Source organism: Citrobacter sp. C348 (assembly GCF_047467975.1).
Taxonomy (GTDB): domain Bacteria; phylum Pseudomonadota; class Gammaproteobacteria; order Enterobacterales; family Enterobacteriaceae; genus Citrobacter; species Citrobacter gillenii.
Genome location: NZ_JASJUJ010000007.1, coordinates 115,179 through 172,849 on the forward strand (window position 1 = coordinate 115,179; position 57,671 = coordinate 172,849).

Below are 57,671 nucleotides of genomic sequence, written 5' to 3' on the forward strand. Positions count from 1 at the left end.
GGGAAAATGCTGTTTCGGCGGTGAGGTTCGCAACGGATAAAGTTGTTGTTGAGAATAACTCGCTCGCCGGAGATCAGGCCCGCGAAGCGGCAAAACAGGCTGCTGAATCCCTGAAAAATCAGGTCACGGAAAAGCTGGGTGAAGGCACCACTTCTGCTATCAGCAGCGACATCCTGATCGGCGGCAGCCAGATAAAGGCGGGCGGGGACACCACGCTGGTGGCGGCGAACGATATTGTGCTGAGCGGTGCGGCAAACACCCAGCAGACGACGGGCACAAACAGCAGCAGCGGGGGCGGGGTGGGTGTCGGTATCGGCGTCAACTCTGACAGTTACGGTATTAGCGTCTTCGCCAACGTCAACGGCGCAAAAGGCAGTGAAAAGGGCAACGGCACGGCGTGGACGGAGACCACGCTGGACAGCGGCGGTACGGTTTCGCTGGTCAGCGGGCGTGACGCTATCCTGAACGGGGCGCAGGTCAGCGGTGACCGCGTGGTGGCGGATATCGGTGGCGACCTGTGGATGAGCAGCGCCCAGGACAGCAATGACTACCGGTCGAAGCAGAGCAGCGCGGCGGCCGGGGGCAGCTTTACCTACGGCAGCATGTCCGGCTCAGGCTATATCAGCGCCAGCCAGGACCAGATGAAGAGCGACTATGCCTCGGTGCAGGAGCAGACGGGGCTGTTTGCCGGCGACGGCGGATAAAAACAGCCTGGACACCGGAACGCCGGGTTTCAGGGATATTCATAACGAAGCGGACTTTACGGTCAGACATGCGGGAGCCAGATGGTCAACGTTAGAAATGAAGGAATAGACTCGCGCTTGCCCGCCATCCGGCGAAGAGATGGTGGTGCGTAACAGGCCTGATGCGCTGCGCTTATCAGGCCTACGGGACGAAGCTTTATTTGCTGCGTTTAATCATCGGTATATCGCCCAAATCATGCAACGCGCCGGGAAAGGTTTTTAACCACTGGGTCACTTTCTGCTTATTAATATTCACCACACTCATTCCTTCTATACAGCCCCATAACTCTCTCGTGTGCTGTGGCGTAATAACGATGCAATCTTTCATCACCCGTATTTTTACCGGCATACCATTAACAAATCCGGCATTGGGCAGCCATTCTCCGCTGAGCGGCAGATAATTATTATCCATCCGCGAATACAGTTCGCAGCAGGCGGAACTGTCCTGCGCCGATTCCGCTCGTGGATGAATGCTGGCCTCCACGGTGCGCTTGCCGTGCAGACGGTTGCGGTGGTTTTTGCGTAGCAGCTCGGGGTTTTGCGACTCATCCGGCAAAACCTCAGAATCTGCTTGGGCTACGGCGGGTTCTGGCATAAAATTCGCGTCAGCCATAATCAACTCCTCTACTTAGTTGTTTTGTGGTTAGCGGTGTGAGGGTGTTGCTGCACCTTCATGCCGCGAATCCCCGTCATAATTCGAATTGCAGATGCGTTGGCTACGCTCGTTCACCCCAGTCACATAGTTATCTATGCTGCTGGGAATTTACTCCCTTGCCGCCGTCCTGCAACTCGAATTATTCAGGCGATTAGATTTAAAATGATCTTATATTTCCTTCGTTACTGCTTTATTTAACCTGCGGCTATTATACCGTGCTGAATAAAAATGGGGTCATTTAAACGTAATGAGATTTATTAAATGCGAAGTGGCTCCAGAAAATATTGCGGATATATGAAAAATATTGCAGTCAATAAAACAGATCGCTAACGGTGAAATAAGAATGCTATCATTCACCTCAGACGCGGCAGACAACTGCTGGCACACGCATTCACCCCGGAGCACCTGATGAACAACGACATTCCGCTAAAATATTATGATATCGCCGACGAGTACGCGACCGAGGCCGCAAAGCCGGTTAGCGACGCAGAACGCGACGCGCTGGCGCACTACTTCCAACAGCTGATCGTCCGTTTGATGAACAACGAAGAGATCGGCGAAGACGCGCAGCAGGAGATGGCAACTGTGGCCGGGATTGACGCACAGCGTATCGATGATATCGCCGAGTTCCTCAACCGCTGGGGCAACGAGTAGCCAAAGACGTGGCCGATGTTTTACACTGCGCGCAAATTTTACGAGTATGACGTTTTAATCAGGCGGAAACAGCAATGAACGGAACAATCACAACGTGGTTTAAAGATAAAGGCTTTGGATTTATCAAAGATGAAAACGGCGATAACCGCTATTTTCATGTGATTAAGGTTGCTAATCCTGAGCTGATCAAGAAAGACGCGGCGGTGACCTTCGAGCCGACCACTAACAACAAAGGCCTGTCAGCCTATGCGGTGAAAGTGGTGCCCGACAGCAAATACATCTATATCGCAGGCGAGCGCCTGAAGCTCACGGCGATCAAATCCTGGGTGGTGTACAGCGAAGAAGTTCCTGCCGAGACCCGTATTGATAAAGAAAATGCGGTACTTTCTGTCGGCGCGCTGATGAACAGCATCAAGCCGAAGTCAGACGTCAAGCCTGGAGACGTACGCACGCTGAAAAAGCTGGCCATCACCACCTTCCAGGGTACGACGCTGATCTTCTCTGAAGATGAGATAGATATCGAAGAAACGGTAAAGCTGCTTAAAATCTGAAGCGCGTCAGGCTGAACGCATGCCGAAATCTCGCTCATTTTATGCGCGGGATTTCGGTTTTTTTTGGCCTGTATAGTGGCAGGCAGACATTTTCTGGGCTATTAATTAATATAAAATGGAGTGATGGTTAACTTGTTGATTTTAATGATTTAAAATATGAATGGGTTTACTTCATCAATAATATCCAGGCAGCATATGTAAATAGCATTATAACTAAATTATAATTCGTTTACATCCGGTCGGCAGGCGAGGTTAAAATGCGATTAATTGTTATGTTGTTAAGCTTTGTCGTCTCCACACAGCTCTGGGCAGGTGAACTTTCTAAACCTGCCGGTAAAGCCCTTTTAACGCTGTCCGGTAATATAGAAAATACAAATGAAGACGGGAAAGCCGTTTTTGATATTGCCAGCCTTGAGAAGCTGGGCATGGTCAGTTTCCAGACCACCTCGCCCTGGTATAATGGACGCACTACCTTTACGGGTATTCCACTGCAAAAGCTCATGGATTATGTTGGCGCGAAAGGTTCTGTGGTTAAGGTCACCGCGCTCAATGACTACACCACGATTATCCCACTCAGTGATTTCAAAAAATATAATGTTATCCTTGCTGTAAAAATCAACGAAAAATACATTCGCGTCCGTGATAAAGGTCCCCTATTCATTGTGTACCCCTATGACAGCATGCCTGAACTGAATAATCAGGTTTTTTATGCACGCTCAGCATGGCAGGTCAGCAGAATGAATATTGAGTAGGAGTTCAGAAGAACATCATGAACAGAATACTGGCGGGCATCATATTTTCTCTTTTTATATCTACCGGGTATATCTCTTACCTCGTGCATGAACGGCAACAAGAGTTACAGAAACTGACTCACTACACCGATTCATGGTCCGCTGCACAACTGGTATCAGAATACTACCGTTTTGAGTCATGGCTTGGTCTTTACACTATCGATGATTCTATGAACCTCGATGATGTACGTCTGCGCCTCGACATCATGCTCAGCCAGAATGATTTAATGAAAGAAGGTGAGTTGGGACATTATATACAAAATAATGAAGCGCATGGTGAACTGGCTTTACAACTGGAAAACACACTTAACTATCTGGATGTTCATCTTGAGAAAATGAATCGTTCAGAGCTCCAGACATACTTGAAAAAAATGCATGCGCTGGATGCGCCGCTAGGCCGCCTTTCATCCGGTGCGCTAAATAAAGATGTTAACTCGATTAATAGTACAAACCTCAAAATTCAAGCGCTGTACTATATTTATTCAGCGATCTCAGTACTGCTGATCATACTGAGTGCGATACTGGGCGTGCTGATATTCTATCAGAACAGAAATATTTTGCAGGCGCATCTTCAGGTTAAGCGTCTTGCTGAAGAATTGCAGAAATCTAAAGAAAAACTGCAAATCCAGAATACAAAACTGGAATATGACGTCTACCATGATTCTCTTACCGAGATGAATAACCGCCAGCTTTTTTGGGAAGATTTAAATAAAACCATCGAGACGGCAGAAAAGAATAATAGTTCTGTGACAGTGATGTTGTTTGATTTAGACCGATTCAAAGAGGTCAATGATACGTATGGTCATGATGTCGGTGATTCATTGTTACGTCAGATATCCCATCGCCTGGTTTCGATGAGCCTGACTTCAGATACGCTTTATCGCTTAGGTGGGGATGAGTTTGCGTTTCTCTCGACGGGTCTGACTGAGAGTCATGCTGTTTCTCGCGCGCAAAAAATATGTGAATTTATCAACCAGCCCTACACGATTTATAACACAATTATCAACATTACCACCTGCGTTGGCATTGTTATTTCCGAAACTGAACGCCGCTCCGACTATCTTTATAAATTTGCCGATCTGGCCCTATATGAAGCCAAAAAAGAAGGGTCTGGTAAGATAAAAGTCTTCCGGCAACGCATGTTAGATAAGTTGCAAGAAAGCAGAACCCTTGAGCATGATATGGCGATGGCAATAGCGAATAAAGAATTCGTGGTTTATTACCAGCCGATTGTAGATTCTTTCAGCAGGGAAATTTACAGCTATGAAGCCCTTATCCGCTGGATACATCCTCTTAAAGGCCTGTTGTCGCCGGATAGCTTTATTCCTGTTGCGGAAAAGACAGGAATGATTAATGAGATGGGGAAATCGGTGCTTGAAATGGCCTGCAGGGAAGCGGCTTCCTGGGCGGTTCCGGTTAAAATTTCAGTCAATGTCTCGCCTGTCCAGCTAAGCAGCAAAGCCTTTGCCGGAATAGTGTTGTCTATTCTGAAAGAAACAGGACTTCCGGCTGACCGTCTTGAACTGGAAGTGACGGAATCCTCTCTTTTTACTGACAGCAATACGCCGATGAATACGCTTAACAGGCTCAGAGCCCTGGGCGTGAAAATCTCCATTGATGATTTTGGTACGGGATACTCTTCGCTTTCGCGGCTGAGCAGGCTTGCCTTCGATAAAATCAAAATAGACAAGTCCTTTGTGCATTCGATATCTACACAGGAAGACGCCCTTAACATCATCAAACTTATCACCGGTATGGCGAAATCTCTCAATATGAAGGCGGTTGCAGAAGGGGTTGAAACACAGGAACAACTGGAAAGTCTTCAGGCTCTGGGCTGCGATTTCGCACAAGGCTATCTGTTTGGTAAACCTCAACCTGGTATTGATGGAAAAATCAGAAACGGTAAATCGCGAACGTCTCTGCTGGCAGATAACGACGACACATTGCGCAGTGAACGTGGCTCTTAATCAGAGGGGGAGGGGAAATGTGATCCATCTCACCTCCCGGCAACCAAAATCTCCTGTGACGCCACGCCGTCTTCGATCTGCTTCGCCACTTTTTGTAAGGCCGGAAGGTGTTTTTCCGCGGCCTGTTCGATGGTCATCGCACTGGCCATATACACCAGGTTCAGGCAGCCGATCACCCGCTGTTCGCTGCGGATTGGCACGGCGATAGAGGCGATTTTCTCCTCCTGATCCCAGCCGCGATAGTTCTGTCCAAAACCGTCTTTGCGCGCGCGAGTCAGGATGGCGTCCAGCTTCAGCGGTTCGCGCGCCAGCTGGAATTCTTCTCCCGGTCGCGATGCCAGTATTTCGATCAGCTCCTGACGTTCATTCTCCGGACAAAACGCCAGCCAGGTCAGGCCGGAGGCGGTTTTCAGCAACGGTAGACGACGCCCGACCATCGCCCGGTGAAATGACAGGCGGCTGAAGCGGTGGGTGGTTTCACGCACCACCATGGCATCGACGTCGAGCGTGGAAACGTCGGTCGGCCAGATGACCTCGCGCAGTAAATCCCCCAGCAGCGGCGCGGCCAGCGCGGAAATCCACTGCTCGTCACGAAATCCCTCGCTGAGCTGACGAACTTTGATGGTTAAGCGAAAGCTGTCATCGGATAGGCTGCGCCGGACGTAACCCTCATCCTGCAACGTTTCCAGCAGTCGTCTGACCGTGGTGCGGTGCAGGCCGCTCAGCTCTGCCAGCAGACCAACGCTGGCCCCACCGTCGAGCCGGTTTAACATATTTAATAACATTAACCCGCGGGTTAATCCGCGCACGGTTTTGTATTCGGTACTCTCGTCACTTTTCATATTCGTTGACAAATCTACAGATAAAACAACGTAGTGCACTAAGTGCACATCCAGGTATGTTTTGATTGTAGCGCAAAAACACCCTCCTATACTGACCGCACAATAAAAAATTATTCACATATTTTTAACAAAGCCAGGTGCGTCTCTCCAGAGGCTGCCATGACGTTTTGTCCGCGTAGTGAGGTTCTGAAATGACAACGATAAACCCGGATATCCAACCCGCTGTGCAACACACCGTGCAGGTGGCGATTGCCGGAGCCGGTCCGGTGGGGCTGATGATGGCGAACTATCTCGGCCAGATGGGCATTGAGGTGCTGGTGGTGGAGAAGCTCGATGCGCTGATCGACTATCCGCGCGCCATCGGCATTGACGATGAAGCGCTGCGCACCCTGCAGTCCGTCGGTCTGGTCGATAACGTGCTGCCGCACACCACGCCATGGCATGCGATGCGCTTTCTTACCCCCAAGGGCCGCTGCTTTGCTGATATCCAGCCGATGACCGATGAGTTTGGCTGGTCGCGGCGCAACGCGTTTATTCAGCCGCAGGTAGACGCGGTGATGCTGGAAGGGCTGTCGCGGTTTCCCAACGTGCGTTGCCTGTTCTCTCGCGAGCTGGAGGCGTTCAGTCAGAAGGATGGCGAAGTGACGCTGAACCTGAAGGCACCGGACGGTCAGCGTGAAACGGTGCAGGCCCAGTGGCTGGTGGCCTGCGACGGCGGCGGCAGCGTCGTCAGGCGCTCGCTGAATGTGCCATTCGAAGGTAAAACCGCGCCAAATCAGTGGATTGTGGTGGATATCGCCAACGATCCGCTCAGCACCCCACACGTGTATCTGTGCTGCGATCCGGTGCGTCCGTATGTCTCCGCCGCACTGCCACACGCGGTGCGCCGCTTTGAATTTATGGTGATGCCGGGGGAAACCGAAGCGCAGCTTAGCGAGCCGGAGAATATGCGCCAGTTGCTGAGCAAAGTGTTGCCGAACCCGGACAACGTTGAGCTGATCCGCCAGCGCGTGTATACCCATAACGCCCGTCTGGCCGAACGTTTTCGTATTGACCGCGTGCTGCTGGCGGGCGATGCCGCGCACATTATGCCGGTCTGGCAGGGGCAGGGGTACAACAGCGGCATGCGCGATGCCTTCAACCTGGCGTGGAAACTGGCGCTGGTGATTGAGGGCAAAGCCGGTGATGCGCTGCTGGACACCTACCAGCAGGAACGCCGCGATCACGCCAAAGCCATGATTGATTTGTCGGTGACTGCGGGCAACGTGCTGGCGCCGCCGAAACGCTGGCATGGCGCGGTGCGCGACGGGGTGTCCTGGCTGCTGAACTACCTTCCGCCGGTCAAACGTTACTTCCTCGAAATGCGTTTTAAGCCGATGCCACAGTATCACGCCGGGGCGCTGGTGCGTGAAGGCGACGTGAAAACGTCTCCTGTCGGCAAGATGTTTATTCAGCCAAAGGTGACGCTGGAATCGGGCGAGGTGACCCTGCTCGACAACGTCATTGGGCCGCGTTTTGCGGTGATTGGCTGGGGCTGTAATCCGCTTTGGGGCATGAGCGAGGCGCAAATCCAGCAGTGGCAGGCGCTCGGCACCCGGTTTATTCAGGTGGTGCCGGATACACAAATACATACCTCACAGGATAACCACGACGGGGTTATCCGCATTGGCGATACGCAAAACCGCTTGCGCGCGTGGTTTGCTCAGCACAACGCCGCGCTGGTGGTGATGCGCCCGGACCGCTTCGTGGCCGCCGTTGCTATTCCGCAAACCCTGGGCAGCACCCTGAATAAACTGGCGTCGGTGATGACGCTTACCCGCGCTAATGCCGCGGTTCCTGTCGAAAAGGTCGCCTGATATGCACGCTTATCTTCATTGTCTTTCCCACTCGCCGCTGGTGGGCTATGTCGACCCGGCGCAGGCCGTGCTCGACGAGGTCAACGGGGTGATCGCCAGCGCCCGTGCGCGCATTGCGGCGTTCGATCCCGAACTGGTGGTGCTGTTTGCCCCCGATCACTACAACGGTTTTTTCTACGATGTGATGCCGCCGTTTTGCTTAGGCATTGGCGCCACGGCGATCGGTGATTTTGGCAGCGCGGCGGGGGAACTGCCGGTGCCGGCGGATCTCGCGGAAGCCTGCGCCCACGCGGTGATGAAAAGCGGCATCGATCTTGCCGTGTCGTACAACATGCAGGTCGATCACGGCTTTGCTCAGCCGCTGGAGTTTTTGCTCGGCGGGCTGGATAAGGTCCCGGTATTGCCGGTGTTTATTAACGGTGTCGCTACCCCGCTGCCGGGCTTCCAGCGTACCCGCCTGCTCGGTGAGGCGATTGGTCAGTTCACCAGCTCGCTGAATAAACGCGTGTTGTTTTTAGGCTCCGGGGGGCTGTCGCATCAGCCGCCGGTGCCCGAACTGGCAAAGGCCGACGCCCATATGCGTGACCGTCTGCTCGGCAGCGGGAAACAATTGCCCGAAAACGAGCGCGCGCTGCGCCAGCAGCGGGTAATCAGCGCCGCCGAGAAATTCGTGACCGATCAAAACACGCTGCACCCGCTCAACCCCGTCTGGGATAACCGCTTTATGACCCTGCTTGAGCAGGGGCGTCTGACGGAACTGGACGGCGTTGGCAATGAAGAACTGTCCGCGATGGCGGGTAAATCGACGCACGAAGTGAAAACCTGGGTTGCTGCCTTCGCCGCCATTTCTGCCTTTGGCAACTGGCGCAGCGAAGGCCGTTACTATCGCCCGATCCCGGAGTGGATCGCCGGATTCGGCTCGTTGAGCGCCGCCACACAGAACTGAAACAGAACTGAACATGCAGGAGAAGATCATGACTTACCAACCGCAAACCGAAGCCGCCAGCAGCCGTTTTCTTGAGGTGCAGGAAGCTGGCGAAACCCTACGCGTACATGTCAATGACTGTGGGCAGGGCGAAGAGACCGTTGTGCTGCTGCACGGATCCGGCCCGGGCGCCACGGGCTGGGCCAACTTCAGCCGCAATATCGATCCGCTGGTTGAGGCCGGTTACCGGGTGATCCTGTTGGATTGCCCGGGCTGGGGGAAAAGCGATGGGATCGTTAACCGCGGGTCGCGATCAGATCTGAACGCCCGCATCCTGAAAAGTGTGGTCGATCAGCTGGATCTTCAGCAAGTCCACTTACTGGGCAACTCGATGGGCGGCCACAGCGCCGTGGCGTTCACCCTGAGCTGGCCGGAGCGCGTGGGCAAGCTGGTGCTGATGGGCGGTGGGACGGGCGGTATGAGCCTGTTTACGCCGATGCCAACTGAAGGCATCAAGCGCCTGAACCAGCTGTATCGCGAGCCGACCATCGAGAATCTGAAGTTGATGATGGACATCTTTGTGTTCGACACCAGCGACCTGACCGACGCGCTGTTTGAGGCACGACTCAATAACATGCTGTCGCGTCGCGATCACCTGGAAAACTTTGTCCAGAGCCTGGAAGCCAATCCAAAACAGTTCCCGGACTTTAGTCCGCGTCTGGCGGAGATCAACGCCCAGACCCTGATTGTCTGGGGACGCAACGATCGCTTCGTGCCGATGGACGCCGGGCTGCGCCTGCTCGCCGGAATTGCGGGTTCAGAGCTGCACATTTACCGCGACTGCGGGCACTGGGCGCAGTGGGAACATGCGGACGCCTTTAATCAGCTGGTGCTGAACTTCCTCGCGCGACCTTAAGGAACGGATATGACGAATCGTAATCTTGAACAGTTAGCCGCTGATTTACGCCAGGCACAGGAGCAGGGTGTCGCGATTGCCCCGCTGCGCGAATTGATTGGTGTGGACAACGCCGAGGCGGCCTACGCCATTCAGCACATCAACGTGCAGCACGACGTGGCGCAGGGGCGTCGCGTGGTTGGGCGTAAGGTGGGGCTGACGCACCCGAAAGTTCAGCAGCAGCTGGGGGTCAGTCAGCCCGACTTCGGCACGCTGTTTGCCGACATGTGTTACGGCGATAACGACACCATCCCGTTTGAGCGCGTGCTGCAACCGCGGATTGAAGCGGAGATTGCGCTGGTGTTGAACCGCGACCTGCCTGCGACCGACACCACGTTTGATGAGCTGGTTAACGCCATCGAGTGGGTGCTGCCCGCACTGGAAGTGGTCGGCAGCCGTATTCGCGACTGGTCAATTCAGTTTGTTGATACCGTGGCGGATAACGCCTCCTGCGGCGTGTATGTGGTCGGTGGTCCGGCGCAGCGCCCGGCGGGGTTAGATCTGAAAAACTGCACGATGAAAATGACGCGCAATAACGAGGAGGTTTCCAGCGGGCGCGGTAGCGAATGTCTGGGGCATCCGATCAACGCTGCCGTCTGGCTGGCGCGCAAAATGGCCAGCCTCGGCGAGCCGCTACGCGCCGGAGACATCATTCTCACCGGGGCGTTAGGCCCGATGGTCGCGGTAAATGCGGGCGATCGTTTTGAGGCCCATATCGAGGGTATTGGTTCAGTCTCCGCCACGTTCTCTGCGGCGGTTACAAAAGGAAGTCAGTCATGAGTAAGCGTAAAGTCGCCATTATCGGCTCCGGTAACATCGGCACCGATTTGATGATTAAAATTCTGCGTCACGGCAAGCAGCTTGAGATGGCGGTGATGGTCGGTATCGACCCGGGATCCGACGGTCTGGCGCGCGCCAGACGCATGGGCGTCGCCACCACCCATGAAGGGGTAACGGGGCTGATGGCAATGCCGGAATTTGCCGATATCGATATCGTGTTTGACGCCACCAGCGCGGGTGCGCACGTGAAAAATGACGCCGCCTTACGCGCGGTTAAGCCGGGGATCCGCCTGATCGACCTGACGCCGGCGGCGATTGGCCCGTACTGCGTGCCGGTAGTGAATCTCGAGGCCAACGTGGATCGGCTGAACGTCAATATGGTGACCTGCGGCGGCCAGGCGACCATCCCGATGGTGGCGGCGGTGTCCCGCGTGGCGCGGGTGTATTACGCCGAGATTATCGCCTCTATTGCCAGCAAGTCCGCGGGGCCGGGCACGCGCGCCAATATTGATGAATTTACCGAAACCACCTCGAAGGCGATTGAAGTGGTGGGCGGTGCCGAGAAAGGCAAAGCGATTATTGTGCTCAACCCAGCGGAGCCGCCGCTGATGATGCGCGACACGGTGTATGTGCTGAGCGAAGAGGCTTCTCAGGCAGAAATTGAGGCGTCGATTAACCAAATGGCAGCGGCGGTACACGCGTACGTGCCGGGCTACCGCCTGAAACAGCGCGTGCAGTTTGAGATCATCCCACAGGATAAACCGGTGAATCTGCCGGGTATTGGCCAGTTCTCCGGCCTGAAAACTGCGGTGTATCTGGAAGTGGAAGGTGCGGCGCACTACCTGCCAGCCTACGCGGGCAATCTCGATATTATGACCTCCAGCGCGCTGGCGACCGCTGAAAAGATGGCACAGTCACTCGCGCGTCAGGCAGGAGAAGCAGCATGAACGGTAAAAAACTCTATATCTCTGACGTGACCTTGCGTGACGGCATGCACGCTATTCGTCATCAATATTCGCTGGAAAACGTCCGCCAAATAGCTAAAGCACTGGACGATGCGCGTGTCGATTCCATTGAGGTGGCGCACGGCGACGGGTTACAGGGCTCCAGCTTTAACTACGGCTTTGGCGCGCACAGCGATCTGGAATGGATTGAAGCGGCGGCGGACGTGGTGGAGCACGCCAAAATCGCCACGCTGTTGCTGCCGGGTATCGGCACGATTCATGACCTGAAAAACGCGTACCAGGCCGGTGCGCGGGTGGTGCGCGTGGCGACCCACTGCACCGAAGCGGACGTGTCGGCCCAGCATATTCAGTATGCGCGCGAGCTGGGTATGGACACCGTCGGCTTTCTGATGATGAGCCACATGACCACGCCGGAGAAACTGGCGCAGCAGGCGAAGCTGATGGAAAACTACGGTGCGACCTGTATTTATGTGGTCGATTCCGGCGGGGCAATGAACATGACGGACATTCGCGATCGCTTCCGCGCCCTGAAAGCGGTGCTGAAGCCGGAAACGGAAACCGGGATGCATGCCCACCACAACCTGAGCCTCGGTGTGGCGAACTCCCTGGCGGCAGTAGAAGAGGGTTGTGACCGTATTGATGCCAGCCTGGCGAGCATGGGCGCAGGGGCGGGCAACGCGCCGCTGGAGGTGTTTATCGCCGCTGCGGATAAGCTCGGCTGGCAGCACGGCACCGACCTTTACGCGCTGATGGATGCCGCCGATGATTTAGTCCGTCCGCTGCAGGACCGCCCGGTGCGGGTGGATCGCGAAACGCTGGCGCTGGGCTATGCCGGGGTCTATTCCAGCTTCCTGCGCCATTGCGAAGTGGCGGCGGCGCGTTATGGCCTGAGCGCGGTGGATATTCTGGTTGAACTGGGCAAACGCCGGATGGTGGGCGGCCAGGAAGATATGATCGTCGACGTGGCGTTGGATCTGCGCAACAGCCAATAAAAATAATGACGCGGCTGGCAACGTATCAGCCGCGCTTCACCTGCATCGTGACCTCAGAGGTACACCTCATGACAACCCGTACCCCCGCATCCTCCTCCCGTCTGACGCTGACCGTCGGGCTGTGTTTTTTAGTCGCTCTGATGGAAGGGCTGGATTTACAGGCCGCCGGTATCGCTGCCGTCGGCATCGCCCAGGCTTTTGCGTTAGATAAAATGCAGATGGGCTGGATCTTCAGCGCCGGTATTCTGGGATTACTGCCCGGCGCTCTGGTGGGCGGTATGCTGGCTGACCGCTATGGGCGCAAGCGGATCCTTATTGGCTCCGTGGCGCTGTTTGGCCTGTTTTCGCTGGCGACGGCGATATCCTGGGATTTCTCGTCGCTGGTGTTTGCCCGCCTGATGACCGGTGTCGGGTTGGGGGCGGCGTTGCCGAACCTGATCGCGCTGACCTCCGAAGCCGCAGGCCCGCGCTTTCGCGGCACCGCGGTGAGCCTGATGTACTGCGGGGTGCCGATTGGCGCAGCGCTGGCGGCGGCGCTGGGTTTTAGCGGTGTGGCCTCCGCCTGGCAAACTGTGTTCTGGGTTGGTGGGGTGATCCCGCTGCTGCTGGTGCCGTTGCTGATGCGTTGGCTACCGGAATCACATGTGTATGCCCAGCAAACGCAGGCCGCCGCCGCACCGTTGCGTGCGCTGTTTGCCCCTGCCACCGCGACCGCTACGTTGCTGCTGTGGCTGTGTTATTTCTTCACCCTGTTGGTGGTGTATATGCTGATCAACTGGCTGCCGATGCTGCTGGTTGAACAGGGCTTTCGTCCCTCACAGGCGGCGTGCGTGATGTTTGCCCTGCAAATCGGCGCGGCCAGCGGGACGTTAATCCTCGGTGCATTGATGGATAAACTGCGCCCGGTGGTGATGTCGCTACTGATTTACACCGGGATGCTGGCTTCACTGCTGGCGCTCGGTACGGTGTCGTCATTGAGCGGTATGCTGGTGGCCGGATTTGTCGCAGGGATGTTTGCCACCGGCGGCCAAAGCGTGCTGTATGCGCTGGCTCCGCTGTTTTACAGCACCCCCATCCGCGCCACCGGCGTAGGCACCGCGGTGGCCGTTGGGCGCCTCGGGGCGATGAGTGGTCCACTGTTGGCGGGGAAAATGCTGGCGCTGGGCACTGGAACGGTAGGCGTGATGGCGGCCTCCGCACCGGGTATTTTGCTGGCCGGGCTGGCGGTGTTTGTGCTGATGAGCCGTAAATCACAGATACAGGTTCAAGCCAGCGACTCCTGACCGTGCGCTCATCCGGACGTATGAGGTGTGACGCGCGGTTCCTACTTTCGGGGGAACGTCATTGGACGTCTCCGTTGCCAGAGTTGAATAAACCCTGATAGCGGAGGCGTTATGGCCTGGCGACCTTTTTTGTATCTTATTGTTAATCCTCGTCCTGTGTTGAGCGCCCGGCGCGGGCATCTGCGTCTGGTGCAGGGCTAACTTTGCATTGTGTTTACAAACGCGGTATAACAAACCTTCTTTGGATGTTTAGATGTCCATACGTTTAGAAGGTCATATGCAAACAACACAACAAAATGCGCCACTGAAGCGCACAATGAAAACGCGTCACCTGATTATGCTCTCTTTAGGTGGCGTGATTGGCACAGGGTTATTCTTTAATACCGGGTACATCATCTCCACCACCGGGGCGGCGGGGACGCTGCTGGCCTATTTGATTGGCGCGCTGGTGGTCTGGCTGGTGATGCAATGTCTGGGTGAACTGTCGGTGGCGATGCCGGAAACCGGCGCGTTTCACGTTTATGCCGCGCGCTATCTCGGCCCGGCGACGGGTTACACCGTAGCCTGGCTCTACTGGCTGACCTGGACCGTGGCGCTTGGCTCCAGCTTTACCGCCGCCGGTTTCTGCATGCAGTATTGGTTCCCACAGGTGCCGGTGTGGATCTGGTGCGTGGTTTTCTGCGTTGTTATCTTTGGCCTGAACGTCATTTCTACGCGCTTTTTTGCCGAAGGGGAATTCTGGTTCTCGCTGGTAAAAGTCATCACCATCATCGCCTTTATTATCCTCGGCGGGGCGGCCATTTTTGGCTTTATCCCGATGCAGGATGGTTCACCCGCGCCGGGGTTGAGCAATATCACCGCAGAAGGCTGGTTTCCACATGGCGGCCTGCCGATCCTGATGACCATGGTGGCGGTGAACTTTGCTTTCTCGGGAACCGAGCTTATCGGCATCGCGGCAGGCGAAACGGAAAACCCGCGCAAGGTGATTCCGGTGGCGATTCGTACCACTATCGCACGACTGATTATTTTCTTTATTGGCACCGTGTTTGTGCTGGCGGCATTGATCCCGATGCAGCAGGCGGGAGTGGAGAAAAGCCCGTTTGTGCTGGTGTTTGAGAAGGTGGGGATTCCATATGCGGCGGATATTTTTAACGTCGTGATCCTGACGGCCATTCTTTCAGCTGCGAATTCAGGATTGTATGCTTCCGGGCGCATGCTGTGGTCGCTGTCGAATGAACGTACGCTGCCCGCCTGTTTTGCGCGGGTAACCAAAAACGGTGTGCCGCTGACAGCCATATCGGTCAGCATGCTCGGCGGCGTGCTGGCGCTGTTTTCCAGCGTGATCGCCCCGGATACGGTATTTGTGGCGCTGTCGGCGATCTCCGGGTTTGCGGTGGTGGCGGTGTGGCTGAGCATCTGCGCTTCGCATTTTGTTTTTCGCCGCCGTCACTTACAGCAAGGAAAGGCTGTGAGTGAATTGCATTATCGTGCGCCGTGGTATCCGCTGGTTCCCGTATTGGGGTTTGTGCTGTGCCTGGTGGCCTGTGTCGGCCTGGCCTTCGATCCCGCGCAGAGAATTGCGTTGTGGTGCGGGTTACCGTTTGTGGCGTTGTGCTATGGTGCTTATTTCCTTACTCAACCCCGTAAAGTAAAACAGGAGCCACACCATGTCGCAGAATAATCCGTTACGTACCCTTCTTGAGAAACAGGATTTCCTGTTGCTGGATGGTGCGATGGCGACGGAACTGGAGGCGCGCGGCTGTAACCTGGCCGATAGCCTGTGGTCAGCGAAAGTGCTGGTAGAAAACCCGCAGCTTATCCGCGAAGTCCATCTAGATTACTACCGGGCGGGTGCTCAATGTGCGATCACCGCCAGCTATCAGGCCACGCCGGCAGGTTTTGCCGCCCGTGGTCTGGATGAGGCGCAATCGAAGGCGCTGATTGGCAAAAGCGTAGAGCTGGCGCGTAAAGCGCGCGAGGCATATCTGGCGGAAAACCCGCAGGCGGGTACATTGCTGGTGGCCGGGTCTGTGGGACCGTATGGCGCGTATCTGGCGGATGGCTCGGAATACCGTGGCGATTACGTGCGCAGCAAAGACGAGTTTCAGGCGTTTCACCGACCGCGCGTTGAAGCGCTGCTGGACGCCGGAGCTGACCTGTTAGCTTGCGAAACGCTGCCGAGTTTTACTGAGATTAAGGCGCTGGCTGAACTGCTGGCGGAATACCCGCGCGCGCGGGCGTGGTTCTCGTTTACCCTGCGTGACAGCGAACACCTGAGCGACGGCACGCCGCTGCGCGAAGTGGTGGCGCTGCTGGCGGGGTATCCGCAGGTGGTGGCGTTAGGCATTAACTGCATTGCGCTGGAAAACACCACCGCTGCGTTGCAGCATCTGCATGGCTTAACGGCGCTGCCGCTGGTGGTCTATCCCAACTCCGGCGAGCATTACGATGCGCAGAGCAAAACCTGGCACACTTACGGTGAAGCGTGTAAAACGCTGGCGGATTATTTACCCCAGTGGCGTGCGGCGGGCGCCCGGTTGATTGGCGGGTGCTGTCGCACCACGCCTGCGGATATTGCTGAATTGAACGTCCAGCGCTGAATTTGTGCCGGGTGGCGGCTGATGCCTTACCCGGCCTACAATGTGTGCCACCCGGCATCAATCACACGGTATCTGCTAACACAAACATGCCGTACGGGTGGATTTCGAGGTAATACTGCTCGCCGACGTCAGGCTGTAAGCGCGTGGCGTTGACCTGCAATAGAATCTCCTGCCCGTGCCACTCTACCGTGACCTCATACTGCGGCCCCATATAGGCGACGTGCTGGATCACACAGCGCTGGCTCTCCTCGCCGCGATCGCTGAGCGTAATTGCCTCCGGACGCACGCCAACCGTACCTTCTCCCTGGGTGGCGAAATGCAGCGGCCTTGGCAGGCGATAACCGTAAATATCGACAAACGCCTCGCTGAACGCGGCCGGGAACAGGTTGGCATCGCCCATAAAGTTCGCCATAAAGCGCGAGGCGGGCTGGCGGTACAGATCCTGCGGTGAGCCGATCTGCATGATGTGTCCCTTGCTCATCACCAGTACGGTGTCGGACACCGTGAAAGCTTCGCTCTGATCGTGGGTCACTTACAGCGAGGTAAGATCAAACTGGATCATTTTCTTGCTCTCTTGTCTGACAATAGCGTCTATGATGCCTGCCCGCATTACGCTGGCAATCACCGGGATGCTGTTATGTAACGAATGTAACAAAATCGCAATAATTTGCAGGTGTTGTAGGCCGGATAAGGCGCTTGCGCCGCCATCCGGCAACAGTGCCTGATGGCGCTGCGCTTATCAGGCCTACGAATTCCATCTGTCATGAGCGAAATAGCTAACTATTGCCGCTTTTTTTCTAAAAACGCTTTGTTCTTAGCCAGAATTTTTAATTCCTTTATCAAAGTGTGCCGTAACGAAATACTGCCCCACATAACAAGACAGGGGAGCAGACAATCATGGCTATATCATCGCGTAATACACTCCTTGCCGTACTGGCAGTGGTTGCATTTCAGGCGCAGGCGGTGAACGTCACCGTCGCGTATCAGACCTCCGCTGAACCGGCCAAAGTGGCGCAGGCGGATAACACATTTGCTAAAGAGAGCGGGGCCACCGTTGACTGGCGTAAGTTCGACAGCGGGGCGAGCATCGTGCGGGCGCTGGCGTCTGGCGACGTACAGATTGGCAATCTTGGCTCCAGCCCGTTGGCGGTTGCGGCCAGCCAACAGGTACCGATTGAGGTGTTCCTGCTGGCGTCCAAACTCGGTAACTCCGAGGCGCTGGTGGTGAAGAAAAGCATCAACAAACCTGAGGATTTGATCGGTAAACGTATTGCCGTGCCGTTTATCTCCACCACCCATTACAGCCTGCTGGCCGCGTTAAAACACTGGGGCATCAAGCCCGGTCAGGTGGAGATTGTGAACCTGCAGCCGCCAGCGATTATTGCCGCCTGGCAGCGCGGGGATATTGACGGCGCCTACGTCTGGGCACCGGCGGTGAACGCGCTGGAAAAAGACGGCAAGGTGTTAACCGACTCGGAGAAAGTAGGTGAGTGGGGCGCGCCGACGTTGGACGTGTGGGTCGTGCGCAAAGATTTTGCCGAGCAGCATCCTGAGGTGGTGAAGGCCTTTGCCAAAAGCGCGATTGATGCCCAACAGCCCTATATTACTGATCCCGATGAATGGCTAAAGCAGCCGGACAACATCAGCAAGCTGTCGCGCTTAAGCGGCGTGCCGGAAGCGGATATTCCGGGACTGGTAAAAGGTAACACCTACCTGACACCGCAGCAGCAAACCGCCGAGCTGACCGGACCGGTGAATAAAGCGATTATCGACACCGCGCAGTTCCTCAAAGATCAGGGCAAAGTGCCCGCTGTGGCGACGGATTACAGTCAGTACGTTACCGATCGCTTCGTGCAATAAGGGGGCGCTGATGCTGCAAATCTCTCATCTTGCCGCCCGCTATGACGGAAAGCCGGTGCTGGACGACATCAACCTGACGCTCGACGGCGGTGAACTGCTGGTGGTGCTCGGGCCTTCCGGCTGCGGCAAAACCACGCTGCTGAATCTGATTGCCGGGTTTGTGCCGTATCAGCACGGCAGCATCGTGCTGGCGGGTAAAAAAGTAACAGGCCCGGGGGCCGAACGCGGCGTGGTGTTCCAGAACGAAGGCTTGCTGCCGTGGCGTAACGTACAGGATAACGTCGGATTAGGCCTGCAACTGGCCGGTGTAGAGAAGTCACAGCGTCAAGGCATCGCGCAGGACATGCTGAAGAAGGTTGGGCTGGAAGGCGCGGAAAAGCGCTTTATCTGGCAGCTTTCCGGTGGTCAGCGTCAGCGCGTCGGCATTGCCCGGGCGCTGGCGGCAAATCCGCAACTGTTGCTGTTGGATGAACCTTTTGGCGCGCTGGATGCTTTTACCCGCGAGCAGATGCAAACCCTGCTGTTGACGCTGTGGCAGGAGACCGGCAAACAGGTGCTGCTGATTACCCACGATATCGAAGAGGCGGTGTTTATGGCGACCGAACTGGTGCTGTTGTCTCCGGGACCGGGCCGGGTGCTGGAACGCTTACCGCTAAATTTCGCCCGCCGCTTTGTGGCCGGGGAGCCGAGTCGCAGCATTAAATCCGATCCGCAGTTTATTGCCATGCGTGAATACGTGCTAGGCCGCGTTTTCGCGCAACGGGAGGCGTTCTCATGAGCGTGGTGATTAACGACAAACCCCGTCCGCGTGCGTTGCGCTGGCGCTGGCCGCTTTCACGTCAGATGACGTTAAGTGTTGGCACATTGGGCGTGCTTCTGGTGGTGTGGTGGGCAGTGGCGGCACTGCAATTCATCAGCCCGCTGTTTTTACCGCCGCCGGGGCAGGTACTGCAAAAACTTATCGTCATTGCCGGACCGCAGGGCTTTATGGATGCCACGCTGTGGCAGCATCTGGCCGCCAGCCTGACGCGTATCGTCATTGCTCTGCTGGCCGCGGTGCTGCTCGGCGTGCCGGTGGGGATCGCGATGGGGCTGAGTCCGACGGTACGCGGGATCGTCGATCCGATCATCGAACTGTATCGTCCGGTACCGCCGCTGGCCTATTTGCCACTGATGGTTATTTGGTTTGGCATCGGCGAAACCTCGAAGATCCTGCTGATCTATCTGGCGATTTTTGCCCCTGTAGCGATGTCTGCGCTGGCGGGCGTCAAAAGTGTGCAGCAGGTGCGGGTGCGGGCCGCCCAGTCGCTGGGGGCCAGCCGCGCACAGGTATTGTGGTTTGTAATTTTACCGGGTGCTTTGCCGGAAATTCTTACCGGGCTGCGGATTGGACTGGGTGTGGGGTGGTCGACATTAGTGGCGGCGGAGCTGATTGCCGCGACGCGAGGTCTGGGGTTTATGGTGCAGTCAGCGGGTGAGTTTTTGGCAACGGATGTGGTGCTGGCGGGAATTATGGTGATTGCCGTGATCGCCTTTATTTTAGAATTGGGTTTGCGTGCGCTTCAGCGCCGTCTGACGCCCTGGCATGGAGAAGTACAATGAGTGAACGTCTGAGCATTATCCCGCTGGGGCCCTATATAGGTGCGCAGGTCACCGGGGCGGATTTGACGCGACCGCTGAGCGATAACCAGTTTGAACAGTTGTACCACGCGGTACTTCGTCATCAGGTGGTGTTCCTGCGCGAGCAGGCGATCACACCACAGCAGCAGCGGGCGCTGGCGTTGCGTTTTGGCGACTTGCATATCCATCCGGTTTACCCGCATGCGCAGGGCGTTGAGGAGATCATCGTCCTCGATACTCACAACGACAATCCGCCGGATAACGACAACTGGCACACCGATGTAACCTTTATTGAGACGCCACCTGCCGGGGCGATTCTGGCGGCAAAAGAGCTGCCATCAACAGGTGGCGATACGCTGTGGACCAGCGGCATTGCCGCTTTTGAAGCGCTTTCAGAACCTTTTCGCCAATTGCTGAGCGGCCTGCGGGCCGAACATGATTTCCGTAAATCGTTCCAGGAGTTCAAATACCGTAATACCGAAGAAGAGCATCAGCGTTGGCTGGCGGCGGTGGCAAAGCACCCGCCGTTGCTGCATCCGGTAGTGCGAACGCATCCGGTGAGCGGCAAACAGGCGCTGTTTGTGAATGAGGGATTTACGACACGGATTGTCGATGTGACGGAAAAAGAGAGTGAGGCGTTGCTTGGATTCCTGTTTGCCCACATCACCAAACCGGAGTTTCAGGTACGCTGGCGCTGGCAGCCTGACGATGTGGCTATTTGGGATAACCGCGTGACGCAGCATTATGCCAATGCAGACTATCTGCCGCAGCGGCGCATTATGCACCGGGCGACGATTCTCGGAGACAAACCTTACTATCGTGCGAGCTAACGTGCCCGATGGCGCTTTGCCCACCGGGCCCCGGCGTGCAGGCCGGACAGGGCGAAGCCGCCATCCGGCAACACCGCGTCATTAACGCAGAATTTTTTTCTCAGCCAGATCCAGGGCAAAGTAACTGAAGATCAGATCCGCGCCCGCGCGTTTGATCGCGCCTAAACTTTCCAGCACCACTTTCTCTTCATCTATTGCCCCTGCCAGGGCTGCGAATTTGATCATCGCGTATTCGCCGCTGACCTGGTAGGCGCCAATCGGCAGTTCGGTGCGTTCGCGAATATCACGCAGAATATCCAGGTATGCACCGGCCGGTTTCACCATCAGGCAGTCTGCACCCTGGGCTTCGTCCAGCAGTGATTCGCGAATGGCTTCACGACGGTTCATCGGGTTCATCTGGTAGGTTTTACGATCGCCTTTCAGCGCGGTGCCCGCGGCTTCGCGGAATGGGCCGTAGAAAGAGGAGGCGAACTTGGTGGAGTAGGACATGATCGCGGTATCGGTGAAGCCCGCGGCGTCCAGCGCCTGGCGAATAGCCTGCACCTGACCGTCCATAGCGGCGGACGGTGCGATAAAGTCGGCTCCCGCCGCGGCGGCAACCACTGCCTGTTTACCGAGGTTAGCGAGGGTTAAATCGTTATCCACGCCGTGGTCACATAATACGCCGCAGTGACCGTGCGAGGTGTATTCGCAGAAGCAGGTATCGGACATGACGATCATTTCCGGTACGGTCTGCTTGCAGATGCGAGACATGCGAGCCACCAGTCCGTCTTCTTTCCAGGCATCGCTGCCGGTGTCATCGGTATGGTGGGAAATACCAAAGGTCATCACCGAGCGGATACCGGCGTTGGCAATGCGTTCGATTTCGCGTGCCAGATGTTTCTCTGGAATGCGCATCACGCCGGGCATGGCCTCGATGGCTTTGTAATCGTCGAGTTCTTCTTCAACAAAGATCGGCAACACCAGGTCATTTAAGCTGAGTGTTGTCTCTTCAAACATGGCGCGCAGCGCAGGGGATTTGCGCAGGCGGCGAGGGCGTTGGATTAGGTCTGTCATGGTATGCCTGATGTTTGTGGAATCGAAGGCCGTAGTATACCTCAACCTGTGTGTGGGTGTTTTACGAAAGTTGGCCTTATGCGAGTAAAACCCGCGTACCGTATTTTTAAAAATTTAATATGCGCTATTTATACTTTATTGAATTTATCATTTTTAATATCAATAGGTTTTGCTGTGGGTTTGATTTTGTTTAATCGTTGATTAAATACCTTTCATTGTGCGTGTGTTTATTTGCTGTCCTTGTGGTTTTGTTTTTAATTATCATTGTATTGTATGGTTTATTTTATTAATTTTCCCATAATTTACTGAAAGTAAAAGGTTTATGCTTTTTTTGTTTGTATTTCGTTTATTGTCCGCATTCGGACTTAAAGTAAAGAATAATTGAACCTTTTATCTATGGCACCGCATAATCTTTCGGCGAAACATAATATGTTTACTATGCATTAATAATTGATGGATCAACTATATTACGTCCCTGAGGAGGGATGACAAATGCACACTTGGAAAAAGAAACTCGTAGTCTCACAATTAGCATTAGCCTGCACATTGGCAATCACTTCTCAGGCGAATGCGACGACTTATGATACCTTTGCTTTTCATGACGACGCGACGTCATATGGCGCGTTAGATACTGACTACCTGACCTACAGTGGTTATATTTATAACAACCCTGCAACGGATAGCAGCTATTTTGATACCGCATTCTCTGGTGATACGGTTAATGGCGTTGTTTCTACGTATTATCTGAACCGCGATTACGCAGACAGCACGGCAAATACTGTCAATGTAACCAATTCCAATATTCACGGTATGATTACTTCTAAGCCGGTATCTGGCTTTGGGGATGCCGTTGCTCATGATTGGGTTGACGGTGATGTCTTCATGTTAAATATCGATCACTCTACGATTGATGATGATTATGAAGCATTCTATTACACCGATACCTATCTGGATGGTACCAATTCGAAATCAGTCTATGAAACATACTCTGTTGCAGGACTGGGAACGGCTGTAACGCTGGATGTCGAAAGCGCCATCAATATTAGCAATAATTCGCGGGTTGCGGGTATTAGCCTGGAACAGGGTGATACCACGAATGCTACGTACACCACTGGCGCAACTCAGTGGGATAACACCATTACAGTAAATGACTCAACCGTCACATCGGGTTCTTATACTGCCAATGAATCAACCGGACATTTTGGTAATTCTACCGAGCCGAGTGATTACAGTAATTCTTCTACCCTGGATGATGTTGCGTTATCGTTCACCGATAACAGCGCTTCTGCTAACCGTATGGTAAACACCGTCACGCTGAATAATTCTCAGCTGTTAGGCGATGTTCTGTTTACGAGTACCTGGAACAGTAATTTTGACCCTACAGGTCATTTGGTTGATGGGTCCACCTCGGTATATACCCACGGCGGCTGGGCAGATGATGATCAAAACGTCGATCACCTGAACCTGACGCTGAATAACACCAGCTGGACGGGTGCTGCGTATATTGATTACGACACCGTTGTGACCCCTTCCCAGTTCTATGACATTGCGGCTAACAGCTTAGATCCAAGTGCGACAAGTTCTGATTCTTGGAACCGTGTTAACAGTGCAAACTCCTTCCAGAGCGGTGTGTTTGATATCGCGTTGAATAACGGTTCAGTCTGGAATTCCACCAAAACGTCTCTGATTGATACCCTGGCTATCAACAGCGGCTCTCAGGTGAATGTTGCCGACGGTTCTTACTTAACGTCTGATACCATTACGCTAAATGGCGCTTCTACGATGAATATCGGCGAAGACGGCGCAGTGGATACCGATCATCTGACGATTAACACGAACAGTACCGTGACGCTGTCTGATGACGTCAGCTCAGCGTGGACGGGCACTGCTCTGTATGCCAACACCATTACCGCAACTAACGGCGGTATGCTGAATGTCGAGACTAGCAACAACGGCGCATCCAGCCTGTTCACTGCCGGTACACTGGAACTGACTAGCGGTAATGTTGCTGATAACAACGGCAACGTGTACGCCGGTGTGTTCAACATTAACAGCAATAACTACGTGCTGAATTCTGACCTCGTCAACGATCGTACCTGGGATACCACTCAGGCTAACTACGGTTACGGTGTGATTGCGATGAATTCTGATGGTCACTTGACCGTCAACGGCAATGGCGATATCAACAGCGGTGACGAAGCGGATGCCAGCAGCACCAGCGACAACGTTACAGCTGCAACCGGTAACTACAAAGTTCGCATTGATAACGCGACGGGTACTGGTTCCGTTGCTGACTATAAAGGCAAAGAGCTGATTTACGTTGATGATGTCAACACCAACGCCACCTTCTCTGCGGCAAACAAAGCTGACCTGGGTGCATACACCTATCAGGCTCAACAGGTGGGCAACACTGTTGTGATGCAACAGATGGAACTGACGGATTACGCGAACATGGCGCTGAGCATCCCGTCTGCAAATACCAACATCTGGAACCTGCAACAGGATACTGTCGGTACGCGTCTGACCAATGCACGTCACGGTCTGGCGGATAACGGTGGCGCGTGGGTGAGCTACTTCGGCGGCAGCTTCAACGGCGACAACGGCACCATTAACTACGATCAGGACGTTAACGGCATCATGGTCGGCCTTGATACCAAAGTTGACGGTAACAATGCACAGTGGATTGTCGGTGCCGCAGCAGGCTTTGCGAAAGGTGACGTAAGCGATAACAGCGGACAGGTGGATCAGGATAGCCAGACTGCCTATATTTACTCTTCTGCTCGCTTCGCAAACAACCTCTTTATTGATGGTTCTTTGAACTACTCTCATTTCAACAACGATCTGTCTGCTAACATGAGCAACGGTCAGTACGTTGACGGTAGCAGTGCTTCTGATGCCTGGGGCTTCGGTCTGAAACTGGGTTATGACCTGAAACTGGGTGACGCAGGTTACGTGACGCCTTACGGTAGCGTATCCGGTCTGTTCCAGTCTGGTGATGACTATAAGCTGAGCAACGACATGAAAGTTGACGGTCAGTCTTATGACAGCATGCGTTATGAACTGGGTGTTGATGCCGGTTATACCTTCGCTTACAGCGATGACCAGGCACTGACTCCGTACTTCAAACTGGCTTACGTTTATGACGATGCGGGTAACGATGCTAACGTCAACGGTGATTCCATCGACAATGGTACAGAAGGTTCTGCGGTACGTGTTGGACTGGGTACTCAGTTCAGCTTTACCAAAAACTTCAGCGCATATACCGATGCCAGCTACCTCGGCGGTGGTGATGTCGATCAAGACTGGTCTGCGAATGCAGGCGTTAAATATACCTGGTAAGAATTCCTATTAGAGGACTCGGTATTTTAATCCCAATAAGCCCGTCAAGGATTTGACGGGCTTTTATGCAAGGAATGCGTAAATGTTATCTGTAGATAAGCCTTTTCTGGAATTTGGTAAGCTGGATAAATGTTTGTCGAAATATGGCGAGCGTTTTGAATATGAAAATGAAAAACAAATAATATATTCCAGTGATGTAAATAAAAACGACACTTTTGTTGTTTTAAAGGGGGTTGTCTCGCTGAGGCGAGGAGAAACCATACTGGTTGGCATTACACAGGCACCGTTTATTATGGGACTTGCTGATGGTGTGATGAAAACAGATATTCAATATAGATTAATAACAGAAGGTTACTGTACGGGTTATTATCTGCCCGCGTCCCAAACGATTAATATCATTGAACAATGCCAGCTATGGCGCGAGGCCTTTAGCTGGTTAGCATGGCAGCACTGCATGCTTGAATTACGCGACCTGCAATTAATTGGCAATAACTCCTATGAGCAAATCCGCGCCACGCTGATATCCATGATGAAATGGGATGAGTTACTGCGCTCTCGCGTTGGTGTTATGAACTATATCCACCAACGAACACGTATTTCACGCTCTGTCGTCGCAGAAATTCTCGCGGCACTGCGTAAAGGCGGCTACATTGAAATGAATAAAGGCAAACTGGTGAATATTAACCGTTTGCCTTTTGAGTACTAAATCAGGATGCGGGGATAACCTGGGGTTTGTTTCCGCTCAACTCACTCACCAGATCGTTGATACCATCGCTCATATTGGTAAATCGGGTCAGCGGAGAACGGGTGACCACAATAAAGGCCCCTACGTTTTTCTGCGGGATCATCGCCATATAGGTAATGAATCCACCACCCCCACCGGTTTTTTGAATAATCCCCGGGCGGCCATTTTTCGGTGCCATATAGACCCAGCCCAGGCCCAGCGCATCGGCTTTGCCTGGCACGTCCATGCCAATTACTTTGGTTAACTGTGTACGCTGATAAATCAGCGTCTGCATCCGGTCAGCCTGCTGGCTGCGCTGATAAAAGTCTGAAGAGAGATACTGCTGCATCCAGCGCATCATATCGCCAGGCGTCGAATAGACGCCGCCGCTGCCCATAGCCGCCAGCGTATTGTTACACGGGCTGGCCCCTTTTTCGGCGACCATCAGGCGCTTGCACTGATCGGGTGAAGGCGTAAACGTGGTGTCTTTCATCCCGAGCGGTCGGGTGATTTTCTCTTCAAACAGCTGTTGATAAGGCTTACCGGACGCGGCTGCCAGCGCATCGGCCAGTAGATCGAACGCCAGATTCGAGTAGGAGGCCTGCGATCCGGGAGCAGCTTTCAGCGTGGCGGTAGAGAGGTAACTCCAGCGCTGTTCGCGCGTTGGCCAGACAAATACCGGGCGTTTTGCCGCACCGCCTGGCTGCTCGCGGGGTAGGGCGCTGGTATGAGTCGCCAGATTCACCAGCGTGATCGGCGTTCCCTGCCAGGTCGGGACTCGTGCACCGGGCGGTGCATATTTACTCAATGGATCGTTCAGTTTTACCGTGCCCTGATCGAGTAATTTGACCAGCATTTCACTGGTCATCAATTTGGTAATTGAGGCGATGCGGATCACCGAATCCAGCTGCGGATGAACATTATTGCCAGGGCGTGTTTCGCCAAAGCTGCGAAATACACGCTGATTACCGTCAATGACCACGAGCGCCATTCCCGTCGCCCCGCTGCCGTAGAAGATATGATCGGCGTAACGATCGACGATATCAGAGGCGAAGACCGGATCGGTGATAGGCTGTGCCGCCTGGACAGATGTCAATGACGCCGCACACAGCGCGGCAGAAAAAAGCAGACTACGTTTCAACGGTGGTGTCCATGAGTTAGGGGTAGTAAAAAAGGATGACGTGCGTATGCGTATTTATACTACTCATCGGCATATTGCAAAGTGCTATTACGCCAATCATAGTGTGAAAAACGTAACGATGAGTAAACGTTACCTTTTCCCCCGGAGTGGATGTTCGCTTTTGTGATCTCACGCTGCGATAATCTGAATATGCCGGAACGCTGTCAGGTATGAAAACCATAGAAACAATTCTTCCGGGCCGGTAGCGAACTAAGCGCGTCGGTTCTGGTCACAATTGTCGGTTTCAGCATGTGTTTATTGGGCGTTAGCCGTCTTGCCATCGTTTCACGCGGGCAAATGCACAGCAGTCGTCATAACGATAAGAAGTTAGCAGGAGAGCACTATGTTTACGTCTTTTTTCCCAAAGCCGGGACCGTTCTTTATTTCGGCATTTATTTGGGCACTGGTCGCCGTTGTATTCTGGCAGGCAGGTGGGGGAGCCTGGGTTGCACATATCACCGGCGTATCGGGTGATGTGCCTATCAGCGCCGCCCGGTTCTGGTCGCTGGATTATCTGACTTTTTATGCATATTACCTTCTCTGCGTCGGCCTGTTCGCCGCGTTCTGGTTTATCTACTGTCCACACCGTTGGCAGTATTGGTCCATATTGGGCACGTCGCTGATTATCTTTGTGACCTGGTTTCTGGTTGAGGTCGGGGTTGCCGTCAACGCCTGGTATGCGCCGTTCTATGACCTGATTCAAACCGCACTGAGCGCTCCTCATAAGGTGAAGATTGAACAGTTCTATCATGAAGTGGGGATCTTCCTTGGCATCGCGCTGATTGCCGTGGTAATTGGGGTGATGAACAATTTCTTCGTCAGCCATTACGTGTTCCGCTGGCGTACCGCGATGAACGAACATTATATGGCGCACTGGCAGCATCTGCGTCATATCGAAGGCGCCGCGCAGCGTGTGCAGGAAGACACCATGCGCTTCGCCTCTACGCTGGAAGATATGGGCGTCAGTTTTATCAATGCGATTATGACGCTGATTGCCTTCTTACCGGTGCTGGTCACGCTGTCTGCGCATGTCCCTGATCTGCCGATTGTTGGCCATGTTCCCTATGGTCTGGTGATTGCTGCCATTGTCTGGTCGTTGATGGGCACCGGCTTGCTGGCGGTGGTGGGGATCAAACTCCCGGGTCTGGAGTTTAAAAACCAGCGCGTGGAAGCTGCTTACCGTAAAGAACTGGTCTACGGCGAAGATGATGCTAATCGCGCAACGCCGCCGACCGTGCGCGAGCTGTTTCACGCGGTGCGTCAGAACTATTTCCGCCTCTATTTTCACTATATGTACTTTAATATCGCCCGTATTCTTTACCTGCAGGTGGATAACGTTTTCGGTTTGTTCCTGCTGTTTCCGTCAATTGTTGCCGGTACGATTACGCTCGGTCTGATGACGCAAATCACCAACGTGTTTGGTCAGGTGCGCGGATCGTTCCAGTATCTGATTAACTCCTGGACGACGTTAGTGGAATTAATGTCTATCTATAAGCGTCTGCGCAGCTTCGAACGTGAGCTGGATGGTCAGGATATTCAGGCCGTAACCCATACGCTTAGCTAACAAAAGGAGATGTTATGTCGACGGTTTCCCGTCTTTACCCCTGGTCTTGTCTGGCGGCGTTGGTGCTGGTGGGATGCAGTAGCCAGTCTTCGCAGCCGTTAAAAAAAGGGGAGAAAGCCGTCGATGTGGCGAGCGTGGTCCGTCAGAAGATGCCGGCCAGCGTGAAGGACAGAGACGCCTGGGCGCAGGATCTGGCCAGGACGTTTGAAAGCCAGAAGCTGGCACCGACGGTTGAGAATGTCTGTTCGGTGCTGGCGGTAGCGCAGCAGGAGTCTAACTATCAGGCGGACCCGGCGGTACCGGGCTTAAATAAAATAGCCTGGAAAGAGATCGACCGCCGCGCTGAGCGCATGCATATTCCGCTGTTTGTGGTGCACACCGCGCTGAAGATTAACTCGCCGACCGGCAAAACCTACAGCGAGCGTCTGGATTCGGTAAAAACGGAAAAGCAGCTTAGCGCTATTTTTGATGATTTTATCAATATGGTGCCGATGGGGCAGACGCTATTCGGTTCGCTTAATCCGGTGCATACAGGCGGTCCGATGCAGGTCAGCATCGCGTTTGCTGAACAACACGCTTCAGGCTATCCGTGGAAAATGGCGGGGACGGTACGTCAGGAAGTCTTCACCCGTCGTGGTGGGCTGTGGTTCGGGACCTATCATTTGCTGAATTACCCGGCGAACTATAGCGCGCCTATCTTCCGTTTCGCTGATTTTAATGCGGGCTGGTACGCCAGTCGTAATGCGGCTTTCCAGAACGCGGTGACTAAGGCCAGCGGCGTGAAACTGGCGTTGGACGGTGATTTGATTCGCTACGACAGTAACGATCCGGGCAAAACAGAGCTGGCGGTACGTAAGCTGGCCGGGAAGCTGGACATGAGCGAGAGTGATATCCATCGGCAGTTGCAAAAAGGTGACAGCCTCGCGTTTGAAGAGACCGCGTTGTACAAGAACGTGTATAAGCTAGCGGAAGCGAAAACGGGCAAAACCTTACCCCGCGAAATGCTGCCGGGTATTCAGCTCGAAAGTCCAAAGATTACCCGTAATCTGACCACCGCGTGGTTTGCGAAACGGGTGGATGAGCGACGGGCAAAATGTATGGGTCAGTCATCTTTGTGATGGCGTTGGCGCCAGTGCAACACGGCTGCGATGGTGCCAAGAATCAGACCGCCGACCAGGAAGGGAATCAAACCAAAAATTGTTCCTACGCCCAATCCGATCTCGATGTGCGGGCGTCCGCTCTCCTGCATTTGCAGTTGCATTAGCTGTTCATAAATACCGGGTGCGTGAGCCAGTAGGGTTAATACCTGCGCCCCGACCCAAAAGCAAAACAGCACAAAGACGGCATAGACAATGTTGCCGGTCAGCGAGGAGGGATCCCGATGCTTGCCCTTAAACGGGAATTTTGAGAGCGTAAAATCAGCCATAAAGACCTCCAGCAACAACCTGCTTTTCTTGACGTAATGCCAGTAACTGACAGTGAGTCTGACAGGTGATGGGGATTGTCAATATCAGAATGATGGTAATTTCAGCCAGGGATTATTCCTGGATTTCGTTTTTTGTCTGCCATCACAAATATGTAACCTTAAGTGAAATTAGATTACATCTAAGAAATTCTGCCTACGCCACAGACCGCCAGAGAGAAATGTGCGAGGATGCGTCTTTATAACGTTGTGATCCCCGGAGCTGTTATGAACCTGCCTGTAAAACTTCGCCGCGACTGGCACTACTACGCGTTTGCTATTGGGCTTATCTTTATTCTCAACGGGGTGGTGGGATTACTGGGCTTTGAAGCGAAGGGGTGGCAAACCTATGCGGTAGGGCTGGTTACCTGGGTGATTAGCTTTTGGCTTGCCGGATTGATTATCCGCCGCCGCGCGGAAGATGACGAAACGCAGGATGCCCAATAGCTATCGGGCACCCTGGCGGGGTTTACATACTGGTTTTCAGCGCGCTGTTTGCCGCGTGACGCTCCAGCGCCAGTTCGATCAGACGGGTGATTAAATCGGTATAACCTAAGCCGCTCGCCTGCCACAGTTTTGGATACATACTGATATTGGTGAAGCCCGGTAGCGTGTTGATCTCGTTGATCACCACGTCATTTTCCGCGGTTAAGAACACATCTACGCGTGCCATGCCAGCGCAACCCAGCGTCTGGTAAGCCTGGATCGCTATCTCGCGGATCTTGTCGTTAATCTCCGGCGCAATGGCCGCCGGGACCACGACTTTGGCACCGTTATCGTCAATGTACTTGGTGTCATAGGCGTAAAAATCGCTGTTCAGAACGATTTCGCCACAGGTGCTGGCCTGCGGATGATCGTTCCCCAGCACCGCGCATTCGATCTCACGACCAACGACCCCTTGTTCCACCACCACTTTATGGTCGAACTCAAATGCCAGCGCCACGGCCTGGTTATATTGAGCTTCGTTGGTGACTTTGCTGACCCCAACGGACGAGCCCTGATTAGCCGGCTTGACGAACAGCGGCAGGCCCAGGCGCGATTCAACCTCTGCGAAGCTGATGCTATTACGATTAGCGCGGGTGAGCGTAATAAAGGGGGCAATGTTTAATCCGGCGTCGCGCAGCAGACGTTTAGTCACGTCTTTATCCATGCATGCCGCTGAGCCCAGCACGTCGGAACCGACGAACGGGAGATTTGCCACGCGCAGCATACCTTGCAGGGAACCATCTTCGCCCAACGTACCGTGCACAATCGGGAAAATAACATCGACGGTTTGCAGCGGCTGACCGTTGTGCGCATCAATCAACTGGTGTTCTTGCTTTCCCGGTACCTGCGCCAGGCTGGTTGCCGAAGGACGCAGCGCAATACGCGCCGGGTCGTTGGCATTAAGTAGATAGTTGCTGGCATCGCTGACGTGCCATTGCCCTTCTTTATCAATACCTAACAGCACAACATCAAAGCGAGTCTTGTCGATGGCATCGACAATATTTTTTGCCGATTGCAATGACACTTCATGTTCTGCTGATTTACCACCAAATACGATTCCTACCCGCAACTTTGCCATCTTAAAAACCCATTCCATGAATGCAAAGCACATACATTACCACGACAAAACGCAGGATTCCTCGGCTTCTGGCAGAATGTTTTCGTGCGTCGCCAGGGAAAGGAAACTCACAAATCTGCGCTGGAGCCTCAAAGCATATTCCCCTGCAATAAATAGGGGTTATGTGTGATGAATATCACAAATATGATGAGCGGGGAGATAAAATACTAAACTGTGAGGTATCGCACCTCTGGGCCCTTGTCCGGACACGTAATTTGTTAAGCTGCTCGCAGTTTTCAGCTACTTATCGTTATGAGTCCCTATGGAATCCTGGAGAGTTAACCTTATTTCCGTTTGGTTCGGGTGCTTCTTTACCGGACTGGCGATCAGCCAAATCCTGCCTTTTTTACCGCTCTATGTCTCCCAGCTCGGGGTGACCTCGCATGAAGCGCTGTCGATGTGGTCCGGGTTAACGTTTAGCGTCACCTTTCTGATTTCTGCCATTGTTTCGCCGATGTGGGGCAGTTTAGCCGACCGCAAAGGGCGTAAGCTGATGCTGCTGCGCGCTTCGCTGGGGATGGCGATTGCGATTTTATTGCAGGCCTTTGCCACCAATGTCTGGCAGCTTTTCCTGCTGCGTGGTGTGATGGGATTAACGTCAGGATACATCCCCAATGCGATGGCGTTAGTGGCGTCGCAAGTCCCGCGTGAGCGTAGCGGTTGGGCGCTAAGTACGCTCTCTACTGCACAAATTAGCGGGGTGATTGGTGGGCCGCTGATGGGCGGTTTTATTGCCGACCACGTGGGCTTGCGAGCGGTATTTTGTATTACCGCCGGGCTGCTGGTGGTCAGTTTCCTGGTCACGCTATTCTTCATTAAAGAGGGTGTACGCCCAACGATTAAAAAAAGTGAACGCTTAAGCGGCAAGGCTGTGTTCGCCTCGTTGCCTTATCCGGCGCTGGTGATCAGCCTGTTTTTTACTACCCTGGTTATCCAGTTGTGCAACGGATCAATTGGTCCCATTCTGGCACTGTTTATTAAATCGATGGTGCCAGACAGCGGCAATATTGCCTTTCTTAGTGGGCTGATTGCCTCGGTGCCAGGCATATCGGCGCTGATTTCAGCCCCCCGGCTGGGCAAATTAGGCGATCGGGTGGGAACTGAACGGATCCTCATGGCGACGCTTATCTTTGCCGTGGTGCTGTTTTTCGCCATGTCCTGGGTCACAACGCCGTTGCAGTTGGGGGTATTGCGTTTCCTGCTAGGCTTTGCCGATGGCGCAATGCTTCCTGCCGTGCAAACGCTACTGGTGAAATACTCCAGCGACCAGGTAACTGGGCGTATTTTTGGCTATAACCAGTCGTTTATGTATCTGGGCAACGTCGCCGGACCGTTAATGGGAGCCACTGTGTCGGCCATGGCGGGTTTTCGCTGGGTGTTTATCGCGACCGCGAGCATTGTGCTGATCAACATTTGGCAACTGGCTGTCGCGTTACGACGTCGGCGTCGCACGCGCTGAATGGCGAATAAACCCCGCTGGCTGTCAGCGGGGTTTATCCATAAGTTTGTATTATATTACTGGGTGATTATTAAGCTTCTCACCCTTTTATATTGAATAATTCTGTCGTAATTCCCAATTCATCTTATTTTGCGGTGTGATTGTTTTCGCAAAACGTTTTATTTCTGCTAAAAATACAACTTTCATCCCCTAGGCAGTTGGAAGCCATAATGCTACCGTGACCCATATTTTGTTAAGGGAATACACAAATGAAAAATCTCGTCACTGAGTTGTTACTTAAGCTCGCCCAAAAAGAAGAAGAGTCACAGGATCTCGCCGCTCAGGTAGAAACCTTAGAGCGCGTTATCATGGAAATGCTGCATACGATGGCGACGCATGAGCAGCAAACACTGATTCGTCATCTTGAGGGCGCACTGGCAGGCGTAAGCCGCATGCCAGCCTGTTTAACAACCTTGCATGATGTAGGCGAGAGGGTACCCAAAGCGTATTGAGGTTTGGGTAGCGCCTCACGACGATAAATCATCATAAAAGTGTCACATCAAATACTTATAGTCGCTTTGTTTTAATTTTACCGTATTTATACATGGAGAAAATAAAGTGAAACAAAGCGCACTCGCTATTGCCCTGTTACCTTTGCTGTTTACCCCGGTTATTTATGCAGAATCATCTGCTGTGCCGGTTATGGATAATCGCGCCGCTCAGGGGGATATCACCACGCCGGGTGGCGCCCGCCGATTAGCCGGCGATCAAACGGCCGCTTTGCGTGATTCACTGATTAATAAACCGGCTAAAAATATTATTTTGCTGATCGGCGATGGTATGGGTGACTCAGAAATTACTGCAGCGCGAAATTATGCCGAAGGCGCGGGCGGCTTTTTTAAAGGGATTGATGCGCTACCCCTGACTGGACAATACACCCACTATTCGCTGGATAAGAAAACGGGTAAACCCGATTACGTGACAGATTCAGCGGCCTCGGCAACGGCGTGGACCACCGGGGTGAAATCCTATAATGGTGCGCTGGGCGTTGATATCCATGAAAAAGATCACGCCACGATTCTGGAAATGGCAAAAGCCGCAGGTCTGGCTACCGGCAACGTTTCTACTGCTGAATTACAGGATGCCACTCCGGCTGCGCTGGTTGCGCATGTGACGTCACGTAAATGCTACGGTCCGAGCGTGACCCGTGAAAAATGCCCGACTAATGCGCTGGAAAACGGCGGTAAAGGGTCAATTACTGAACAATTGTTGAATGCTCGTGCCGACGTCACGCTGGGGGGCGGGGCAAAAACGTTTGCGGAAACCGCTGCTGCGGGTGAATGGCAGGGCAAGACGCTGCGTGAGCAGGCGCAGATGCGCGGCTATCAGTTGGTGAGCGACGCCGCATCGCTTGCGGCAATCACTGATGCCAGTCAGGATAAACCGCTGCTGGGGTTGTTCTCTGAAGGTAATATGCCAGTGCGTTGGGAAGGACCGAAAGCCTCGTACCATGGCAACATTGATAAGCCGGCTGTGACCTGTACGCCAAATGCCAAACGCAACGACACGGTGCCGACGCTGGCACAGATGACGGATAAAGCGATTGAGCTGTTAAGCAAAAATGAAAAAGGCTTCTTCCTGCAGGTGGAAGGCGCGTCAATCGATAAACAGGATCATGCTGCTAACCCGTGCGGACAGATTGGCGAAACGGTCGATCTGGATGAGGCCGTACAGCGCGCGCTGGCCTTTGCGAAGAAAGACGGTAATACGCTGGTGGTGGTAACCGCCGATCACGCGCATGCCAGCCAGATAGTGGCGCCAGATACCAAAGCGCCGGGCCTGACTCAGGCGCTGAACACCAAAGATGGCGCGGTGATGGTCATCAGCTACGGCAACTCTGAAGAAGAATCTCAGGAGCATACGGGTAGCCAACTGCGTATTGCTGCCTATGGGCCGCATGCGGCGAATGTGGTTGGTCTGACCGACCAGACCGATCTGTTCTACACCATGAAATCGGCCTTAGGACTGAAATAAGTACACTCCCGGCGGCATTACTTTTGCTGTCGGGTGGTTTTTTTATCGTTAGCAGCCAGACTTATCTGTGTCTCGTCGTTCAGAAAAGGAAGGTGCTATGAAAATATCATTAGTCATGACGTTGCTTTTTGGTCTGCTTTTTTTAGCGACTGTTGGCGCCGCCGAGAAAACGCTAACCCCGCAACAACAACGAATGACCACCTGTAACCAGCAGGCCACAGCGCAGACCTTAAAAGGGGATGCGCGTAAGAGCTATATGAGTGATTGCCTGAAAAACAGTAAATCGGCCCCCGAGGAAAAAAGCCTGACGCCACAGCAACAGAAGATGCGTGAATGTAATGTTCAGGCAACGGAGCAGTCGCTGAAAGGTGACGATCGCAACAAATTTATGAGTGCCTGCCTGAAAAAAGCAGCGTAATTGCGTAGTACATAAGGGTGAGCAGCGAAATTCGCTCACCCGAAATATCATACTCCCGCGCACGTCCTACTTTCTATAATTTGGGAAATTTGTTTCAGAATGTTCCTAAATACGATGAATGATGAAAGTTTCTATCAAAAAAAGGTCGTCCCAAATGAAGCGGTTTTATCGCTTCATCAAAATGACCATCAGCGCTCCGGACTGCGATTTGCCCGACGGATCAGGCTGCCGCGCGCGGTGGGACTGGGCGGGATGTTTTTCCCTATCGCGTCGGTCCTGGTGTCTCAGCCGATCACCGGAGGCTGGTGGCTTTTACTGGTAGGATGGGCTTTTGTCTGGCCGCATCTGGCATGGCAGCTGGCGGGCAAAGCAGATGACCCGATGCATAGCGAATTCACCAACTTAAAAGCCGATGCGATTCTGACCGGAATGTGGATCGGGCTGATGGGGGTAAACCTGCTACCATCGACGGCTCTACTGATGATTATCTGTATCAACCTGATGGGCGCAGGAGGAATACGGTTATTCATCGCCGGTCTGGTGTTGACGATTGTCTCATGTCTGGTCACTCTGCAACTGACGGATATCCTCGTGGCATTTAGCAGTACGCAACTGAGCGTGATGCTGTCGCTGCCGGTGTTGTTGTTGTATCCGCTGCTGTTTGCGTGGGTGAGCTATCAGACGGTCATCAAGCTGGCAGAGCACAAGCGTCGGTTGCAGGTGATGAGCACGCGAGATGGTATGACCGGTGTGTATAACCGACGCCATTGGGAGCTTTTGCTGCGCAATGAATTTGATAGCTGCCGCCGTCATCAGCGCGATGCCACGTTACTGATTATCGATATCGACCACTTCAAAAGTATTAACGATACCTGGGGCCATGACGTTGGCGATGAGGCTATTGTCGCGCTAACGCGTCAGTTGCAGATGACGCTGCGCGGCAGCGATGTAATAGGGCGTTTTGGTGGCGATGAATTTGCTGTGATTATGTGCGGTACCCCGGCGAGCAGCGCCATCGCCGCCATGTCTCGTGTCCACGAACGACTCAGCCTATTGCGATTGTCCTGTGCTCCGCAGGTTGCTCTGCGTATCAGCGTCGGCGTTGCACCGCTGACTTCAGAAACGGAACACTATCGAGAATGGCTGAAATCGGCGGATATGGCGCTTTATAAAGCAAAGAATTCCGGACGTAACCGCACTGAAGCGGCGGCCTGACGTCCGGTTGCCCACTCAGGATTTGCTTAGTTTTTCCGACTGTTCCATGCACTTAACCATCGCTTCAATGACTGAAGAACGGAAACCACGGGCCTCCAGAACGCGCACGGCCTCAATGGTTGTTCCACCTGGTGAGCACACCATATCCTTCAGTTCTCCAGGATGTTTTCCTGTTTCGAGAACCATTTTTGCTGACCCCATCACCGCCTGTGCGGCGAATTTATACGCCTGCGCGCGGGGCATGCCGCCCTGGACGGCCGCATCAGCCATCGCTTCAATAAACATAAACACGTAGGCCGGCGCAGAACCGCTGACGCCGACGACCGGGTGAATCATCGATTCCGCAATCACTTCAGCTTCGCCAAAGCAGCGGAAAATATTTAATACGTCAGCCGTATCTTCCGGCGTCACCAGCGCGTTTGGCGTTACGGAGGTCATGCCCGCATTAACCAGCGACGGTGTGTTGGGCATCGCGCGGATAATTTTACGGTCATGACCCAGCGCGCGGGCAAGCTGATCGAGCGTGACGCCAGCGGCAATAGAGACGACCAGGGAATCTTTGTTCAGGCTGGAGGTGATTTCGCTCAGCACTTTAACCATGATGCCGGGTTTCACAGCACCAAAGACAATATCGGCAATTTGGGCGACTTCCTGCGCCGACTGCGCGGCGTTGATGCCGTACTGGTCGTGTAATGCGGCGACTTTATCAGGAGAGGGGGTATAGACCCAGATTTGTCCGGGGAGAACCTGACCACTGGCGATCATGCCTCCAAGAATGGCTTTGCCCATATTGCCGCAGCCGATAAAACCAATTTTCTTGTCCATCTTGTCACTCCCTATGCGTGATATTCATTGTTTTATACCCGTCATACTTTTGAATTACTTAGGGTATACCTGGGAAAGTTAAGCTTAGCGCGGAATGAATGTGTTCAGAAGGAGAAACAGCACTTTGCCGGAAAGTAAAAGCACGAGACAATGTACGATTGCACAGGAACCAGGAGGTGTTATGACAATATGGGTGGATGCGGATGCGTGTCCGAATGTGATTAAAGATATTTTGTATCGGGCCTCTGAGCGTATGCAGATGCCGCTGATTTTGGTCGCCAACCAGAGTTTGCGCGTGCCGCCTTCGCGTTTTATCCGTACATTACGTGTTCCTGCCGGGTTTGATGTTGCCGATAACGAGATTGTGCGCCAGTGTAGCGCAGGCGATTTGGTGGTAACCGCGGATATACCGCTGGCTTCTGAAGTGATTGAAAAAGGGGCCGCGGCGCTGAATCCTCGTGGCGAACGCTATACCGAAGCCACCATCCGTGAACGTCTGATGATGCGTGATTTTATGGACACACTCCGTGCCAGTGGGATCCAGACCGGAGGCCCGGACACGCTTTCACCGCGCGACCGACAACATTTTGCTGCTGAACTGGATAAGTGGTGGCTGGAAGTTCAGCGTAGAAAATAACGACTGTAATTTATTTTTTACACTTTCATCATTGTGAAATCTTGTTATAGTGAGAATCAATGGGCTTTTTAGCCTGTGGTGGAACTTATTCTTTACGTTTTGGTGATGTACTAGTTTGATGGTATGATTATAACTTTAACAGCATCAGATCCCGCTTGTGGGCGGCTCTCTGGGGAATTTCTGCGATGACGCAACCTCTTTTTCTTGTTGGCCCGCGGGGGTGTGGTAAGACGACAACCGGTATGGCGCTGGCGAAAGCTATCGACTTCCAGTTTGTTGATACCGATCGCTGGTTGCAATCACATGTGCAAATGACCGTTGCCGAAATCGTTGAAAGAGAAGGATGGGATGGATTTCGCGCCCAGGAGACAACGGCTCTGCAGGCGGTGACCGGCCCCTCTACGGTTATTGCGACTGGCGGCGGTATTATTCTTACCGAATATAACCGTCACTATATGCGAAATAACGGCACGGTCATTTATTTAAGCGCGCCGGTCTCGGTACTGGTGAATCGCCTGGAAGCCGCGCCTGAAGAAGGATTGCGCCCAACCTTAACCGGTAAACCGTTGACCGAAGAGGTGCAGGAAGTGCTTGAGCAGCGTGACGCGCTGTATCGCCAGGCGGCGCACTTTATTGTTGATGCAACCCATCAACCCTCCCAGGTTGTGGCCGATATTCTGGCGCTGATGTCACAGGCCGCGCCGCGGTTGCAGGGTGGGGTCTATACTTAACGCTTATCCCTTCAAAAGGAAGCGCTATGCCGACAAAACCTCCTTATCCACGACATGCGACGATTGTTACTGTTGAAAAAGGCTCGCCAGGCCAGACGGTCACCTGGTATCAACTTCGCGCTGACCACCCCAAACCGAATTCGTTGATTAGCGAACATCCGTCCGCGCAGGAAGCAATGGATGCCAAAAAGCGCTATGAAGATCCGCAGAAAACCTGACGTCGGACGCTGTCTGTGTCACATTTTTCGCACGTCTCTGGAGAGTGCGAAAAATGAAAAGTAAACGATAACAATAAATTATTGGAATGATTTGGAATCTTTACACAATGTATTGCTTATCTGCTGCTACGCTTTTGAACATTTGTAGCGCAGATCAGTGCCCGGCATTTATCCGGGAATTCACAGCAAAGTAAGAAGACGGTGGAGCAACACATGAGTACGTCGTTGGCTATCCTCACGATTGGCGTTGTGCCGATGTGTGAGGTATTACCGCTCCTGACAGAATATATCGATGAGCAACACATTACCCACCATAGTTTGCTAGGGCAGATGCGGCGGGAAGAGGTGATGGCCGAGTATGCCATCTCGCCGGGCGACGATGTGTTATTAACGCTGCTCAGTGACCAACAGTTGGCGCACGTTTCGCGCCAGAAAGTGGAACGCGCGCTGCAGGGTATCGTTGAGGTGCTGGACAACCAGGGCTTTGACGTCATTTTACTGATGAGCACTGCGGTCATTACCCGTCTGACGATCCGAAACGGCATCCTGCTGGAGCCCTTACGTATTATTCCCCCTCTGGTGGCGTCGATTGTCGACGGGCATCAGGTTGGCGTGATTGTACCCGTCACTGAATTACTCGCCGCCCAGACGCAGAAATGGCAGGTGCTACAAACGCCGCCAGTCTATGCCGTGGCCAATCCCATTGATGGCACTGAACAACAACTGATTGATGCTGGAAAGCAACTTCTTGAGCAAGGTGCCGACGTGATTATGCTCGACTGCCTGGGGTTTAATCAGCGTCATCGTGATGTACTGCAAAAATCACTCGACGTTCCGGTACTGTTGTCGAATGTGCTGATAGCCCGTCTGGCTTCGGAACTTCTGGCGTAATTTTGCGTGACAGAGGGAACGTCAGGCCCCTATATTGGTTGTTAACTTAATAACGAGATAGGGCCAGTGGTATGCTTCAAAGTAATGAATACTTTTCCGGCAAAGTAAAATCGATTGGTTTTACCAGCAGCAGTACTGGCCGCGCGAGCGTGGGTGTGATGGTGGAAGGCGAGTACACCTTTGGCACGGCGGCACCTGAAGAGATGACGGTGGTGAGCGGGGCATTGAATGTATTGCTGCCGGGCGAAACTGAGTGGAAAGTGTATGCTGCCGGGGAGACGTTTAACGTGCCTGGGCACAGTGAATTTCATCTGCAGGTCGCAGAGCCGACGTCCTATCTTTGCCGTTACCTGTAAGCGTAATATGCCGGATAAGCCGCTTGTGGCGTTATCCGGCAAGACGGGTGCGTTTAGCGCTGCGCTTCGCCGCCTAATCCTTCCACCAGGCTTTTAATCAACGCTGCCAGTTCACCGGTCATCAGGATGAAATCGGCATCAAAACGCTGACCGTAATCTTCTCTGTCGATATCTTCGTTCTGGTCGCGCAGCTCATCGCAGAACTTCAGACGCTTAATCGAGCCATCGTCACACATCAAAAACTGAATGCGCTGCTGCCAGTCGAGAGCCAGCTTGGTGACGACTTTTCCGGCTTCAATGTGCACGGCGATCTCATCACTCACCAGGTCCTGTTTCTTCGCCCGGATCACACCACCGTCTTCCAGCATAGCTTTCAGTTCGGCTTCATCCAGCAACTGGAATCCCTGCGCAGTCGTCCCGGAACGGACCCATTCAGTGAGCGTGAGCTCTATCGGGTTTTCCAGGGTCAGCGGGACTACCGGCAGTGAGCCCAGGCTTTTACGCAGCAGTGCCAGCGTATCTTCCGCTTTCTTGGCGCTCGCACAGTCGACGATGATCAAATCATTAACGGTGTCTATCCACATCATTGTCTGGCTAAAGCGGCTAAAGGCACGCGGCAGCAAGGAGTGCAACACTTCATCTTTCAGCGAGTCTTTCTCGGTCTTCTTGAGTTTGCGACCCTGCTCAGCTTCCAGCTTGAAGATTTTGGCTTCCAGCGCCTGCTTGATCACCGGCGACGGCAGAATTTTTTCTTCTTTGCGGGCGCAGATAATAATTTGGCCATTGTTAGAATGCGTCAATGCGTCGCTGTGCGATCCCATCGGCGGAACCCAGCCCATTTTTGCCATATCCTGGCTACCACAAGGGGTAAACGTCATTGAGGCAAGCTGTTTTTCCATCTCTTCGGCGCGCAAAGAAACATCGCGGCTAAGACGGTAAACCATTAAATTTTTGAACCACAGCATGATAATTTCCACGGCCTTGTCGTTAAATTCAGCGGGCATAATAACGAATTGTCGGCGGGCGTGCATTGCCTAACACCATGCTCGCCTCTACTCTGTTGATATTCCCAAAAAATGAGGACCAGCGTGTGCGTATAGGAATCGATTTAGGTGGTACCAAAACAGAAGTTATCGCGCTGAGTGATGCGGGGGAGCAACTTTTCCGCCATCGCCTGCCCACGCCGCGTGATGACTACCGGCAAACCATAGAAACTATTGCCGCACTGGTGGATATGGCGGAAAAAGCCACCGGACAGACCGGAACCGTTGGTATGGGGATCCCCGGATCGATTTCCCCTTACACGGGGGTGGTGAAGAATGCCAACTCAACCTGGCTCAATGGGCAGCCTTTTGACAAAGACTTAAGCGTGCGTCTGAACCGGGAGGTCCGTCTGGCTAACGATGCTAACTGCCTGGCGGTCTCTGAAGCGGTAGACGGCGCTGCGGCGGGCGCACAAACGGTGTTCGCGGTGATTATCGGTACTGGCTGCGGCTCCGGGGTGGCGTTTAATGGTCGGGCGCATATCGGCGGCAACGGTACTGCGGGTGAGTGGGGACATAACCCGCTGCCGTGGATGGACGAAGATGAACTGCGCTATCGGCAGGAAGTACCGTGTTACTGCGGGAAGCAAGGCTGCATTGAGACCTTTATCTCCGGGACCGGATTCGCCACGGATTATCATCGTCTGAGCGGTAAGCAACTGAAAGGTAGCGACATTATTCGGCTGGTGAGTGAAGGTGATGCACTGGCGGAGCAGGTGCTACGCCGCTATGAATTGCGCCTGGCCAAATCGTTGGCTCATGTGGTGAATATCCTTGACCCGGATGTCATCGTGCTGGGCGGCGGGATGAGCAATGTCGACAGGTTGTATCAGACGGTTCCGTCATTGATTAAACAGTTCGTCTTTGGCGGAGAGTGTGAAACGCCTTTACGCAAGGCGTTGCACGGTGACTCCAGCGGGGTTCGCGGTGCGGCCTGGCTATGGCCGCAGGGGTAATCTTGCTATGCCGGATGGCGCTTATCCGGCATACAATTTATGCCCGTAGGGCGGTTCAGACGCCCATATAGCAGCAGCGATGACATGGCGGAAAACGACAGCAGGGCTGCCGGGAGGGTTACGTAGTTGTAGGCAAAACCCAGCGTCAGCATCATGCCGCCGCAGTACGCGCCAACCGCGCTACCGAGGTTAAAGGCCATTTGCCCACCAGCGGCGCCCAACAGCTCGCCGCCTTTCGCATTTTGCAGCAGCAAAATTTGTAGCGGTGCCGACAGCGCAAACAGACCCGCGCAGCAAATAAAGGCGAAGGTCAGCGACGCGGCTTTCATATCGCCGACGAAAAACAGCATCACCAGGGCCAGCACAATCACGAAGTCGGTCACCACCGCGATGCGCAGCGGCGTATAGCGACCCGAGATCCGCCCACTCAGCAGATTGCCCAGCACCATGCCTAATCCAGCCAGCATCATGATGAAGGTCATCAGCGTTTCGGAAAAACCGGAGATATACATCATGTACGGCTTCACATAGCTAAACCAGGCGAACACTCCGGCGTTGCCAAACATCGTCGCGGAGAAAATAAGCCACGGCGCCGGACTTTTCAGAAAGTGAAATTGCTCGCGCAGTTTGCCTTTCGCTTCATCACTGATGTTGGGTACCCAGAAGGCAATCGACGCGATGACCGCAATATTGAACACGGCGATCAGCAAAAAGGTGTAGCGCCAGCTGAATGTCTGGCTCAGCCAGGTACCGACGGGAATGCCAACCAGGTTGGCGACGGTCATCCCACTGACCATGCCAGCGACGGCGGCGGTGACTTTCCCCGGGCGTGCGAGTTTAGTCAGAATAATGGCCCCGACGCCAAAGAATGCGCCGTGTGGAAAGCCGGAAACCAGCCTGCCGACCGCCAGCATAAAATAGGATGAGGAGAGGGTGAAGATGGCGTTGCCTATCACACATAACGTGACCAGAAACAGCAGAATATGTTTCAGCGAAAAACGATTGGAAAAAAGAGCAATAATCGGCGCACCCAGCACCACGCCGAAAGCGTAAAATGAAATCATGTGGCCCGCCGCAGGAATGGAAATTCCTACATCCCGCGCCAGCTCGGTTAACACACCCATGATGCCAAACTCGGCCATGCCCAGCCCAAACGTCCCGAGGGCTAAAGAGAAAATCACTTTTTTCATACGACCTGCCAGCAATATCAGCGCAGATGTGCGCCACAGCGGCGAACGTTCGCCGCCAATAAGAGCATAGCTTGCGGATAAGTGAAATGAAATGCCATTTCATATCCGTCTCTGAGTATGCAATATTATGCTACATATTGTGCCGGATGGCGCTAACGCTTATCCGGCCTGTGAAGCCGCATCCGTCTGTCGACTACTCCACCGCAAACATCCTGTCGAGTTTGCTATAACCCAGCCCGTTGATTTTCTTCACCTTGATTTGCACCGGAATGCGCTCTTTCATGGCCTCGACGTGGCTTATCACACCAATGGTTTTCCCGGTAGCGTTCAACGCATCCAGAGCGTCCAGCGCGGTATCCAGCGTTTCGCTGTCCAGCGTGCCAAAACCTTCATCAAGGAACAGGGAGTCAATGCGCGTTTTGTGGCTGACCAGATCGGACAGCGCCAGTGCCAGGGCCAGACTTACCAGGAAGCTTTCACCGCCGGACAGCGTGCGGGTATCGCGAACGGCGTCGGCTTGCCAGGTATCAACCACCTCGAGCTCCAGCGCGTCGCTGGCTTTTCGCTGTAGCAGATAGCGACCGTGCAGTCGGGTCAGTTGATTGTTAGCCAGCCATACCAGGTTATCCAGCGTCAGGCCTTGGGCAAATTTGCGGAATTTATCCCCTTCTTTTGAGCCAATCAGCGCATTCAGATAGCCCCAGTCTTCGACCTGGCTGGCTGCCTCTTTAATCTGCTGCATTAATGCCTGCTGACGCTGGCGGTTATCGCTGTCCTGCTTAAGCTGCTGGCGTAACTCCCCCTGTTGGGTGGTGTTCTCTCGAAGTTGTTGCGCCAGTTGTTGCAGCCGGGCTTGCAGGGTTTGTGCGTCGGCGTCCAGCCCCTCCGGGCGCAGCGCCTGATGCGTCTGCAGTTGTTGGCTGGCTTGCCCGGACAGCGCCGTTGCCTGCTGCGATTGATTTTCCAGCGTCTGTTTTAACTGCTCAAGGCGGCGGACGGTATCGTCATCCAGCAGCGCGGAGAGGAACGCCTCTTGATCGGCAAAGCAACTGGCCGCCAGGGCGGCGGTAAATTGCGCCTGCGACTGTTGCAAGCGTTCGCTTTCCAGCGTTTCCTGCTGTTGCTGTGCAGCAAGCTGGCTTTGCAGCGACACGCAGTCGTCGTGAATTTCGCGCCAGTTTTCAGGGATAACCGTTTCGGCTTCTGCGGTGTCCGTTGCAGGAAGCGCATCGAGCAGCGGCTTCAGGGCGTGAATGCGTTCCTGAATCACGCCATGCTGCGTCTGTTTCTCCTGCCACTGCGCGAATTCGGTTTCGCGGGCGCTTAACCAGGCGGCCTCTGTGCCGTCTTCCGGTGCAGTCAGTGACAGCGCGGACAAGGCGCTTTCCAGCCCTTGATGCGTCGTCGCCAGCTGTTGTTGATACTGGCGTTCCTGTTGTTGCTGATCGTGTAACTGGTTTTGCAGCGTCAGGCGCTGGCTGAGCAGATAAAGCTGGCGCTCGTAGTGCTCCTGTTCGCCCATCCAGCCGGTAATATCCTCCTGAATATTCAGCGTAATATTCAGAGCGGTGCAAACGTCCTGCCACTCTTTAGTGAGTGCTTGCTCCTCCTGAGAGAGCGTCTGTATCTCTTCTGTCTCACGCTGGATTTGCTGTGTCAGGGCATTGACCTGCCCCAGAACCAGCAGACCTTCCTCTTTCAGTGCTGCGACTTCTTTGGCTAACTGGTCGCGACGCCGCTGGTTTGCACTCAGTTCCAGCGCCTGATACTCCGAGACTGCAGGATGTGCAGTAGAGCCACATAACGGGCAGGGCTGTCCGGCCTGCAAAAGCGCGCGCTCCGCCTCCAGACTTTTGATTTTTTCTTCCTGTTTGCAGAGTGTTTCAACGTCCAGGTAGTGCTGATTTTTTTCTTTATATTGTTGTCGGCGTAGTGCGAGCGTTTCATTGAGCGCGGCCTGCTGTGCCTGCGCTTTTTGCACGCTTTCACCGTTCTGGCGCAGACGCTTTTGCAGCGGCTGATAGCGAGCATGAAGCGAGGTCAGACGCTGACGGAAAGCCCGTGATTGCGCTTGCTGTTCCATCGCGACCGCAACCTCATCCGCGGTGAGCGTCAGGGCATTTTCCGGCAACGCCGCCAGTTTCTGGCGTAACTCAGCGATACGGGCAGCGAGCGCCGTAAGCTGATGCTTATCGCGACTACGCTGAGAAAAAAGTGCGCGCCAGCCCGCAATCTCCTGGCCCCATAAGCGGAATCGATCATGCTCCGCCAACCACTGCGCCAGTGCGGTAAGTTCGGTCTGAAGTTGCTCGTGGCTGCGCAGTGCACCGTTGCGGATGCGTGCGCGCAGCGAGGTTTTAGCGTGTAAGCGAGCATTTACTTCAATGATCCGCTGCTTTGTTTGCGCCAGGCGTGCAGTCTGCTCCTGCTGGCGATCCCACAGTGGACGAAGCTGGGCGGCAGGCTGCGCGAGCTGGAGTCTTGCCAGCTCAGGCGCGGCGTCCGCAAGCGCCTGTTGGGCCTGCTGCGCTAAGCTAGCCACGCGCTGCTGTTCACGAACCAGTTCGTCGCTGCGCGTAAGCCATTGAAAATCTTTCTGCTGACGTTGCTGCTGTGCCAGCAGATTTTTTTCTTCGTCAGTAAGTACCTGCAAACTTTGCTGCAACTGCTGTTGTTGCTCTTCGCTTAACAGGACGACACCCGCCGCCTGTGCTTCGCATATTTCGAGCGTGTTGCGCGCCGCTTTGTGTTTTTCAAACACCATTGCCGAAATTTGTCCGTAGATTTCGGTGCCGGTCAGCTCTTCCAGCAGCTCAGCGCGTTCCTTCGGTTTGGCGTTAAGGAAGGCGGCGAACTGCCCCTGCGACAGCAGCATCGAACGGGTAAATCGTCCGTAATCCAGCCCGGTGAGTGCGGCGGTCATGTCCAGCTTGTCTTTGACTTTATCGGCGAGAATTTTTCCGTCGGCGCAGCGGGCAAGCTCCACGCGTGGGACCTGCAGATTGCCGTCAGGCTGGTTGCGTGCCCGATTCTGGCTCCAGAACGCGCGGTAGGCTTCGCCTTTTACTTCGAACTCGACCTCAGCCAGACATTCGGCGGTGTCGCGGGTCATCAGGTCGTTTTGCGACTGTGATACGGTATTCAGGCGCGGTGTCTCGTGGTACAGCGCGAGACAAATCGCATCAAGCAGGGTGGTTTTTCCGGCCCCTGTAGGCCCGGTGATGGCAAACAGACCGTTGCTGGCAAAAGGCTCTGCCGTGAAGTCGACTTTCCATTCCCCTTTCAGGGAGTTGAGGTTTTTCAGGCGCAGGCTAAGAATTTTCATGCGTCAGCCTCCCCGGCAAGCGTCTGTAACGTGTCATTAAACAGCTGATTAAGACGTTCCCGCCTCGGCGCTTCCAGTTCCTCCAGCGCCAGACGGCGGTCAAAGACTTCCGTCACGCTCAGTTCGCTCAGCGTTTCACGCCGCTCATTGGCCATAATACGCTCGCGCTGCTCCCGACTGCGGCGCACCAGCAGAACCTCTACCGGCAGGTCTTCCGTCAACGCCTGAATTTTGCGCTGCATGTCGTGCAGGTAATCGTCGGTGGTGATTTCAATATCTAACCAGACGGGCGTTTGCAGCTCTACATCGCGCCATTGCTCAAACTGGGCGGTAATGGCGGCTAAATCGCCTTTCAATACCGCCAGCGGCTGCGTGACCGGTACGGTGAGATTGTCGACGGTATGTAGCTTGCCGTCTTCGAAGCTCACCAGATGCACGCCTTTGCTTTTGCCACATTCGTCAAAACTGAGGGCAATCGGCGAGCCACAGTAGCGAATATGTTCTGTTCCGCCGATGACCTGCGCCCGGTGAATATGTCCCAACGCGATGTAATCTGCTGGCGGGAAATTCTGCGCCGGAAAGGCATCCAGTGTGCCAATATAAATGTCACGTACCGCGTCACTTTTGCTGGCACCGACGGTCGTCAGGTGCCCGGTTGCAATGATCGGCAGGTTGCGTTCACCGCGCAGTTCACAGGCGTCCTGGTACTGCTGCTGGTAATAGTCGGTAATTGCCCCCAGCAAATGCTGTTGTTTTTCGCTGCCGGTGAGTCCCGCCTGGCTGGTGATGATGTCGCGTGGGCGTAAAAAGGGAATCGGGCACAGCACGGCGCCTGGCGTGCCGTCGCGGCGTTTCAGTATTTGCGGTCCATGACCTGCGCTGGCGACCACCGTGGTGTTCAGAAACGCCAAAATATCGCGTGATTCATTAAGCGTGGCGACCGAGTCATGGTTGCCTGCCAGCACCACCAGGTGGCAGCCTGTTTGCTGCAAATTGACGACAAAGCGGTTGTAAATCTCGCGGGCATAGCTCGGCGGTGAGCCGGTATCAAAAATATCGCCTGCCACAATAATGGCATCCACCTGATGGGATTGTGCGGTCTCCAGCAGCCAGTCAAGAAAGGCCTGATGCTCGGCGGCGCGGCTCTTGCTGTAGAAGTTTTGGCCCAGATGCCAGTCTGAGGTATGAAGGATGCGCATACGAGTTCCATGACGAAAAAGCAATGAGGGGGATTATACCCTTGCAATGGCGTGAATATCTTGTTTCCGGGCTGTCATAATTCAACAACATTGGTTAAGCCTGGACTATCTTTTTCATAAATCTGTCATAAATCTGACGCATAATGGCGGCGTATAGAGGGTATGAACGATTAAATTAAAACAGGGCAAATCATGGCGAGACGTATTCTGGTCGTAGAAGATGAAGCTCCAATTCGTGAAATGGTCTGCTTCGTGCTCGAGCAAAACGGGTTCCAACCTGTAGAAGCCGAAGACTATGACAGTGCGGTGAATCAACTCAATGAACCCTGGCCGGATCTTATCCTGCTTGACTGGATGCTTCCCGGCGGCTCGGGGTTACAGTTCATTAAACACCTCAAACGTGAAGCGATGACGCGGGACATCCCGGTGATGATGCTGACGGCAAGAGGTGATGAAGAAGATCGCGTACGTGGGCTGGAAACCGGTGCGGATGACTATATCACCAAGCCGTTTTCGCCGAAGGAACTGGTGGCGCGCATTAAAGCCGTACTGCGTCGTATTTCACCAATGGCGGTTGAAGAAGTTATTGAGATGCAGGGGCTGAGCCTTGATCCCACCTCGCATCGTGTAATGACCGGCGAAGAACCGCTGGATATGGGGCCAACTGAGTTCAAACTGCTGCATTTCTTTATGACTCATCCTGAGCGCGTCTACAGCCGCGAACAACTACTTAATCATGTCTGGGGCACCAACGTGTACGTAGAAGACCGGACGGTTGACGTGCATATCCGCCGCTTGCGTAAGGCGCTGGAGCACAGCGGCCACGATCGCATGGTGCAGACGGTACGCGGAACGGGATACCGTTTTTCAACCCGCTTCTGACCGGCACGGAAAATAGCCCATTAGATCAAGTTGTATAGGGAGTGCGACGTTTGCTGGAACGATTGTCATGGAAAAGGCTGGTACTGGAGCTGATACTTTGCTGCATTCCGGCTTTTATCCTTAGTGCTTTTTTCGGTTATCTGCCGTGGTTTTTACTGGCATCGGTAACGGGTCTGCTTATCTGGCATTTCTGGAATTTACTGCGTTTGTCCTGGTGGCTGTGGGTCGACAGGAGTATGACGCCTCCGCCGGGGCGGGGCAGTTGGGAACCGCTGCTTTACGGCCTGCATCAAATGCAACTGCGTAACAAAAAACGCCGCCGCGAACTGGGTAATCTGATTAAGCGTTTTCGCAGCGGGGCTGAATCGCTGCCTGATGCGGTGGTACTGACCACCGAAGAGGGTGGGATTTTCTGGTGTAACGGCCTGGCACAGCAGGTTCTGGGACTGCGTTGGCCGGACGATAGTGGGCAAAATATTCTTAACCTGCTTCGCTACCCGGAATTTACCTCATACCTGAAAACGCGCGACTTTAGTCGGCCAATTAATTTGGTACTTAATACCGGGCGGCATCTGGAAATTAGGGTGATGCCGTATACCGACAAGCAGTTGCTGATGGTAGCGCGCGATGTCACGCAGATGCACCAACTGGAAGGCGCGCGGCGTAATTTCTTTGCCAACGCCAGCCACGAGTTGCGTACGCCGCTGACGGTGCTGCAAGGTTATCTGGAGATGATGCAGGAGCATCCCCTGGAAGGGGCAACGCGAGAGAAAGCGCTGGATACCATGCGTGAGCAAACGCAGCGTATGGAAGGACTGGTGAAGCAACTGCTGACGCTATCGAAAATAGAAGCCGCACCGACACTGCCGCAGAATGAGAAGGTGGATGTGCCGATGATACTGCGCGTGGCTGAGCATGAAGCACAAACGCTGAGTCAGAATAAACACACGTTTACCTTCGACGTGGATAATCGCCTGAGCGTGATGGGTAACGAGGAGCAACTGCGTAGCGCCATCTCGAATCTTATCTATAACGCAGTGAACCACACCCCGGCGGGAACGCATATCACCGTGCGCTGGCAGCGGGCGACGCCGGGAGCCGAGTTCAGCGTCGAAGATAACGGGCCAGGGATTGCGCCTGAGCATATCCCGCGTTTGACCGAACGCTTTTATCGCGTGGATAAAGCGCGATCGCGGCAAACGGGCGGCAGTGGTCTCGGGCTGGCTATTGTGAAGCACGCTCTAAATCATCACGACAGCCGATTGAATATCGAAAGTCAGCCGGGCAAAGGGACGCGGTTTAGCTTTGTGCTGGCGGAACGTTTACTTGCCAAAAGTAACGACTGACGCGTATTCGTAAGGTTATCTTTCCAAAAGCCAGCGCGAGTTAAATGCCGTTCAGTTAAGCATATATGGAGAATGTTTTGCTCTGAATTAGTTTCCGTTCACCTTATGTGCGTAGCTTCTCTGATATCGCTATACCCGTGAACGTGCAAGGGAGGCTCGCCGCCTCCCTTGCATCCCAGGCTCCCGGCGGGAAAATCGTCGCTACGCGATTCATTCGTCTTATGCCGTCTGCCTGTCGGGTCGGGGCCGAGCCTGCGTCCCTGCAGGCCGTCCCCTCTGTCCGCATCCCTGCGGACAGACCCGGTCAGCCGTCAACGTCTCATCGATTTTCAGCCGGACCAGGGTGTCGCTTCAGCGTTCTGACTTTCAGCTATATCCGTTTTGCTGTTCAGATATATTCAAATAAAAGCGCAGATGGTGAGGTGTGGACTGGTCCGGCTGAAAATTGCCGACGTGTTTCCGTAAGGCCGGGAGAGCCAGCATGGATGCTGGCTCAGGGCGCGCTTTACAGGGAGGTTTCCTCGCGCCCGGCCCGGTAGCCTGAAGGAATAAGCGGAGGGAACCGCGGAGCGGCAATTTTCCTGCCGGGAGCCGGGATTGTAAAGGGCGTGGCGAAGAACGCCCTTTACACGTTCACAGGAATCAATGTTTCAGAGAAGCGATGAACATAAGGTGAACGGAACCCTTTCTCTGAGATAGCATATTCGTTACCTGCACCAATACAGGTTGATGCTTTCTGAAACTGAGGCGTTCACTTAACAGCACTAAGCAGAAGCTGGCTTTTTCACTGTGGTCAATACGGCCATCCTGAATTTTACGACGTTTGATTGTTTTTTGTTCGCATTATTACCCATACCTTTTTCACGTAAATGGTGTTTTGTGCTATATGGATTTTTCATATCGCTATATTGTTCTGGTTTTTAGATCCCACCTTGCTTTAAAACGTTATAAGCGTTTAAATTGCGCACCATGTGCTGTCATACCGACTGCATTTACGCGGTAAATCGAAAAACTATTCTTCGCCGCGCCAGACTGGGAGAATTTCCCGCTGGACTTGCTTAAAAATGCCGCTGTATCGTCCCTGCAAGGGAAAGGCAAAAATTTAACTTTTACAACACCACATTCACACCACAGGCAGTAAGACTTTATGACCCATCAGTTAAAATCACGCGATATCATCGCACTGGGATTTATGACATTTGCACTGTTCGTTGGCGCAGGTAACATTATTTTCCCTCCAATGGTTGGTTTGCAGGCCGGCGAACACGTCTGGACTGCGGCTTTTGGCTTTCTGATTACCGCTGTTGGCCTGCCGGTGCTTACCGTTGTGGCGCTGGCGAAAGTTGGTGGTGGTGTGGACAGCCTGAGTACCCCGATCGGCAAGGTCGCAGGTTTACTGCTGGCCACCGTCTGTTATCTGGCGGTAGGGCCGTTATTCGCTACGCCGCGTACCGCAACGGTCTCTTTTGAAGTGGGGATTGCTCCGCTGACCGGTGACTCCGCGCTGCCGCTGTTTATCTATAGCGTGGTCTATTTCGCAATTGTTATCCTGGTGTCACTCTATCCGGGCAAACTGTTGGATACCGTGGGGAATTTCCTCGCGCCGCTGAAAATTCTGGCGCTGGTTGTGTTGTCTGTCGCTGCGATTGTCTGGCCTGCCGGTTCGATCAGCAATGCCATGGAAGCCTATCAAACCGCGGCGTTTTCTAACGGCTTCGTAAACGGCTATCTGACGATGGATACGCTGGGTGCGATGGTGTTTGGTATTGTTATCGTTAATGCAGCTCGTTCGCGTGGTGTTACCGAAGCACGTCTGCTGACGCGTTATACCGTCTGGGCGGGTTTGATGGCCGGTATCGGCTTAACGCTGCTGTACCTCGCGTTATTCCGTCTGGGTTCAGACAGCGCGATTCTGGTCGATCAGTCTGCTAACGGCGCGGCAATTCTGCATGCGTATGTTCAGCACACCTTCGGCGGTGCAGGTAGCCTGCTGCTGGCCGCGTTGATTTTCATCGCTTGCCTGGTGACGGCGGTTGGCCTGACTTGTGCGTGTGCTGAGTTCTTTGCGCAGTACATTCCACTGTCTTACCGTACGCTGGTGTTTATCCTTGGCGGCTTCTCGATGGTGGTGTCAAACCTCGGCTTGAGCCACCTGATTCAGATCTCGATTCCGGTCCTGACGGCTATTTATCCGCCCTGTATCGCACTGGTTGTATTAAGCTTTACCCGCTCATGGTGGCATAATTCTTCCCGCGTCATTGCTCCTGCGATGTTTATCAGCCTGATTTTTGGTATCCTTGATGGCATTAAAGCTTCTGCAATTGGCGACGTATTACCGGCCTGGACCCAGCGTTTACCGCTGGCAGAGCAAGGTCTGGCGTGGTTGATGCCAACAGTCGTGATGGTGGTCCTGGCCGTAATTTGGGACCGCGCAGCAGGTCGACAAGTGACCTCCAGCGCACACTAATATCACTGACAATAAGTTTTAACCACGGGGCTATTAATATGGCCCCGTGGTTTTTTTATTGTGTTAACAGGTTAGGAATCGATGGAAAGTAATAACAAGCTAAAGCGTGGGCTGAGCACCCGGCACATCCGCTTTATGGCATTAGGTTCGGCAATTGGTACCGGGCTGTTCTATGGCTCTGCCGATGCCATCAAAATGGCAGGGCCGAGCGTGTTGCTGGCCTATATTATCGGCGGCGCGGCGGCGTACATTATCATGCGCGCGCTGGGCGAAATGTCCGTTCATAACCCGGCAGCCAGCTCGTTCTCGCGCTATGCCCAGGAAAACCTCGGACCGTTGGCTGGCTACATTACCGGCTGGACCTACTGTTTTGAAATCCTGATTGTCGCCATTGCCGACGTGACCGCCTTCGGTATTTATATGGGCGTCTGGTTCCCGGCAGTGCCGCACTGGATTTGGGTTCTGAGCGTGGTGCTGATTATCTGTGCCATCAACCTGATGAGTGTGAAGGTGTTTGGCGAACTGGAGTTCTGGTTCTCATTCTTTAAGGTCGCCACCATCATCATTATGATTGTCGCCGGTTTTGGCATCATCATTTGGGGGATCGGCAACGGTGGGCAACCAACCGGCATCCATAACCTGTGGAGCAACGGTGGGTTCTTCAGTAACGGCTGGCTCGGTATGGTGATGTCGTTGCAGATGGTGATGTTCGCCTATGGTGGTATTGAAATCATCGGTATTACCGCCGGTGAAGCGAAGAACCCGCAGGAGTCGATCCCGCGTGCAATTAACTCCGTGCCGATGCGAATCCTCGTGTTTTACGTGGGCACGCTGTTTGTCATTATGTCTATTTACCCGTGGAACCAGGTGGGCACCGACGGTAGCCCGTTCGTCCTGACGTTCCAGCATATGGGAATTACCTTTGCTGCGGGTATTCTTAACTTTGTGGTGCTGACCGCCTCGCTGTCGGCGATCAACTCTGATGTCTTTGGCGTGGGCCGTATGCTGCACGGTATGGCGGAGCAGGGAAGCGCACCGAAAATGTTCGCCAAAACCTCGCGTCGCGGCGTGCCGTGGGTAACGGTAATGGTGATGACCATTGCCCTGCTGTTTGCGGTGTATCTCAACTACATCATGCCGGAGAATATCTTCCTGGTCATTGCCTCGCTGGCGACGTTTGCTACGGTGTGGGTGTGGATCATGATCCTGCTGTCGCAGATTGCCTTCCGCCGTCGTCTGCCGCCGGAAGAGGTCAAAGCACTGACGTTTAAAGTACCGGGCGGTGTGGTCACGACGGTGATTGGCCTGATTTTCTTGGTCTTTATCATCGCGCTTATTGGCTACCATCCGGATACCCGTATTTCGCTGTACGTTGGTTTTGCGTGGATTGCCCTGCTGCTGGTGGGGTGGGTGTTCAAACGCCGCCGTGCGCGTCAACCGGCTGAAGCACAGTAATTTTTTTGCCGGGTAAGGCTTGCGCCTCCCGGCATTTTCTCCTCCCCCGAACTCCTCCCCCAATAAACGTTAAGATGATGAGTGATCCTTAACTTTCCTATGGCAAGGTGACTTCATTTTCATCAAAGGGGATACGTGATGTTGAACGCCTGGCACCTTCCGGTTGCCCCATTTGTTAAGCAAAACAAAGATAAACTGACGATTACGCTCTGGCTGGCAGGGGACAATCCACCCCAGCGGGTCACGTTACGCGCAGAAAATGATAACGAAGAGATTTCGCTCAGCATGCATAAGCAGCGCAGCCAGCCGCAGCCTGGCGTGACCGCGTGGCGCGCGGCAATAGATCTCTCCTGCGGCCAGCCTCGTCGACGCTATAGTTTTAAGCTGCTGTGGCTCGATCGCCAGCTGTGGTTTACCCCGCAAGGGTTCAGCCGATTTCCGCCCGCGCGGCTGGAACAGTTTGCTGTGGATGTGCCAGACAATGGTCCGCAATGGGTGGCCGACCAGGTTTTCTATCAGATTTTCCCGGACCGCTTTGCCCGCGGTCAGTCGCGCGATACAGAACAGGATAATGTCTATTACCACCACGCGGCCGGGCACGATATTGTGCAGCGCGACTGGGACGAACCGCTGAACGCACAGGCCGGAGGCTCGACGTTCTATGGTGGTGATTTGGACGGGATCAGCGAGAAGCTGCCGTACCTGAAAAGCTTAGGGGTAACAGCACTGTATCTGAACCCGGTGTTTATCGCACCGAGCGTGCATAAATACGATACCGAAGATTATCGCCATGTTGACCCCCGGTTTGGTGGCGACAGGGCGCTATTACGCCTGCGGCATAACACGCAGCAACAGGGAATGCGCCTGGTGTTGGACGGCGTATTCAATCACAGCGGCGACTCCCATGCCTGGTTTGACCGGCATAATCTCGGGACGGAAGGAGCGTGCCATAATCCGGATTCGCCCTGGCGCGACTGGTATCATTTCTCTGACGACGGCGTCGCGCTGGACTGGTTGGGGTACTCAAGCCTGCCCAAGCTGGACTTCGCCTCGGAAAGCCTGGTGAATGAAATTTATCGCGGCGAGGACAGCATTGTCCGTCACTGGTTAAAAGCGCCGTGGAGCATGGACGGCTGGCGGCTTGATGTTGTGCACATGCTGGGAGAAGCCGGTGGAGCGCGCAATAACCTGCAGCATGTGGCCGGGATCACCCAGGCGGCGAAAGAAACGCAGCCAGAAGCCTATGTGGTCGGTGAACACTTTGGCGATGCGCGCCAGTGGCTGCAGGCCGATGCCGAAGATGCCGCCATGAACTACCGTGGTTTTACCTTCCCGCTGTGGGGATTTCTCGCCAACACCGACATCTCTTACGATCCGCAGTCTATTGATGCTCAAACGTGCATGGCGTGGATGGATAACTACCGTGCGGGACTGTCGCATCAGCAGCAGTTGCGTATGTTCAACCAGCTCGACAGCCACGATACCGCTCGTTTTAAATCTTTACTGGGCAAAGATGTTGCGCGCCTGCCTCTGGCGGTGGTGTGGCTGTTTACGTGGCCTGGCGTGCCGTGTATTTACTACGGTGATGAAGTGGGGCTGGATGGAAATAACGATCCGTTCTGTCGTAAACCGTTCCCGTGGCAGAAGGATCAACAGGACGGCGAACTGCTGGCGCTGTATCAGCGGTTGGCGAAATTACGTCATCACAGCAAGGCGCTACGCCACGGCGGCTGTCAGGTGATTTATGCCGAGGACAACGTGGTGGTGTTTGTGCGGGTACTTAACCAGCAGCGCGTACTGGTGGCGATTAACCGGGGACACGCCTGTGAAGTGGTGCTGCCGTCGTCGCCGTTGCTCAATGTCGCACAGTGGCAGCACAAAGAGGGCAAGGGTCAGGTGGTTGGCGATGTGCTGACGCTGCCGGCGATCTCGGCGTCGGTGTGGATGAGTTATTGATATAAATGCGCAATCTCCGGGCTTGCCTGCAGCGTTTCCCGCCACCAGCGCTGCGCCAGCCCGTCGCTGTTATTGCGCCACGCCATATAGGCGACATCCTGTTGGCGGAATGAGGTGACCGTTTTTTCCACCAGCTCGCCCGTTTCCAGCCACGGGCCGGCAATATGGCGGGGAAGAAAACCGCAGCCCATTCCTGCACGGAGTAACATCACTTTACTGTGGAAATCATCGACGCGAATTTGCGCCTGTTCATCCATCAGGTTGCTCTGCAAGGGGTGACAAAAGCGGGCGCTGTCGCTTATCACAATCGCCCGGTGCAGACACAGCTGTTCGTTTGTTAAGTCAGCCTGTGCTGTGGCCAGGGGATGGGTAGGCGCGACAACAAATACGTTATCAAGCGTGCCGAGCATTTTGTAAGACCAGGCGGCAGATGTCGGGGGTTCATTAATCGCGCCCAGAATAATATCTGCCCCATTATGGGTGAGTTCTTCCCAGGAACCTGCCAGCGTATGGTGGGTGAAGTTGAGACGCGTTTGCTTATTGAGGGCGTCAAATGCCTCGATAATGGGCAACAGCGCGGCGAAGGGAAATGATGCATCCAGCGCGATCGCCAGCTCTTTCTCCCAGCCTGAACTCAGCTGTATTGCCTGTTTTTCGAGATCTTTCGCCGCGCTGAGCAGCAAACGCCCCTTTTCCAGCATCATCAGCCCGGTATCAGTAAACTTTGCCCGATGTCCGGAACGGTCGAGCAATTCGATATTCAAATCACTTTCCAGCTTCTGAATCATATAGCTGAGTGCGGCAGGGGTTTTGAACAGCGATTCAGCCGCGGCGGCAAATGAGCCTTGCTTGTCGAGTGCGTCGAGAATAAGCAGAACGTCCAGATTAATGCGCATAAACGGAAATTACCCTGAAAATTAAACCCTTCTGTTGTACCGAATGCAGAAAAACAATGCCAGTGAATAAATTAGATGAGTCATGCGCATTTTTTTGATGTTGTTTAGGATATATCGCAACACAGAATTAATAGTTTCACAGAACGGTAAGTTTTCTTTAATAACTCGTTAGAAATTTCCCGCTATACTCAACAAGCTTTCTGATTCAGGATCCTGCTGCTGACGGCAGTTACAGCCCGTCGCCTTTTAACTTATTGATTAAGAAGGTGTGCTATGTCTATTCGGGAACTGATTGATCCACAAAATTCTACGCTTATTTTTATTGACCATCAGCCGCAAATGTCATTTGGTGTGGCGAATATCGATCGCCAGACGTTGAAAAATAATACTGTTGCA

The 57,671-nt window shown here is 53.9% G+C and carries 51 protein-coding genes and 2 pseudogenes (1 of these 53 only partly in view); 40 read left to right on the top strand and 13 right to left on the bottom strand.

The annotated features are described in order from the left end of the window. Positions 1-167 precede the first annotated feature (167 nt). A pseudogene (locus QNN86_RS14510) lies at positions 168-780 on the top strand (hemagglutinin repeat-containing protein); the annotation flags it as partial. A 120-nt stretch (positions 781-900) separates the two neighbouring features. Here the strand turns inward: QNN86_RS14510 and QNN86_RS14515 are convergent. Then, positions 901-1,356, bottom strand: coding sequence for a SymE family type I addiction module toxin (locus QNN86_RS14515; RefSeq protein ID WP_279277196.1), 456 nt, complete (start codon positions 1,354-1,356; stop codon positions 901-903). Positions 1,357-1,806: 450 nt separating this feature from the next. On the opposite strand from QNN86_RS14515, the gene QNN86_RS14520 reads away from it, so the two are divergent. From QNN86_RS14520 to QNN86_RS14535, 4 genes are all read left to right on the top strand, one after another. Continuing rightward, positions 1,807-2,052, top strand: a complete 246-nt coding sequence (locus QNN86_RS14520; protein ID WP_115259298.1) for a YmjA family protein — start codon at positions 1,807-1,809, stop codon at positions 2,050-2,052. Positions 2,053-2,126: 74 nt separating this feature from the next. Then, positions 2,127-2,603 (top strand): cold-shock protein, encoded by a 477-nt coding sequence (locus QNN86_RS14525; protein ID WP_181618755.1) that lies wholly within the window; start codon positions 2,127-2,129, stop codon positions 2,601-2,603. Between the two features lie 257 nt (positions 2,604-2,860). Continuing rightward, complete coding sequence (locus QNN86_RS14530) at positions 2,861-3,355, top strand: molybdopterin-dependent oxidoreductase (RefSeq protein WP_181595804.1); 495 nt, start codon at positions 2,861-2,863, stop codon at positions 3,353-3,355. Positions 3,356-3,372: 17 nt separating this feature from the next. Continuing rightward, complete coding sequence (locus QNN86_RS14535) at positions 3,373-5,361, top strand: putative bifunctional diguanylate cyclase/phosphodiesterase (RefSeq protein WP_414211405.1); 1,989 nt, start codon at positions 3,373-3,375, stop codon at positions 5,359-5,361. Between the two features lie 29 nt (positions 5,362-5,390). Here the strand turns inward: QNN86_RS14535 and QNN86_RS14540 are convergent, their stop codons facing one another. After that, entirely contained in the window at positions 5,391-6,203 is an 813-nt protein-coding gene (locus QNN86_RS14540; protein ID WP_135912487.1) for a DNA-binding transcriptional regulator, read from the bottom strand. Positions 6,204-6,394: 191 nt separating this feature from the next. Here QNN86_RS14540 and QNN86_RS14545 point away from each other — a divergent pair, with 191 nt between their 5' ends. From QNN86_RS14545 to mmuM, 9 genes are all read left to right on the top strand, one after another. Next, positions 6,395-8,059 (top strand): bifunctional 3-(3-hydroxy-phenyl)propionate/3-hydroxycinnamic acid hydroxylase, encoded by a 1,665-nt coding sequence (locus tag QNN86_RS14545; RefSeq protein ID WP_414211408.1) that lies wholly within the window; start codon positions 6,395-6,397, stop codon positions 8,057-8,059. 1 nt (position 8,060) lies between these two features. Further along, entirely contained in the window at positions 8,061-9,005 is a 945-nt protein-coding gene (gene mhpB / locus QNN86_RS14550) for a 2,3-dihydroxyphenylpropionate/2,3-dihydroxicinnamic acid 1,2-dioxygenase (RefSeq protein WP_414211410.1), read from the top strand. Between the two features lie 28 nt (positions 9,006-9,033). Then, positions 9,034-9,900 (top strand): 2-hydroxy-6-oxonona-2,4-dienedioate hydrolase, encoded by an 867-nt coding sequence (gene mhpC / locus QNN86_RS14555; protein WP_414211413.1) that lies wholly within the window; start codon positions 9,034-9,036, stop codon positions 9,898-9,900. 9 nt (positions 9,901-9,909) lie between these two features. Further along, positions 9,910-10,719, top strand: a complete 810-nt coding sequence (gene mhpD / locus QNN86_RS14560) for a 2-keto-4-pentenoate hydratase (RefSeq protein WP_181490528.1) — start codon at positions 9,910-9,912, stop codon at positions 10,717-10,719. Next, positions 10,716-11,666, top strand: a complete 951-nt coding sequence (gene mhpF / locus QNN86_RS14565; protein WP_181629286.1) for an acetaldehyde dehydrogenase — start codon at positions 10,716-10,718, stop codon at positions 11,664-11,666. The genes mhpD and mhpF overlap by 4 nt, the downstream gene beginning before the upstream one ends. Continuing rightward, the gene (mhpE, locus tag QNN86_RS14570; protein WP_414211417.1) at positions 11,663-12,676 is read left to right on the top strand and encodes a 4-hydroxy-2-oxovalerate aldolase; all 1,014 of its coding nucleotides are present in this window, start codon (positions 11,663-11,665) and stop codon (positions 12,674-12,676) included. The genes mhpF and mhpE overlap by 4 nt, the downstream gene beginning before the upstream one ends. A 68-nt stretch (positions 12,677-12,744) precedes the next feature. Next, positions 12,745-13,959, top strand: a complete 1,215-nt coding sequence (gene mhpT / locus QNN86_RS14575; protein ID WP_414211419.1) for a 3-(3-hydroxy-phenyl)propionate transporter MhpT — start codon at positions 12,745-12,747, stop codon at positions 13,957-13,959. Between the two features lie 277 nt (positions 13,960-14,236). Next, positions 14,237-15,640: an S-methylmethionine permease gene (gene mmuP, locus QNN86_RS14580; protein ID WP_115259288.1), complete on the top strand. Its 1,404-nt coding sequence runs from the start codon at positions 14,237-14,239 to the stop codon at positions 15,638-15,640. Then, complete coding sequence (mmuM, locus tag QNN86_RS14585) at positions 15,627-16,559, top strand: homocysteine S-methyltransferase (protein ID WP_414211421.1); 933 nt, start codon at positions 15,627-15,629, stop codon at positions 16,557-16,559. The genes mmuP and mmuM overlap by 14 nt, the downstream gene beginning before the upstream one ends. Positions 16,560-16,620: 61 nt before the next feature. On the opposite strand, the pseudogene QNN86_RS14590 reads toward mmuM, so the two are convergent. Next, positions 16,621-17,115 (bottom strand): annotated as a pseudogene (locus QNN86_RS14590) (TOBE domain-containing protein); the annotation flags it as partial. 341 nt (positions 17,116-17,456) lie between these two features. Between QNN86_RS14590 and tauA the strand changes: the two are divergent. The 4 genes from tauA to tauD are packed head-to-tail and all read left to right on the top strand — an operon-like array spanning position 17,457 to position 20,869. Then, complete coding sequence (gene tauA, locus QNN86_RS14595) at positions 17,457-18,419, top strand: taurine ABC transporter substrate-binding protein (protein ID WP_115259271.1); 963 nt, start codon at positions 17,457-17,459, stop codon at positions 18,417-18,419. Between the two features lie 10 nt (positions 18,420-18,429). Then, positions 18,430-19,197, top strand: a complete 768-nt coding sequence (gene tauB / locus QNN86_RS14600; RefSeq protein ID WP_414211424.1) for a taurine ABC transporter ATP-binding subunit — start codon at positions 18,430-18,432, stop codon at positions 19,195-19,197. Beyond that, positions 19,194-20,021: a taurine ABC transporter permease TauC gene (gene tauC, locus QNN86_RS14605; RefSeq protein ID WP_137362714.1), complete on the top strand. Its 828-nt coding sequence runs from the start codon at positions 19,194-19,196 to the stop codon at positions 20,019-20,021. The genes tauB and tauC overlap by 4 nt, the downstream gene beginning before the upstream one ends. Further along, positions 20,018-20,869 (top strand): taurine dioxygenase, encoded by an 852-nt coding sequence (tauD, locus tag QNN86_RS14610; protein ID WP_414211426.1) that lies wholly within the window; start codon positions 20,018-20,020, stop codon positions 20,867-20,869. Before tauC ends, tauD begins: the two co-directional genes overlap by 4 nt. A gap of 81 nt (positions 20,870-20,950) precedes the next feature. Here the strand turns inward: tauD and hemB are convergent, their stop codons facing one another. Next, entirely contained in the window at positions 20,951-21,925 is a 975-nt protein-coding gene (gene hemB, locus QNN86_RS14615) for a porphobilinogen synthase (protein ID WP_182270329.1), read from the bottom strand. A 492-nt stretch (positions 21,926-22,417) separates the two neighbouring features. On the opposite strand from hemB, the gene QNN86_RS14620 reads away from it, so the two are divergent. Beyond that, positions 22,418-25,264 carry an autotransporter outer membrane beta-barrel domain-containing protein gene (locus QNN86_RS14620; RefSeq protein ID WP_414211429.1) on the top strand — a complete coding sequence of 949 codons (2,847 nt, stop codon included), beginning with the start codon at positions 22,418-22,420 and terminating at the stop codon, positions 25,262-25,264. An 82-nt stretch (positions 25,265-25,346) separates the two neighbouring features. Then, positions 25,347-25,970, top strand: coding sequence for a hydrogen peroxide resistance inhibitor IprA (iprA, locus tag QNN86_RS14625; RefSeq protein WP_414211431.1), 624 nt, complete (start codon positions 25,347-25,349; stop codon positions 25,968-25,970). 1 nt (position 25,971) lies between these two features. Here iprA and ampH read toward each other — a convergent pair whose 3' ends face one another. Continuing rightward, positions 25,972-27,129 (bottom strand): D-alanyl-D-alanine-carboxypeptidase/endopeptidase AmpH, encoded by a 1,158-nt coding sequence (ampH, locus tag QNN86_RS14630; protein WP_096758119.1) that lies wholly within the window; start codon positions 27,127-27,129, stop codon positions 25,972-25,974. A 382-nt stretch (positions 27,130-27,511) separates the two neighbouring features. Between ampH and sbmA the strand changes: the two genes are divergently transcribed. Together sbmA and QNN86_RS14640 are read left to right on the top strand one after the other, a co-directional pair. Then, positions 27,512-28,732: a peptide antibiotic transporter SbmA gene (gene sbmA / locus QNN86_RS14635; RefSeq protein WP_414211433.1), complete on the top strand. Its 1,221-nt coding sequence runs from the start codon at positions 27,512-27,514 to the stop codon at positions 28,730-28,732. A 14-nt stretch (positions 28,733-28,746) separates the two neighbouring features. Beyond that, a complete protein-coding gene (locus QNN86_RS14640) occupies positions 28,747-29,850 on the top strand; it encodes a DUF1615 domain-containing protein (RefSeq protein ID WP_096758117.1) in 1,104 nt (367 codons plus the stop codon). Here the strand turns inward: QNN86_RS14640 and QNN86_RS14645 are convergent. Beyond that, a complete protein-coding gene (locus QNN86_RS14645) occupies positions 29,835-30,158 on the bottom strand; it encodes a DUF2755 family protein (RefSeq protein WP_115259259.1) in 324 nt (107 codons plus the stop codon). The two genes, QNN86_RS14640 and QNN86_RS14645, sit on opposite strands and share 16 nt — an antisense overlap. 264 nt (positions 30,159-30,422) lie before the next feature. On the opposite strand from QNN86_RS14645, the gene QNN86_RS14650 reads away from it, so the two are divergent. Continuing rightward, positions 30,423-30,641, top strand: coding sequence for a DUF2754 domain-containing protein (locus tag QNN86_RS14650; RefSeq protein ID WP_115259258.1), 219 nt, complete (start codon positions 30,423-30,425; stop codon positions 30,639-30,641). 22 nt (positions 30,642-30,663) lie between these two features. On the opposite strand, the gene ddlA is transcribed toward QNN86_RS14650, so the two are convergent. Further along, entirely contained in the window at positions 30,664-31,758 is a 1,095-nt protein-coding gene (ddlA, locus tag QNN86_RS14655; protein ID WP_096759461.1) for a D-alanine--D-alanine ligase, read from the bottom strand. Positions 31,759-32,059: 301 nt separating this feature from the next. Here ddlA and QNN86_RS14660 point away from each other — a divergent pair, with 301 nt between their 5' ends. The 5 genes from QNN86_RS14660 to adrA all read left to right on the top strand — a co-directional run bounded on the left by QNN86_RS14660 (position 32,060) and on the right by adrA (position 36,902). Next, the gene (locus tag QNN86_RS14660) at positions 32,060-33,256 is read left to right on the top strand and encodes a multidrug efflux MFS transporter (RefSeq protein ID WP_181629257.1); all 1,197 of its coding nucleotides are present in this window, start codon (positions 32,060-32,062) and stop codon (positions 33,254-33,256) included. Positions 33,257-33,504: 248 nt separating this feature from the next. Beyond that, entirely contained in the window at positions 33,505-33,747 is a 243-nt protein-coding gene (locus QNN86_RS14665; protein ID WP_181618776.1) for a sigma-S stabilization anti-adapter protein IraP, read from the top strand. Between the two features lie 106 nt (positions 33,748-33,853). Further along, on the top strand, positions 33,854-35,269 hold the full coding sequence (phoA, locus tag QNN86_RS14670) for an alkaline phosphatase (RefSeq protein WP_181499032.1): 1,416 nt from the start codon (positions 33,854-33,856) through the stop codon (positions 35,267-35,269). Between the two features lie 97 nt (positions 35,270-35,366). Continuing rightward, complete coding sequence (psiF, locus tag QNN86_RS14675; RefSeq protein ID WP_096758111.1) at positions 35,367-35,687, top strand: phosphate starvation-inducible protein PsiF; 321 nt, start codon at positions 35,367-35,369, stop codon at positions 35,685-35,687. Between the two features lie 99 nt (positions 35,688-35,786). Beyond that, entirely contained in the window at positions 35,787-36,902 is a 1,116-nt protein-coding gene (gene adrA, locus QNN86_RS14680; RefSeq protein ID WP_414211438.1) for a diguanylate cyclase AdrA, read from the top strand. A 15-nt stretch (positions 36,903-36,917) separates the two neighbouring features. Here the strand turns inward: adrA and proC are convergent, their stop codons facing one another. Continuing rightward, on the bottom strand, positions 36,918-37,727 hold the full coding sequence (proC, locus tag QNN86_RS14685) for a pyrroline-5-carboxylate reductase (RefSeq protein ID WP_096758109.1): 810 nt from the start codon (positions 37,725-37,727) through the stop codon (positions 36,918-36,920). A 181-nt stretch (positions 37,728-37,908) separates the two neighbouring features. On the opposite strand from proC, the gene QNN86_RS14690 reads away from it, so the two are divergent. The 5 genes from QNN86_RS14690 to ppnP all read left to right on the top strand — a co-directional run bounded on the left by QNN86_RS14690 (position 37,909) and on the right by ppnP (position 40,560). Beyond that, positions 37,909-38,364 (top strand): YaiI/YqxD family protein, encoded by a 456-nt coding sequence (locus tag QNN86_RS14690; RefSeq protein ID WP_096758108.1) that lies wholly within the window; start codon positions 37,909-37,911, stop codon positions 38,362-38,364. 185 nt (positions 38,365-38,549) lie between these two features. Further along, positions 38,550-39,095, top strand: coding sequence for a shikimate kinase AroL (aroL, locus tag QNN86_RS14695; protein ID WP_181618778.1), 546 nt, complete (start codon positions 38,550-38,552; stop codon positions 39,093-39,095). A gap of 26 nt (positions 39,096-39,121) precedes the next feature. Then, positions 39,122-39,313, top strand: a complete 192-nt coding sequence (gene yaiA, locus QNN86_RS14700) for a protein YaiA (protein WP_181618779.1) — start codon at positions 39,122-39,124, stop codon at positions 39,311-39,313. Between the two features lie 213 nt (positions 39,314-39,526). Beyond that, positions 39,527-40,204 carry an AroM family protein gene (locus QNN86_RS14705; protein WP_115259254.1) on the top strand — a complete coding sequence of 226 codons (678 nt, stop codon included), beginning with the start codon at positions 39,527-39,529 and terminating at the stop codon, positions 40,202-40,204. A gap of 71 nt (positions 40,205-40,275) precedes the next feature. Further along, complete coding sequence (gene ppnP / locus QNN86_RS14710; protein WP_115259253.1) at positions 40,276-40,560, top strand: pyrimidine/purine nucleoside phosphorylase; 285 nt, start codon at positions 40,276-40,278, stop codon at positions 40,558-40,560. A gap of 53 nt (positions 40,561-40,613) precedes the next feature. On the opposite strand, the gene rdgC is transcribed toward ppnP, so the two are convergent. Continuing rightward, entirely contained in the window at positions 40,614-41,525 is a 912-nt protein-coding gene (gene rdgC, locus QNN86_RS14715; RefSeq protein ID WP_096759460.1) for a recombination-associated protein RdgC, read from the bottom strand. A gap of 125 nt (positions 41,526-41,650) precedes the next feature. Between rdgC and mak the strand changes: the two genes are divergently transcribed. Next, positions 41,651-42,559: a fructokinase gene (gene mak, locus QNN86_RS14720; RefSeq protein WP_181618780.1), complete on the top strand. Its 909-nt coding sequence runs from the start codon at positions 41,651-41,653 to the stop codon at positions 42,557-42,559. A 5-nt stretch (positions 42,560-42,564) separates the two neighbouring features. Here the strand turns inward: mak and araJ are convergent, their stop codons facing one another. The 3 genes from araJ to sbcD all read right to left on the bottom strand — a co-directional run bounded on the left by araJ (position 42,565) and on the right by sbcD (position 48,273). After that, positions 42,565-43,749 carry an MFS transporter AraJ gene (gene araJ, locus QNN86_RS14725; protein ID WP_414211443.1) on the bottom strand — a complete coding sequence of 395 codons (1,185 nt, stop codon included), beginning with the start codon at positions 43,747-43,749 and terminating at the stop codon, positions 42,565-42,567. 193 nt (positions 43,750-43,942) lie between these two features. Then, complete coding sequence (gene sbcC / locus QNN86_RS14730) at positions 43,943-47,074, bottom strand: exonuclease subunit SbcC (RefSeq protein WP_414211445.1); 3,132 nt, start codon at positions 47,072-47,074, stop codon at positions 43,943-43,945. Beyond that, complete coding sequence (sbcD, locus tag QNN86_RS14735; protein WP_414211448.1) at positions 47,071-48,273, bottom strand: exonuclease subunit SbcD; 1,203 nt, start codon at positions 48,271-48,273, stop codon at positions 47,071-47,073. Before sbcD ends, sbcC begins: the two co-directional genes overlap by 4 nt. Positions 48,274-48,465: 192 nt before the next feature. On the opposite strand from sbcD, the gene phoB reads away from it, so the two are divergent. From phoB to malZ, 5 genes are all read left to right on the top strand, one after another. After that, positions 48,466-49,155, top strand: a complete 690-nt coding sequence (gene phoB / locus QNN86_RS14740; RefSeq protein ID WP_096758099.1) for a phosphate response regulator transcription factor PhoB — start codon at positions 48,466-48,468, stop codon at positions 49,153-49,155. Between the two features lie 50 nt (positions 49,156-49,205). Then, a complete protein-coding gene (phoR, locus tag QNN86_RS14745) occupies positions 49,206-50,501 on the top strand; it encodes a phosphate regulon sensor histidine kinase PhoR (RefSeq protein ID WP_181618783.1) in 1,296 nt (431 codons plus the stop codon). Positions 50,502-51,648: 1,147 nt separating this feature from the next. After that, positions 51,649-52,968 (top strand): branched-chain amino acid transporter carrier protein BrnQ, encoded by a 1,320-nt coding sequence (gene brnQ, locus QNN86_RS14750; RefSeq protein WP_414211450.1) that lies wholly within the window; start codon positions 51,649-51,651, stop codon positions 52,966-52,968. An 81-nt stretch (positions 52,969-53,049) separates the two neighbouring features. Beyond that, on the top strand, positions 53,050-54,423 hold the full coding sequence (proY, locus tag QNN86_RS14755) for a proline-specific permease ProY (RefSeq protein WP_181618785.1): 1,374 nt from the start codon (positions 53,050-53,052) through the stop codon (positions 54,421-54,423). A 138-nt stretch (positions 54,424-54,561) separates the two neighbouring features. Then, positions 54,562-56,379, top strand: a complete 1,818-nt coding sequence (gene malZ / locus QNN86_RS14760) for a maltodextrin glucosidase (protein ID WP_414211453.1) — start codon at positions 54,562-54,564, stop codon at positions 56,377-56,379. Here the strand turns inward: malZ and QNN86_RS14765 are convergent. Then, a complete protein-coding gene (locus QNN86_RS14765) occupies positions 56,373-57,275 on the bottom strand; it encodes a LysR family transcriptional regulator (RefSeq protein ID WP_181618787.1) in 903 nt (300 codons plus the stop codon). The genes malZ and QNN86_RS14765 overlap by 7 nt on opposite strands. A gap of 273 nt (positions 57,276-57,548) precedes the next feature. Here QNN86_RS14765 and QNN86_RS14770 point away from each other — a divergent pair, with 273 nt between their 5' ends. Then, positions 57,549-57,671 carry the 5' portion of a hydrolase gene (locus QNN86_RS14770; protein WP_181618788.1) on the top strand. Its footprint extends 519 nt past the window's final position, so the window shows 123 of its 642 coding nt (coding positions 1-123); it begins with the start codon at positions 57,549-57,551; its stop codon lies beyond the right edge, outside the window.

Excerpts from the sequence above, each read along its gene's own strand:
- tauC (WP_137362714.1), top strand. The coding sequence starts at position 19,194 with ATGAGCGTGGTGATTAACGACAAACCCCGTCCGCGTGCGTTGCGCTGG.
- QNN86_RS14620 (WP_414211429.1), top strand. The coding sequence starts at position 22,418 with ATGCACACTTGGAAAAAGAAACTCGTAGTCTCACAATTAGCATTAGCC.
- QNN86_RS14535 (WP_414211405.1), top strand. The coding sequence starts at position 3,373 with ATGAACAGAATACTGGCGGGCATCATATTTTCTCTTTTTATATCTACC.
- tauD (WP_414211426.1), top strand. The coding sequence starts at position 20,018 with ATGAGTGAACGTCTGAGCATTATCCCGCTGGGGCCCTATATAGGTGCG.
- sbcD (WP_414211448.1), bottom strand. The coding sequence starts at position 48,273 with ATGCGCATCCTTCATACCTCAGACTGGCATCTGGGCCAAAACTTCTAC.
- mhpD (WP_181490528.1), top strand. The coding sequence starts at position 9,910 with ATGACGAATCGTAATCTTGAACAGTTAGCCGCTGATTTACGCCAGGCA.
- rdgC (WP_096759460.1), bottom strand. The coding sequence starts at position 41,525 with ATGCTGTGGTTCAAAAATTTAATGGTTTACCGTCTTAGCCGCGATGTT.
- QNN86_RS14540 (WP_135912487.1), bottom strand. The coding sequence starts at position 6,203 with ATGAAAAGTGACGAGAGTACCGAATACAAAACCGTGCGCGGATTAACC.
- QNN86_RS14660 (WP_181629257.1), top strand. The coding sequence starts at position 32,060 with ATGGAATCCTGGAGAGTTAACCTTATTTCCGTTTGGTTCGGGTGCTTC.
- ppnP (WP_115259253.1), top strand. The coding sequence starts at position 40,276 with ATGCTTCAAAGTAATGAATACTTTTCCGGCAAAGTAAAATCGATTGGT.
- brnQ (WP_414211450.1), top strand. The coding sequence starts at position 51,649 with ATGACCCATCAGTTAAAATCACGCGATATCATCGCACTGGGATTTATG.
- mmuP (WP_115259288.1), top strand. The coding sequence starts at position 14,237 with ATGCAAACAACACAACAAAATGCGCCACTGAAGCGCACAATGAAAACG.
- QNN86_RS14705 (WP_115259254.1), top strand. The coding sequence starts at position 39,527 with ATGAGTACGTCGTTGGCTATCCTCACGATTGGCGTTGTGCCGATGTGT.
- QNN86_RS14530 (WP_181595804.1), top strand. The coding sequence starts at position 2,861 with ATGCGATTAATTGTTATGTTGTTAAGCTTTGTCGTCTCCACACAGCTC.
- mhpT (WP_414211419.1), top strand. The coding sequence starts at position 12,745 with ATGACAACCCGTACCCCCGCATCCTCCTCCCGTCTGACGCTGACCGTC.
- QNN86_RS14765 (WP_181618787.1), bottom strand. The coding sequence starts at position 57,275 with ATGCGCATTAATCTGGACGTTCTGCTTATTCTCGACGCACTCGACAAG.
- sbcC (WP_414211445.1), bottom strand. The coding sequence starts at position 47,074 with ATGAAAATTCTTAGCCTGCGCCTGAAAAACCTCAACTCCCTGAAAGGG.
- QNN86_RS14545 (WP_414211408.1), top strand. The coding sequence starts at position 6,395 with ATGACAACGATAAACCCGGATATCCAACCCGCTGTGCAACACACCGTG.
- iprA (WP_414211431.1), top strand. The coding sequence starts at position 25,347 with ATGTTATCTGTAGATAAGCCTTTTCTGGAATTTGGTAAGCTGGATAAA.
- proY (WP_181618785.1), top strand. The coding sequence starts at position 53,050 with ATGGAAAGTAATAACAAGCTAAAGCGTGGGCTGAGCACCCGGCACATC.
- tauB (WP_414211424.1), top strand. The coding sequence starts at position 18,430 with ATGCTGCAAATCTCTCATCTTGCCGCCCGCTATGACGGAAAGCCGGTG.
- sbmA (WP_414211433.1), top strand. The coding sequence starts at position 27,512 with ATGTTTACGTCTTTTTTCCCAAAGCCGGGACCGTTCTTTATTTCGGCA.
- araJ (WP_414211443.1), bottom strand. The coding sequence starts at position 43,749 with ATGAAAAAAGTGATTTTCTCTTTAGCCCTCGGGACGTTTGGGCTGGGC.
- phoB (WP_096758099.1), top strand. The coding sequence starts at position 48,466 with ATGGCGAGACGTATTCTGGTCGTAGAAGATGAAGCTCCAATTCGTGAA.
- mmuM (WP_414211421.1), top strand. The coding sequence starts at position 15,627 with ATGTCGCAGAATAATCCGTTACGTACCCTTCTTGAGAAACAGGATTTC.
- psiF (WP_096758111.1), top strand. The coding sequence starts at position 35,367 with ATGAAAATATCATTAGTCATGACGTTGCTTTTTGGTCTGCTTTTTTTA.
- mhpB (WP_414211410.1), top strand. The coding sequence starts at position 8,061 with ATGCACGCTTATCTTCATTGTCTTTCCCACTCGCCGCTGGTGGGCTAT.
- yaiA (WP_181618779.1), top strand. The coding sequence starts at position 39,122 with ATGCCGACAAAACCTCCTTATCCACGACATGCGACGATTGTTACTGTT.
- QNN86_RS14520 (WP_115259298.1), top strand. The coding sequence starts at position 1,807 with ATGAACAACGACATTCCGCTAAAATATTATGATATCGCCGACGAGTAC.
- mhpC (WP_414211413.1), top strand. The coding sequence starts at position 9,034 with ATGACTTACCAACCGCAAACCGAAGCCGCCAGCAGCCGTTTTCTTGAG.
- QNN86_RS14640 (WP_096758117.1), top strand. The coding sequence starts at position 28,747 with ATGTCGACGGTTTCCCGTCTTTACCCCTGGTCTTGTCTGGCGGCGTTG.
- tauA (WP_115259271.1), top strand. The coding sequence starts at position 17,457 with ATGGCTATATCATCGCGTAATACACTCCTTGCCGTACTGGCAGTGGTT.
- mhpE (WP_414211417.1), top strand. The coding sequence starts at position 11,663 with ATGAACGGTAAAAAACTCTATATCTCTGACGTGACCTTGCGTGACGGC.
- QNN86_RS14515 (WP_279277196.1), bottom strand. The coding sequence starts at position 1,356 with ATGGCTGACGCGAATTTTATGCCAGAACCCGCCGTAGCCCAAGCAGAT.
- QNN86_RS14525 (WP_181618755.1), top strand. The coding sequence starts at position 2,127 with ATGAACGGAACAATCACAACGTGGTTTAAAGATAAAGGCTTTGGATTT.
- QNN86_RS14665 (WP_181618776.1), top strand. The coding sequence starts at position 33,505 with ATGAAAAATCTCGTCACTGAGTTGTTACTTAAGCTCGCCCAAAAAGAA.
- QNN86_RS14650 (WP_115259258.1), top strand. The coding sequence starts at position 30,423 with ATGAACCTGCCTGTAAAACTTCGCCGCGACTGGCACTACTACGCGTTT.
- aroL (WP_181618778.1), top strand. The coding sequence starts at position 38,550 with ATGACGCAACCTCTTTTTCTTGTTGGCCCGCGGGGGTGTGGTAAGACG.
- malZ (WP_414211453.1), top strand. The coding sequence starts at position 54,562 with ATGTTGAACGCCTGGCACCTTCCGGTTGCCCCATTTGTTAAGCAAAAC.
- hemB (WP_182270329.1), bottom strand. The coding sequence starts at position 21,925 with ATGACAGACCTAATCCAACGCCCTCGCCGCCTGCGCAAATCCCCTGCG.
- ddlA (WP_096759461.1), bottom strand. The coding sequence starts at position 31,758 with ATGGCAAAGTTGCGGGTAGGAATCGTATTTGGTGGTAAATCAGCAGAA.
- adrA (WP_414211438.1), top strand. The coding sequence starts at position 35,787 with ATGTTCCTAAATACGATGAATGATGAAAGTTTCTATCAAAAAAAGGTC.
- proC (WP_096758109.1), bottom strand. The coding sequence starts at position 37,727 with ATGGACAAGAAAATTGGTTTTATCGGCTGCGGCAATATGGGCAAAGCC.
- mhpF (WP_181629286.1), top strand. The coding sequence starts at position 10,716 with ATGAGTAAGCGTAAAGTCGCCATTATCGGCTCCGGTAACATCGGCACC.
- QNN86_RS14645 (WP_115259259.1), bottom strand. The coding sequence starts at position 30,158 with ATGGCTGATTTTACGCTCTCAAAATTCCCGTTTAAGGGCAAGCATCGG.
- QNN86_RS14690 (WP_096758108.1), top strand. The coding sequence starts at position 37,909 with ATGACAATATGGGTGGATGCGGATGCGTGTCCGAATGTGATTAAAGAT.